The sequence below is a fragment of the Peptostreptococcaceae bacterium genome (genome assembly GCA_016649995.1).
Lineage (GTDB): Bacteria > Bacillota > Clostridia > Peptostreptococcales > BM714 > BM714.
This window is the reverse complement of record JAENWJ010000004.1, coordinates 1-53,579: the sequence shown is the minus strand read 5'-3', so window position 1 is coordinate 53,579 and position 53,579 is coordinate 1. Positions and strand designations below refer to the sequence as shown.

Below are 53,579 nucleotides of genomic sequence, written 5' to 3'. Positions count from 1 at the left end.
GGAAGAGGCGCTAACGGACAAAACGCCAGATCGGGCGGAGGTACAAGACCCGGTTTTGAGGGAGGCCAAATGCCTCTTTATAGGAGACTTCCCAAGAGGGGATTCACCAATATTTTCAAAAAGGTTTGGTCAATAGTAAACATTGAAGATTTAAATAGATTCGAAGACAACGCAGAAATCACACCGGCAATTCTTTTAGAAAGCGGTTTGATCAAAAAATTGAATGAAGGCGTAAAAATTCTTGGAAATGGTGAAATTGAAAAGAAGCTGACAGTAAAAGCTAACCAATTCACAAAGTCTGCTCAAGAAAAAATTGAAGCAGCTGGCGGAAAGGCAGAGGTGATTTAATGCTCCGTACCTTAAGGAATGCCTGGAAGATTCCGGATCTTAAAAAGAGGATATTGTTTACACTGATGATGTTCGCCATTTTTAGATTAGGGACATCCATCCCAGTACCTGGAATTGATAGAGAAATATTGAATCAGTTCTTTGCGTCGGACGGGGGACTCCTTAATTTCTTTAACTTCATGTCAGGTGGAGCGTTTAAGAATTTTACCATATTTGCACTTAGTATTACACCATACATTACATCGTCAATCATAATGCAACTTTTGACCATTGCAATTCCTAGGCTTGAAGCTTTAGCCAAGGAAGGTGAAGAGGGCAGAAAAAAAATTGCTCAGTTTACACGTTATGGGACAGTTGTTTTGGCGGTCATTCAGGCAACAGGAATTAGCATAGGTCTCTTTAGAAGAGCGCTTATATCAACTGATTTCTGGGCAGTGGCTACTGTAATAATCACACTTACGGCAGGAACGGCTTTCTTGATGTGGCTCGGGGAGCAAATCACAGAGAATGGAATAGGCAATGGAATATCCTTGATAATATTTGCAGGGATCATTTCAAGAGTTCCGCTTGGAATCAGCCAGACCTTTCAAAAGGTTTCGGCCGGAGAAATATCGGTTCTTCCATTGATCATATTTGCTGTGTTGGCGCTTTTCGTAATAGCAGCAGTAATTGCTATACAACAGGGAACAAGAAAAATACCGGTACAGTATGCCAAGCGTGTTGTGGGCAGAAAAATGTACGGCGGACAAAGCACTCATATACCGCTTAAAGTGAATCAAGCAGGGGTTATCCCGGTTATATTCGCAATTTCGCTGCTGCAATTCCCACTGACGCTCACATATTTCTTCCCGGATGGAGGGTTTGCCAACTTTATTGCAAAATACCTTTCCCCAACTGGAAGTCCCGGCATCTATTTTTACAATTTGCTTTATGCTCTTCTGATTATATTTTTCACATACTTCTACACGGCTATTACTTTCAACCCTGTTGAAGTTGCAGATAATATGAAGAAGAACGGCGGATTCATACCCGGCATAAGACCTGGGAAAAAAACAGCCGAATATCTACAAAAATCATTAAACAAAATAACCTTGGCAGGAGCATTTTTCCTGGCAATGATAGCCGTTTTGCCGACCCTTATCTTGAACTTCACTAGCATTGATTTCAGATTCGGGGGAACAGCACTCTTGATTGCGGTAGGGGTTTCACTTGAGACCATGAAACAAATAGAGGCGCAGATGGTTATGAGGCATTACCAAGGTTTTCTTAAATAATATCGTATTGGAGGGGTTAATATGAGATTGATACTTTTAGGACCTCCTGGGGCCGGAAAAGGAACTCAGGCAGTCGGTATCGTCAAGGCTTTTGGTATCCCCCATATTTCTACAGGAGATATCTTCAGAAAAAACCTTAAAGAAGGTACGGAACTAGGTGTAAGAGCCAAAAACTTTATGGATAAGGGGCTTCTTGTTCCGGATGAACTGGTAGTTGAAATCGTGGAAGACAGACTCAAAGTAAAAGATTGCGAAGAGGGATTTCTGCTTGATGGATTTCCAAGAACGTTTGTTCAGGCTAAAGAGCTTGACGAAGTGCTCGGTCGCATGAATGTCAGCATGGACAATGTTGTCAATATTGAAGTCGATAAAAACATTTTGATTGGAAGAGCCGTAGGCAGAAGAATCTGCCGAGGCTGTGGAGCCACTTATCATGTGGAATTCAACCCATCCGCCAAAGATGGAGTTTGCGATCTTTGCGGAGGGGAACTGTATCAAAGAAGCGATGACAACGAAGAGACTGTTTCAAAGCGCATACAGGTTTATTTGGATCAGACCCAGCCTTTGATTGAATATTATTCGAAGCAGGGCATCTTGATTGATATTGATGGAAAGCAGGACATAGCAAAAGTTGCAACTGATATTGGAGAAGCATTGAAGGGTAATTCCTAATGGTTACAATCAAGACAGGGCAGGAAATTGAATATATGAAAGAAGCTGGGAAAATTGTGGCTGAGGTCCATAAATTAATGGAGGAAGTCATAAAGCCTGGCATGACAACGCTTGAACTGGATCAAATCGCTGAAAAGAAAATCATCGAATTGGGAGCAATCCCGGCATTCAAGGGCTATGGAGGATTTCCTGCTTCCATATGCGCTTCCGTTAACGAACAGGTTGTGCATGGCATACCTGATGGACGGGTGCTTAAAAAAGGTGATATTATAAGTGTGGATGTCGGTTCGAAAATAAAAGGTTATTATGGCGATGGGGCGAGAACATTCCCTGTCGGCGAAATCAGCGACGAGGCCGAAAGGCTCATAGCTGTGACGCGCCAAAGTTTTTTCGAAGGTTTTAAGTATTGCAAAGTGGGATACAGATTATCGGATATATCACATGCGGTACAAAAATATGTCGAGGAAAATGGCTTTTCCGTAGTAAGGGATTATGTTGGTCACGGAGTCGGTACTGCGTTGCACGAGGATCCGCAGGTTCCGAATTATGGTCCTCCCGGAAAAGGTCTGAGACTTGCTGCCGGGATGGTTATTGCAATCGAACCCATGGTAAATGCAGGAACTTTCAGGGTGCAGACACTTAGTAATGAATGGACTGTTGTTACGGCGGACGGCAAGTTATCTGCCCATTACGAACACACAATCGCGATTACTGAGGGAGAGCCGATTATACTGACTCAACTGTAAAAGAGGTGTCTGAATTGCTGGATACAAAAGAATTAAAGATAGGGCAATTTGTAAGATCAAAGGCTGGAAGAGACAAAGGAAGAGTTTTCATAATTGTTGAAGTGATTGATGATCAATATGTTATAGTTGCAGACGGCGACCTGAGAAGAATCGGCAATCCGAAGAAAAAGAAGGTCAAGCATCTTTCCAAGTACAATTTGGTAAGTGAGCTGATTGCAAGGAGAAACAATCAAAACATGACAATAACGAATCTGATGCTCAGAACGGAAATCGACAAGCTCGAAACCGACCGACCCATAGAATAGGAGGAATGCTTCCTAATGGCTAAAGAAACTGCAATTGAAGTAAAAGGCGTCGTCTTAGAGGCTCTGCCGAATGCAACATTTAAAGTGGAATTGGAAAATGGACATGTTGTTTTGGCCCATATTTCAGGTAAACTGAGAATGCATTACATTCGAATATTGCCCGGCGACAAAGTAACAATGGAGCTGTCTCCTTACGATTTGACCAGAGGCCGAATCACATGGCGAGGCAAGTGATAGAGGAGGGGAAATAATGAAAATCAGATCTTCTGTAAAACCAATGTGTGAAAAATGTAAAGTTATAAAAAGAAAAGGCAAGGTCATGGTTATTTGTGAAAATCCCAAACACAAGCAAAAGCAAGGTTGATGCTTGATGCAGGGTTGAGTATGATTTACTGTCAATTCAAATAAAAGCGCGGCTGCACTAATGAATTGAAAACAACAACAAACGGATTCAAACAGGAGGTGTACGGTTTAATGGCGAGAATCGCAGGCGTTGACTTGCCAAGAGATAAAAGAGTCGAAATTGGATTGACTTATATCTTTGGTATAGGAAGATCAAATTCCCAGAAAATCTTGGCGAAAGCTGGAATCAACAAGGATACTAGAGTCAAGGATTTGACGGAAGAGGAAGTCAGCAAGCTTAGACAAATCATCGTCGATGAGCATCAAGTCGAAGGAGATCTTAGACGGGAAGTTGCCTTGAATATAAAGAGACTCAAGGAAATAGGCTGTTATAGAGGAATACGTCATAGAAGAGGTCTTCCAGTTAGAGGCCAAAAAACTAAGACAAATGCAAGAACGAGAAAAGGCCCCAAAAGAATGGTAGGCCGCAAGAAGAAATAGCAAAGGAGGTTTTGAAACATGGCGAAGATAGTGCGTAAAGCACGTAGAAAAAAACGTGAGAAAAAGCATATAGAGCGTGGGCAGGCACATATTCAGTCCACATTCAACAATACAATTGTGACATTGACCGACATGTCCGGCAATGTTATTGCATGGGCAAGCGCCGGAGGACTCGGATTCAAGGGTTCAAGAAAATCCACTCCTTATGCAGCGCAAATGACGGGAGAGCAAGCCGCAAAAGATGCTATGGAGCATGGCCTCAAGCATGTTGAGGTTTTTGTAAAGGGTCCTGGAGCAGGCAGAGAGTCAGCAATAAGATCTCTTCAGGCCACTGGATTGGAAATTAGTTCAATCAAAGATGTTACTCCGGTACCGCACAATGGTTGCAGACCGCCCAAACGTAGAAGAGTTTAAGTTAGATTAGGAGGTGAAAGTAGAATGGCAAGATACACAGGACCATCATGCAGACTTTGCCGAAGAGAGGGACAGAAACTTTTCCTGAAAGGCGAAAGATGCTATAGTGATAAATGTGCAATGAACAGACGTGCTAAAGCGCCTGGACAACATGGCGAGGGAAGAAGAAACAAGCCTTCCAACTATGGAATTCAATTAAGAGAAAAGCAGAAGGTCAAAAGATATTACGGACTCTTGGAAAATCAATTCAAGAGGCATTTTGACAAAGCAGAAAAGCAAGCGGGCATCACAGGCGAAAACTTCCTGAGAATACTCGAAACTCGTTTGGACAATACTGTGTTCAGAATGGGAATGGCCGCTTCAAGAAAAGAAGCACGCCAACTCGTTACACACGGACATTTTACAATCAATGGCAAAAAGGCTACGATTCCTTCGATGATGGTAAAAATCGGGGATGCGATAGCGGTTAAAGAGAAGAGCAAATCTTCACCCAAGTTTAAGGAAATTGCTGAAAAATCGGTAAGTGTTCCGAGCTGGTTGTCGGTTGATCCTGAAAAAATGGAAGGTAAAGTTGTAGCGTTGCCGGCCAGAGAAGATATTGATATACCGGTCGAGGAACATTTAATCGTAGAATTGTATTCCAAATAATTAGAATCCGGTAACCCTCGGAATGACAATATGCTAAGAGGGAGGGCATTGTATGATAGAAATAGAAAAACCGAGAATTGAATGCGTCGAAATGTCAAGCGATGGCACATATGGAAAAATTGTCGTAGAACCTCTTGAAAGAGGCTACGGGATAACCATAGGCAACAGTCTGAGAAGAATTCTTCTTTCGTCTTTGCCTGGTGTGGCTGTCAAATGGATTAAAATTGATGGTGTACTGCACGAGTTTTCAACTATTTCAGGAGTAAGCGAAGATGTAGTTGATATCATACTCAACTTAAAGGGATTGTCCGCTAAGATTCACTCTGATGAATCGGTCAAGGAAGTAAGAATTGAGAAAAAGGGGCCGGGAATTATTACGGCGGGAGACATCAAGGCTGACGCCGATGTTGAAATCCTTAATCCCGACATGTATATTGCAACAATCGATGAAGATTCGGAAATGAACATGGTACTTGGAATTGCCAGAGGAAGAGGCTATGTGTCTGCCGAAGGCAACAAGAATGAAGAGATGCCTATCGGAGTAATCCCTATGGATTCAATCTATACCCCTGTAAGAAAAGTCAACTACAAAGTTGAAGATACAAGGGTTGGACATGTTACAGATTTCGATAAATTAACGATTGAGGTTTGGACCGATGGCAGCATCAGTCCCGATGAAGCAGTTTCACTTGGTTCAAAGATAATGAGTGAACATTTAAATCTTTTCATATGCTTGACTGAGAGTATTAGTGATGTAGAAATAATGGTAGAAAAAGAAGAGGACAAGAAGGAAAAAGTGCTTGAGATGACTATAGAAGAACTTGATCTTTCGGTCCGTTCCTACAACTGTCTTAAGCGTGCCGGAATCAATACGGTTGAAGACCTTATACAGAAAACCGAGGATGACATGATGAAAGTAAGAAATCTCGGAAAGAAATCCTTGGAAGAAGTTAGGGAAAAATTAATTGAATTGGAACTGATCCTTAAGCAGGATGATGAATAGACTTAAATAAAGGAGGGATCTTTATGGTTGGATACAGAAGGCTGGGTCGCAGAACCGACCACAGGAATCTCATGCTAAGAAATATCGTGACAAGCTTGATTAAGAGCGGTCGCATTGAGACAACTGAGGCTAAAGCCAAAGAAGCCAAGAGAATAGCGGAAAAAATGATTACGCTGGCTAAAAGAGGCGACTTGCATGCAAGACGTCAAGCTATGGCTTATATGCTTGATGAAACCGTTGTCAAGAACATGTTTGATGAAATCGCACCTAAATACAGCGATAGAAACGGCGGTTACACGAGAATAATCAAAATTGGACAAAGAAGAGGAGACGCTTCACCCATGGTTCTTTTGGAACTGGTATAGTCGTCTGAAGAGCAATCAAGGGGTTAAGTCAATACTTAATCCCTTTTTTTATGTGTGCCCGGCATGGGCACAATCTATAGAGTTATAATAATTGGAAGTAGAGGCAAAGCAATGGAAAATATTATCGAAGTAAAAAAAGCTTCATATAAATATATAATTGAAGAAGAGGAATTCTTGGCGGTTGACAATGTGGAGTTTCAGGTCAAGCGCGGTGAATTCGTTGTTGTGATAGGTCACAACGGCTCAGGAAAGTCCACATTGGCTAAAATGCTAAATGCAATACTTCTTCCATGTGATGGCCAAGTGCTGGTCAATGGAATGGACACTAAAGACGAAAATAATCTTTGGGAAATCAGAAGAAGCGCTGGAATGGTTTTCCAAAATCCAGATAATCAGATAGTAGCTACAATTGTGGAGGAAGATGTTGCTTTTGGCCCGGAAAATTTGGGTATTCCTCCGCTAGAGATAAGAAAAAGAGTAGATTTGGCCATAGCAGCCGTGGGAATGGATGAATACAAGCGAAAACCTCCCCACCTATTGTCGGGCGGCCAGAAGCAGAGGATTGCGATTGCTGGTATATTGGCGATGAAGCCCGAATGCATAATTCTTGACGAGCCGACAGCTATGCTTGATCCCGCAGGCAGAAAAGAAGTCATCGAAACAATCACCGGTCTCAACAAAAGAGAAGGAATAACAATTATTCATATAACGCACTTCATGGAGGAGGCTGTTCGCGCCGACAGAATTTTGGTAATGGATGACGGGAAGATAGTCATTCAGGGAACACCAAAAGAGGTCTTTTCCAGGCCGGAAATCATTATGGAATGCGGACTTGACTTGCCTCAGGTGACACTTTTGGCAAACGCCCTTAAAGCGGAGGGGCTAAAGGTAAAAGACGGTATACTGACTATGGAAGAAATGGTGGATGAATTATGTCGATTATTGTAAAGGATCTTACACACACATATAACCCCAAAAGCCCTTTTGAAACCATGGCTCTCAGAAACATCTGTTTTGAAATAGAAACAGGTGAATTTACAGGGCTCATAGGCCATACAGGTTCAGGAAAGTCTACGTTAATACAGCACCTCAACGGGCTGCTTAAGGCTGAGTCCGGCACAATACTGATAAACGGACTTGATATTACAGGAAAAAAAGTTAAAATGAATGATGTCCGAAAAAAAGTCGGCCTCGTGTTCCAATATCCGGAGTACCAGCTTTTTGAAGAAACAGTTGAGAAGGATGTTGCTTTTGGACCTGGAAATTTGGGACTTTCGGAAAAAGAAGTGAATGAAAGGACAAAGGAAGCTATTGAAACGGTTGGACTTGATTTTGATGAGATAAAGGATCGCTCTCCTTTTGAACTGAGTGGAGGTCAGCGGAGACGGGTTGCAATTGCGGGAATAATTGCGATGAAACCAGAGGTTCTCATATTGGACGAGCCGACAGCCGGCCTGGATCCCAGAGGGCGAAGCGAGATTCTCGAAAAGATTAGTTTGCTTCATAAAAAACATAATACGACAGTGCTTTTGATTTCTCATAGCATGGAAGATATAGCAAGGCTTTGCGGAAAGGTTCTTGTAATAAACAAGGGTTCAATAGCTTTTTCCGGAACGCCAAAAGAAGTTTTCTCACAGGTTGATGCGCTTGAAAACATAGATTTGGGAGTGCCCCAGATGACAGCGCTAATGGAAAAACTGAGTCAGAGATTAACTGATGTTAAAAAGGGGGCATTGACAGTGGAAGAGGCCAAAGAAGAAATAATGAGATTGGCAAGGAGCAGAAAAAATGCTTAGAGATATAACTATAGGACAGTACTATCCCGTCGAATCAATGGTTCATCGCAGGGATCCGAGGCTTAAGATATTATCTGTTTTTGGATTCGTTATCGTTCTGTTTTTAGTCGATTCATTGTCCAATTATTTATATGTGGCCGCACTTTTAGGGATTGTGATAGCCTTGTCGAAAGTCCCTCTGAAGTACATACTTAAAGGGCTTAAACCGATATTCTTGATAATTCTGTTTACCTTCACAATTAATATGTTTTTGACGCGTGGAGAGGTTCTTTATGAAATTGGGATTTTCAAAATCACTAGGGAAGGCTTGAATCAGGCGGTTTTCATGAGTCTTAGACTCGTATTCCTTATTATAGGGACATCAATCCTGACGTTGACAACATCTCCGATAGAACTGACTGACGGAATAGAAAAGCTCCTTGGTCCATTTAAGAAAATAGGAGTGCCGGCACATGAATTGGCAATGATGATGACCATTGCGCTAAGATTCATTCCGACAATACTTGAGGAGACTGACAAGATAATGAAGGCCCAAATGGCAAGAGGGGCCGATTTTGAAAGTGGAAACATTGTAAAGAGAGCCAAAAGCCTTATTCCACTGCTTGTTCCTCTATTCATAGGGGCATTCAGACGCGCGGATGATTTGGCCACCGCCATGGAGGCAAGATGCTACAGAGGCGGCAAAAGTAGAACCCGTATGAAGCAGCTTAAGTTTAATAGAGGTGACGCGGCGGGTTCGATTATGGTATTTTTATGTTTTGGATATCTGATATTTTTAAGGTTCAGATGAACATGAAAGGTTTACAATATATCAATAAGGAGAGAAAATAAAAGTGGAAGCATTAATTTTAAAAGGTTTGTACATTTTTTTGGCGCGTGTAATAATTGCAGCGCTGGTGTCTATCAGGACCATTCTGATGACTAAAAACAAAAAGTTCTTTTCATCATTTATAGGATTCTTTGAATCCCTTCTTTTCATAGTGGTATTGGGTACTGTAATGAATGACCTAGATAATATATGGTTCATAGGAGCCTATGCCATCGGATTTTCGGTGGGCAATTATGTTGGAATAATGATAGAAGAAAAAATTGCGTTAGGAGAGCTTGTGCTCAGAATCATCGTTGATCAAAGAGAGGACCGATTGGTTGACGAGCTCAGGAAAAACGGCTTTGGCGTAACTGTTATAAAAGGTGAAGGCAGAGATGGAGAAAGGTATCTTTTGTTTATAAGCCTAAAGCGCCGGGACTTAAATAGAATTTACGAAATAATAGAAAAGAATCATGTGAGCAGCTTCATTTGCACAAGCGACGGAAGAGTCAACAAAGGCGGAGTTTTCAGAGGAAGAACTAGACATTGACGGCAGGTGGGAAAGTGAAAAACATAAAACTTACTATTGAATATGACGGGACTGATTTCTGCGGATGGCAGAAGCAAGTAGGTCTAAGGACTGTCGAGGGAGTCCTGAACAATGCATTGTCAGTTGTTTTAAATGAAGAAGTGTCAATCATTGGCTCCGGGAGAACAGATGCAAAGGTCCACGCATTGGGACAGGTTGCCAATTTTAAATCGGAAACTCAAATTGCATTGGACAGATTTTCGCGGGCGGTGAATGCATACCTTCCTCCGGATGTGGCAATACTTTCGGCAGAGGAAGTTCCTATGGATTTTCATTCGAGATACGATCCAAAAAGAAAAACATATCTATACAGGGTTCAAAACGGGAGTGTATGCAGACCTGTTTACAGAAACTACGCATACCATTATTATCGCAATCTCGAAGAAGAAAAAATGCGGAAGGCGCTTCAAATGTTTATAGGGGAGCATGATTTCAAGGCATTCATGTCTTCTGGATCGAAAATAAAGAAGACGGTTAGGACGATTTATAAGGCGAAAATTTCCCGGGAAAACGATCTGCTTATTATGGAAGTTGAAGGAAACGGTTTTTTGTACAACATGGTCAGGAGAATAGTCGGAATAGTGCTTGAAGCAGGAAGCGGAAGTCTGGAAATTGGTGAAATTCCTAAAATACTAGAAGACAAAGACAATAGGCGAACAATGCGATTGGCTCCGCCTCAGGGTCTTTATCTAAAAACGGTAAAATATATCGATTAGAAGTTATTTGCCTTGACACCTGAAGACTGGCGTATTATAATATCAAGAGTGTGAAAAGTGAAATATTCAAGCAAACCCAATGCCCCGGGTTTTGAAAATTCATTTTTTTAATAGAATAAACATATGAAGCATATTCATATTTGGGAGGTAAAGTAATGAAAAGTTTTGTAGCTAAGCCTCATGAGGTTGTAAAGAAATGGTATGTGGTAGATGCAACAGATAAGCCGCTTGGAAGATTGGCATCGCAAGTTGCCAATATTATCAGAGGAAAACACAAACCGATTTATACACCGCATGTGGACACAGGTGATTTCGTAATCATCATAAATACGGACAAAGTTAAGTTGACAGGCAAGAAGCTTGATCAAAAAATGTACAGATGGCATACTGGCTATCCTGGCGGACTCAAAGAGAGAACGTATAGAGAAATGATGGCTACTAAATCCGATAGAATCGTATACGAAGCAGTAAAGGGTATGGTTCCCCACAACAAGCTTGGTAGACAGGTAATTAAAAAACTTAAAGTGTGCAAAGGTGCGGAACATAACCATCAGGCTCAAATGCCTGAAGATTTGGACATACAAGTATAAAGAAGGAGGATGGTTAAATGGCTAGTGTTCAGTATTATGGAACCGGAAGAAGGAAAAAGTCCATTGCCAGGGTTAGATTGGTGCCTGGAAATGGTAAAATTCTAATAAATGGTAGAGATATTGAAGAGTATTTCAACTACGAAACTCTCAGAATGGAAGTAAGAAGACCTCTTTTGCTGACTGAAACAGAAAGCAAATTTGATGTTTTAGCGAAAGTTAATGGCGGAGGAACAACAGGCCAAGCCGGAGCTTTAAGACACGGAGTTTCAAGGGCGCTTTTGAAAGCGGACGGAGAACTCAGAGGGGTACTTAAGAAGGAAGGATTCCTTACAAGAGACTCTAGAATGGTTGAAAGAAAGAAATACGGTCTTAAAAAAGCAAGAAAAGCATCTCAATTCTCAAAAAGATAAGTTTTGTTATTCTAAGCACCATGCATATGCATGGTGCTTTCATATTGTCGACAAGCACCAATTTCTGCGTTGCTTCATAAAACAGTAGGCAGCTTGCAGTGGGCAGTTTGCAGCAAAAGATTAAGAACAAAAGATGAAAGAAAAAGCAAAAGGCAAAATAGCCGGCAGTTTGCAGTTTGCAGAGAAAGTTTAAAGACTAAAGAAAAAATCATTGGAATGCATCAATAGTTTAATTGGACTGCATTTGTGATTCAAAACGCTTTTGTATTTTTCCAAAACTGACCAATGTGGTATTGTTTACTTAATCAGAAAGCGAAATGCTCATGCATTATGCTTTTTAGTTTTGCGGCGCGACAATGGGGGTAATATATTTTTAAAGGGGGCTTTGCAAATGGGGAAAGTACTGTCGGCATACCTAATGCCTCATCCACCTATAATAATTAAGGAAATAGGCAAGGGGGAAGAAAAAAAATTAAGTGCGACCATCGAGTCTATGGAATATATTGCAGAGGATGTGAGGCAAAAGAGACCCGATACCATCATAGTAATAACACCGCATGGGCCGGTTTTCAGAGATGCCATAGCAATATCCTATGGATCCCTTTTGAGAGGGACTTTAGAGCGTTTTAACGCCGGCAATGTCTATGTGAGCAAGAACAACAACAAAGTGCTTGTTGATGAAATAGTAAATAGAGCCGGTCTTCGCTGCATTGTTACTGCCAAGGTGGATGATTTGACAGCTAGGCAGTATGACCTAGAAGAAGGACTCGATCATGGCACGATAGTACCGCTTTACTTTATAGATAAAAAGTACAAGGCTTACGATTTGATACACATAACATACGGAATGTTGTCATGCGAGGATTTGTACAGCTTCGGGAAAGCGATACAGGAAGCTATAGAGAGAAAGGACTTCAATGTATCGGTAATAGCAAGCGGTGACCTGTCCCATAGGCTGAGGGAAGATGGCCCCTACGGATTCCATTCTTCCGGGCCGGCATTCGATGATAAGCTGCTTGATCTTATAAGGAATAAAGACTACAAGTCAATAGTGAAATTTGACCGTAAGGAAAGTGAACCGGCCGAAGAATGCGGCCTAAGGTCTCTGGACATACTCCTTGGATGCCTTGACGGAATTGAAAACTATCCGGAGGTGCTCTCATATCAAAAGCCTTTTGGAGTCGGATACGGGGTAGCAGTATTCAACATAGCGACAGCTTCTGAGGATATAAATGAAAGCCTTGTTGACAGCCTGTATGAAGAGCGGAATGAATATTTGCGTAAGATAAGGGATAATGAGGATGCGTATGTAGGACTGGCTAGGATGTCTCTTGAGAACCGTGTCCTTGGAAAGGAGCCGGTTGAGTATTCCACAGAATTTCGAAAAGAGCTCATAGAAAATAGGGCGGGAGTTTTTGTGAGCCTTAAAATAAATGGTCAGCTTAGAGGCTGCATAGGAACCATTTTTCCTACAAAAGAAACAATCTTTGATGAAATAAAAGACAATGCACTGAAGGCAGGATTGGAGGATCCAAGGTTCTTGCCGGTTGATAAAGACGAACTTTATGAAATTGAGTATTCGGTGGATATCTTGGAAAAACCGGAAAAGATATATTCGATAAGGTCTTTGAACCCAAAGGAATATGGTGTCATCGTAGAAAAAGGTATACGAAGGGGATTGCTGCTTCCCAATCTTGAGGGCATAGACAGCGCGGAGGAACAAATACGAATAGCACTTCAAAAGGCGAATATAAATCCCGATGAGGATTATGAACTTTCGCGATTCCGCGTAATAAGACATTATTGACCAAATACTATATATTGTGTGGATAAAAATGTGGACAATGTGGATAAGTTTTCGTTTAACCCTGATTAATATGAAAAAACGGAGCAAATTATCCACAGACTTATCAAGAAGCCTATGGATAATCAACATGTTGGGTATGCAATGGTTTAATTGACATGAGCATATAGTTTGGATTTCAACCGAAAAGGACTGATGCAAATGTTTAAGGAAGCGCGGTTTTATGAAAAAATTGAAAACTTGCAGGTGAGGTGTCTTTTGTGTCCGCATTACTGCAAGTTGTCCGTAGGTGAAACCGGGATTTGTGGAGCAAGGAAGAACAGAGGCGGGTTGCTTTATGCAATGGGATATGGTGAAATAACATCATATGGAATTGATCCGATCGAAAAAAAACCGCTTTTCCATTACTACCCGGGCAAAAAAATTTTTTCGGTAGGAAGCTATGGATGCAATCTGAAATGCGACTTCTGTCAGAACTACAGAATTGCCCATGAAAGGCCGCAAACCTTGCATATGGAGGCGGAAAGGCTTCTTGAGCTAGCTCTGCGCTATAGAAGCGAGTCCATTGGTGTGGCATTCACATACAACGAGCCCATAATAAATCCTGAATATATAATAAAATGCGCAAAGCTTATTCATGCCGAGGGCATGAAGGTGGTTCTGGTCACCAATGGATTTATAAATGAAGATCCATTGGAGGCTCTTTTAGAGCAGGTAGACGCCATGAACATAGATCTTAAGGCATTCAATGAAAAGTTTTATACTGATATATGCAGCGGTAAGGCAAATCCGGTGAAAAAGACAATAGAACGCTCATGCAGAAGTGTTCATGTTGAGGTCACAACACTTTTGATAGAGGACCTAAATACAGACGAAAGAGAAATTGATGCGATGAGCCGATACTTGGGGGGATTGAAAAAGGATATGCCTCTCCATCTTTCAAGGTATTTTCCGGATTGGAAGAGGAATGACCCTCCGACGCCCATCGAAAGGATAAAGTCCCTTGCGGAGATAGCCCGAAGGCATTTGAATCATGTTTATATAGGAAATGTTCCGGGAGTGGACAACAATACATACTGTCCGGAATGCCGATCCTTGATTGTCGATAGAAGCAAGTATGAAGGCATGGTCTACAATCTGAAAAACGGCATATGTGAAAATTGCGGAAGAAGGATAATGATCAGGCATGAATGAAGGAGGCGAGCTTAATGAAATCAATCTATACAAGGAGAAGCATAAGAAAATACAAGGATAAAAAAATCGACGATAAAAAAATCGAAGAATTGCTGAAGGCTGGAATGTGTGCGCCTTCAGCGGGAAATGAACAGCCGTGGCACTTCATAGTCGTTGAAGACAAAAGGATTATGGAGCGCATTCCAGACTTCCATCCATACGCCGCAATGGTCAAGAATGCATCCCATGTGATATGCGTATGTGTGGATTTGAACCTTCAGCTATATGAGGGATACTGGATACAGGATTGCTCGGCTTCAACGCAGAATATTCTTCTCATGGCCGAGGAGCTTGGAATAGGTTCTGTTTGGCTGGGAGTCTATCCGAGGGAAGAGAGAATGAACGGATTGAAGAAACTCTTGAAACTGCCCGACAACATAGTTCCGTTTTGCCTTATCTCGCTCGGGTATCCTGATGAGAAGAAACCGGCGAATGACACATATTTTGAAGAGCGGGTTCATAAAAACAGGTGGTGAGAAAAATGAAAATGCTGATTGTAAACAATCCAAATGCGGGAAAAAAAACAGTGCAGAAGCATCTGAATACTTTAGTTGGCCGATTGGTCATTGAAGGGATAGTTTCATGCGTTAAGAGTATAGATGAAGGAGCAGACGGTAGGGAAAGGGCTTTTGTTGAAGCCGCCGCAAGTAAAGACATAGGTCTCGTAATGGTTATTGGTGGAGACGGCACAATTCATGAGGTCGTAAACATCATGATAAAGAACAAGATCAGAATTCCCATTGCACTGATTCCGGCCGGAACAGTAAACGATTTTGCCAACTACCTTTATTTGCCTAAGGACATAGACGATGTTTTCGAAATGGTGAAACGTTTCAAGCTCCAAGCGGTAGATGTAGGAAAGGTAAACAATCGATATTTTATAAATGTAGCCTTTGCGGGAATGATGGCCAAAGTCGGATATGAAACACCTGGTGAAATTAAAACGGTGTTTGGGAGGCTTGCCTACTATGCCGCAGGCATTCGTGAGGTCAGCGATGGTATTGGAAGACCGTATACATTTCGGTTTCAATACGATGGAAATTTATTGGAAATAAAGTCTTACCTTTTTGCAGTAATGAATTCATCTTCAACAGGGGGATTCATGAATTTTGCGCCCTATGCAGAGGTTAATGACGGATTGCTTGACGTTATAGCTATAAAAAAATCAGACATGATAGATATGGCGGCTGTTTTCCTAAAACTGATATCAGGGCAGCACATAAAGGACCCAAACGTTATTTATTTCAAAACAGACAAGCTGAAAGTGGAAACCGAAAGCCCCGGACTCATAGTAGACATTGACGGAGAAAAAGGGGTCGAATTTCCCTTGGAGTTTTCAATAATACGCAGCGCTCTAGAGTTTCTTGTGCCCTAAAATAGAATGACAATATAAAAAACCCAGTCTTTAAAGATTGGGTTTTTTATATTGCCATTCTATTCGATGAATTTTACGGCAGTTCCATAAACTATAACCTCAGCCGCGCCCTGCATGATTGCGCTTGTGGCATAGCGTATATTTACCACGGCATCGGCTCCAAGTTCCTCGGCTTCTTTTACCATTCGTTCTGTTGCAATTGCCCTGGCCTCGTTCATCATTTCCTGATAGGCAATTATTTCGCCTCCAACCAGGGTTTTTAGGCTGCTCATTATGTCTTTTCCTACATGCTTGGCTCGTACAGTTGCTCCCTTTACGATAGAAATCGTCTCAAGTTTTTTGTCAGCAATGTAATCAGTATTTACTAAGATCATCCTTATCCTCCTTTTCGATTTCGTGTATTCGTTTGTACCCGGTGTAAGCCATGGCTGCTATCAAGGCCGCTATGGCTAAGAAAGCCCCAATTCTCCACAATCCCGGTAAACCCTCTTGGGAAAACAAATGGCCGTAAAGAATGAAGATAATTATTGTTATTAAAGTGATGAATATGGTGATGATTTTGTTAACGGTTTTCATTAATATCACTTCCTGATTAAAGAAAATTCTTTTACTAGAATTTTACCATATTTCCGCTAGTTATTCCATATTGTTAGAATCAAAGGAATCTGATAAGATTGACATAATAATTCAAGGAGGACTTTATGAGCAAAATTAGAATAGTTACAGACACTACTGCCTATATACAAAAAGAATATGCGGAGCTAAAGGGCATAGAAATAGTTCCGTTGACCATACACTTTGAAGGGGAAGCGGAAAAGGAGGGATACCCGGGAGAATTTGAGGAGTTCTTCAAAAGGTTGAAGGAATCCAAGTCTTTTCCCACTACCTCGCAACCTTCGGTTGGAGCATTCGCCGAGGTTTTTAGAGAATTGGTGGAAAGCGGCAATGAAGTCATAGCCATCACCATATCCGGCAAGCTAAGTGGAACATTTAGCAGTGCTCAGATGGCGGCTGAAATGATTGCACCTGATAAAATAAGTGTTGTGGATTCTAGGACTACTGCGGCCAACCTTAAAGTGTTGGTGGAGAAGCTATTAAATATGGCAAGCGAAAGTGACGATAGGATTTCCATAGTTGATAAGATTGAAAAAGAGAAAGCCAAAACAGGAATTAGCCTAACAGTGGAAACCCTTGAGTATTTGAAGCGTGGAGGAAGACTTACTGCTTCTCAGGAATTTTTAGGGAAGCTATTGAAGATTAAGCCGATTATTGCTTTGGTAGACGGAGCCCTTGAACCGATTGATAAGGTCAGAGGCAAAAAAAAGGCCATTAAAAGAATGCTGGAAAGCATACCCCAAAATGCAGAGATTATTTCAATTTCACATATTTTGAGCCAAGATGAGGCAAACGAGTACAAGCTAATTCTTGAAAATGAGTTTCCGGGTGCGACTATTGCAATTGAAGAGCTTGGGCCGGTTATTGGAGCCCATCTTGGACCAAAAGCAATAGGATTTTGCTACTCTATCAAGTGATGAGAATGGATTTTTATACTATTGCCATACATCCGTTGCGGTATATTTTGTGTACTTTTGAAAAAAACGGTACAAATATAAAAAAACGCTTGCATAAATATGCAAGAATGCGTATAATTAACGCAGGATATAAATTAGAGGAGGATTATTAATGAATACTAAAAAATTATTGGCTTTACTCATGGTCGGCATTATGATTTTTGCCGTTGTTGCTTGTTCGCCGGCGGCGGAACCATCTGCTGAAGAACCGGTTGCTGAAGAACCGGTTGCTGAAATGACAAAATTGGATGAAATCAAGGAAGCGGGCAAATTGGTACTAGGAACTAGCGCTGACTATCCACCCTATGAATTCCATGTTGTTAAGGATGGAGCAGATGCTATCGTGGGCTTTGATATCGAAATTGCAAAGGCCATCGCAGAAGACTTGGGCGTTGAACTTGAAATCAAGGATATGGCATTCAACGGATTGCTGCCAGCTCTTGAGGCAGGCGGAGTAGACTTAGTAATTGCTGGACTGACTCCCACCGAAGAGAGAGCTTTGGCGATTGATTTTTCAGAGGTTTACTATACTGCTATACAAGGCGTAATGCTTAATGTTGAAAACGCAGACAGCATCACAACGGTTGAAGATTTAAACGGCAAGATTGTAGGCGTGCAAAAGGGTACTACGCAGGAAGAGATAGCAAAGACGATCGAAGGTGCCGAAGTCAAGGGCCTTGGAAAAATGCCAGACCTTGTTCTCCAACTTAAAAACGGAAATATTGATGCTGTTGTTGCAGAAAAGCCTGTTGCAACTGCTTACGCAAACAACAATGATGACATCATGCTTGCTGATATGACACTTGATTCAGGAGATAGCGGTTCAGCAATAGGATTCAAAAAAGGAGCTCCGGAATTTGTAGAAGCTGTAAATGCTTCACTTACTAAATTGATGGATGCAGACATGATTTCGCAGTATGTATTCGATGCAATTGAGCTTTCAGAAGAAAACTAATAGAGAGCAAAATATTTTCAAAACATCAATTATAAAAACCGGAAAGATAGTGGCTTATACCACTATCTTTCTATGTTATAATGGATAAGAATTTTATCAAAATGAATTAAATGCAGTGAATGGGGGGGAAAACAATTGAATTTGGATTTTCTTATTAAATACAAGATGTTTTATATATCCGGTGTGGCGAATACGCTGCTTTTGGCTATTTTTGCAGTTTTTTTTGGTGTGATCCTCGGAGTAATGCTTGCACTCATGAAGATTTCAAAGAAAACAATATTAAGGGCAATCGCGACTGCATACATTGAATTCCTTAGAGGAACGCCGGTCATAATTCAGATTTACATCATCTTTTACGGGCTTCCCAGAGTTATTCCGCTCGATTTGCCGGATATGGTTTGGGGGATTATAGCACTAAGCTTAAACAGCGGGGCCTATGTGGCTGAAATAATCAGGGCTGGAATCCAGGCAGTGGACAAGGGCCAAATGGAAGCCGCCAGATCAATAGGAATGCCTTTTAACATGGGGATGCGCTACATTGTAATCCCGCAGGCATTCAAGAATATACTTCCGGCGCTTGGAAATGAATTCATAGTTGTGGTAAAGGAATCAGCAATAGTTTCTGTTGTAGGTATAACCGAGCTCATGTATCGCGCAGATACAATAAGGGGAATCACATACCAAGCCTTTGCGCCTCTCATGGTGGCGGCTGTAATATATTTCATAATAACATTCACATTGTCCCGACTGCTAGGCATAGTTGAAAGGAGGATGAGCGCAAGTGATTAAAACAATAAATTTGCATAAGTATTTTGGAGATCTCCATGTGCTTAAAGGCATAAACACACATATAGAAAAAGGAGAGGTTGTAGTAGTAATAGGGCCTTCAGGCTCGGGAAAAAGTACTTTTTTAAGATGCCTGAACTTGCTTGAACAACCAACGGAAGGGGAAATCATTTTTGAAGGGGTTTCAATAACCGATCCTAAAAACGATGTTAATCTACAGAGGCAAAAAATGGGAATGGTTTTTCAGCAGTTCAATCTTTTTCCCCTTATGAATGTTACAACAAATGTAACACTAGGCCCGATAAAGGTAAAAAAGGTTTCGAAGGATGAAGCGGATGCCTTGGCGAAAAAACTTTTGGAACGCGTAGGACTTCCGGACAAAGCGGAGGCCTATCCTAAACAGCTTTCAGGTGGACAGAAGCAGAGGGTGGCAATTGCGAGGGCATTGGCAATGGAACCTGATGTGATGCTTTTCGATGAACCTACATCAGCCCTTGATCCGGAAATGGTTGGAGAGGTGCTGGATGTCATGAAGGATTTGGCATCGAAGGGAATGACAATGGTAATAGTTTCCCATGAAATGGGATTTGCAAAGGAAGTTGCGGACAGGATTCTTTTCATGGATGACGGGATAATCGAAGAAGAGGGTACCCCCCAAGAAATTTTCGACAATCCAAAGAGTCCGAGAACAAAGGATTTTTTAGGAAAAGTATTATATTAAAAAATCCCGAAACAAAAGAACCCCAACATCGGATGATGCTTGGGGTTCTCGAATGCAATGAAATAATTACAATTTAACCTTTGCAGTGGGTATAATTAAATGTATGCGCTTTGAATCTTGTTTTAAAATGCCCGCTTGGGGTAACAATATTAAGGTGATTGCACTGTGATTTGGCAAACAAAAATGAAGGAGGAATACAAATGGCTAAGAGACTTGAGGTTTACAAATGCGAAGTATGCGGCAATATTGTGGAAATTTATAATGCCGGTGGTGGCACTTTGGTTTGCTGCGGTGAAGATATGAAACTGCAGGAAGAAAAAACCGCTGATTCATCGACAGAGAAACATGTGCCAGTAATAGAAAAAATTGACGGCGGATATAAAGTGATTGTAGGGAGCACTTTGCATCCAATGAAGGAAGAGCACTACATCCAATGGATTGAATTGGTGGCAGGGGATAAAGTATATACTGAATATCTTTCCCCGGGAATGGCTCCTCAAGCAACATTTATGGTTAAGGCCGAAACGGTTGTTGCAAGAGAGTATTGCAATGTGCATGGCCATTGGAAAAACGAAAAATAACATTACAGAGAAAACAGGAGGAAATAAATGATTAATAAAAGAATGGAAAAAGCAATCAATGAGCAAATAAATGCCGAATTGTATTCGGGATATCTATATCTGTCAATGTCGGCTTATGCACAAACAAAAAATATGAGCGGCATTGCAAATTGGCTAAGGGTGCAGGCCCAGGAAGAGCAATTTCATGCAATGAAAATGTTTGACTATGTAAACGAAAGAGGCGGGACAATCGTTCTTGACATGATTGAAAAACCTCAAACCGAGTGGGAAAATTTTGTGGATGTTTTTGAAGAAGTATATAAGCATGAGCAAAAGGTGACTTCGCTCATAAACAATTTGGTTGATATTGCAATGGAAGAAAAAGACCACGCTACTTTCAATTTCCTTCAGTGGTATATAGGGGAGCAGGTAGAAGAGGAAGCAAATGCTTCGGGACTTCTCGAACAGCTTAAATTTATCGATGGAAAAGGTTCCGGTCTGTTCATGATGGACAGGGAACTTCAAACAAGAGTGTTCACGCCCCCTGTTGCTGAATAATATAGTATAATGGACAAAATAATAATTAGAGAAAAGGAGATACAGACATGCCCGAATTGAAAGGAACCAAAACGGAACAGAATTTGTTAAAATCTTTTGCGGGGGAGTCTCAGGCTAGAAACCGTTATACTTTTTTTGCTGAAATGGCCATTGACGAGGGATACGAGCAGATTGCCGAGATATTCGAAGAGACCGCTTACAATGAAAAGGTCCATGCCGACATATTCTTTAGCTTTCTCGAAGGCGGAGACCTCGAAATAACTGCTACTTATCCGGCTGGGAAAGTCGGAACAACTGCCGAAAACCTAAATGCGGCCGCAATGGGGGAGAATGAAGAATGGACGATTCTTTATCCCGAATTCGCGAAAGTGGCGAATGAGGAAGGCTTCCCCAAAATCGCATCAGCATGGAAGATGATATCTAAAGTCGAAAAAGAGCACGAGGAACGCTATAGCGCATTGCTTAAAAGCGTTGAAGAAGAAAAAGTGTTTGCCAAGGATGAAACGGTCGAGTGGAAGTGCAGAGAATGCGGATACGTCCACAGTGGAGCCAAAGCTCCCGGCAAATGTCCCGTTTGCGCAGTTCCGCAGTTGGCCTTCGAAGTGAGAGCAAAAAACTATTAAAAGGCAGCGGGCAGTTTGCAGCTTGCAGTAAAAACTTAAAAGCAAAAAATAAAAACAAGAACTCGGATTTAGTCTGAGTTCTTGTTTTATATTTACTACAAACTGTTTATTGCTTTGAAGTATTTCTTTCTATCGGACATCAGCTTTTGCGGCTCAAGACTTGTATGCTTGCTGCGCCCTAAATACAGTGGAAAGATACAAGTAGCAAGTAGTAAGAAAAAAATTAAAATCAGGCAAAAGCACCAAATGCATTTTGAGGTTTTTCTTTGTTTTCAGGTTTAGGAAACTTGTACAATTTAATGCACCACTCGAATTGAGAATCTACTCGAGGCATTCCAAGTTGAGGTTTCATATTGCGATGCATCGACCGAGGCTTGATATTCACAGCTTTGGATAAGGCTAAATCGTCAAGAAATCTGCTTTGGCTTTAGCCCGACGCGAAGCGAGTTTGCAGATTTTAGATTTTGCCGAAAAACAAAGCGCTATGAATACCCACAGGGCACGCGAATCCGCCGCAGGTCGTAGCGAGAAATTTGATCCTTGACCTGAAATCATCAACTTTCTTTGTTTCTATTTGCTACTTCCCACTTTCCACTTGCTCCTTCCCACTTCCTTTGCTTTTTCTTCTTACTTCCTACTTTCTACTTGCTACTTTCCACTGCCCTTTCACATCTTATAAAGAAACCACTTGCATGTGGAAAGCTCGTATTTCAATTCATAGACCCTCAGTTCATCATCAATGAGGCTTTGGCAGCGGAATATATACATCGCATTGCCTGCCATTTTTTCTGACTCCCTGTGGATTATAATATCAACCTTGATTATTATCGGAGGGTGATCGGAATCCTCCGACATTTTGAATTTAAGAGGATAAGGAATCCCTTTTTCTGAAAAACAGGCAATCATTTCTATGGGAATCTTAACTATTTTCATTTATGAAACGCATCCTTTCAGGAAGACGGCAATTAGAGATGACCGGAAACCATTTTATAATCGGCATGAACCCCACCGGATATGGGCTTTAGGCCGCTTTCCAAAAAGGCGGACCGAGTTATTGAATAAAGGCCGTGTTTTTCTCTTATTTGGTCAATTGTTTCATCAAGTCTGCGTTTCTTTTCGCTGTCGGCTGAATCGAAAAACGAAATTTGCAGATTTTCGCATGCGCATAAGTCGGAAATCCGAATCCCCAAAAGCCTCAAGGGTTGACCCTGCCATGCATCATCGAAAAGCTTTTTTGCCAGAACGTAAATTTCATTGGTTGAATCTGTGGCATTAAAAATTTTTTGTTGGTGGGAATAGCTCAGAAAATCATTTGTCTTCAAGGATACAGAAAAGACCTTTCCCATCTTTTTTTCTTGCCGAAGGCGCATTCCGGTCATTTCACATAAGGAGAGCAAGACCCTGTGAGCCGTTTCCCTTTCGGTCACATCGAAGGGGAGGGTGGTGGAGTTTCCTATTCCCTTTATTGAAGCCGGCCTTTCGACTTCGGAAATATCCAATCCGTTTGCATAACGCCAGATGGTTTCTCCATGTTTTTTGAAATATCCGAGCAAAATATTTCTATCTGTTTTGGCTATGTCGCCTATGGTCATTATGCCCATGCGCTTCAGCTTATGCACGGTTGCCCGTCCGGCCATGAACAAATCTCCTGCATCCAAAGGCCACATCTTTTCCTCTATCTCTTCAGGAAAAAGGGTATGGATTTGGTCAGGTTTTTTGAAATCGGAAGCCATTTTAGCCAAAAGCTTGTTTTCGGAAATTCCTATGTTGACTGTGAATCCCAGTTCCGTCCGGATGCGGTTTTTAAGATTTGCGGCGACCTTCATAAAGTTTTTATCTATGTTGGGCAATGTCGAAAGATCTGCAAAGCATTCGTCTATTGAATAGATTTGAAGCGAGGGTATGCAGGTTTCAATCATGTTGAACATAGCCTTGCTTGCCTTCGTATAAAGATCATAATCTGGAGAAACGACTTTAAGCATAGGACATTTTTTTCTGGCTGCGAAGAGAGATTCTCCGGTCGTTATGCCCATGGCCTTTGCAGGGATGGATTTCGCGAGCACTATGCCTCTTCGGGACGCGGAGTCGCCACCTATAACGCAGGGGATTTCTCTTAAATCCTGCTTTTCTCCGTGTTGAAGGCGGTAAGCGGCCTCCCATGAAAGGAAGGCTGAATTGACATCGATATGAAAAATGACTTTTTTCATAAAAAAGCCTCCTTTGCTATAACTTCATTATAAACGAACAAAAGTTCGATTTCAATCTTATATTCCGAAAAAAGATAAAAATGCGATGTTAAATTTGTTATAATCAAATCGCAGGCATGAAAGGGGCTGATTGCTACGGAAGATGTTCCCGCTGAGGCCGATTTGTCTAGGAAAATGAGTTTGAATCTCAAGAAAAAGGGATTCAAGTTTGTGGGACCCGTTATATGCTATGCGTTCATGCAGGCCGTGGGAATGGTTAATGATCACGAAACGGGATGTTTCCGTCATGGAGAAATCCTTTCCATTTCAAAAGGAGCAAAAGGGTTGTAATAAAATTGTCATTCAAAACAAAAGTAATAGTGATAGAATTAAAAACGATAAAATAGAAAGAGGAGGGAAGGCCTAAGGCCGATGAATATGAGCAAAAGAAAAATATTGGCAGGATTGCTTGTGGCGGTTTTGATTATGACCGTTTTCAGCGCTTGCTCAAAAAAGGAAACAGCGAAAGAAATGCTGGAAAAATCCATTGAAAGATCCATGGAGACTAAATCAGTCAAACAGACATTTGATATGGGGGTTTCTTTTGATCCGGGGATGACTGAAGAGGAAAAGGCGCAGGATCCCATGTCGGGAGGACTAGTTGAAATGATCGACAGCATGAACGTGAGCGGTGAATTTGCTTCCGACACGGAATCGGGCATTTCGGGCGGCAATGTTCTTATCGACATGAAAGGCATGCAGTTTAATCTCGAGGTTTATGCCGACAGCATGGGCGGGGTTTTTATAAAAATGCCAATGAGCGACAAATACATTACCGTAAACACTACAGGGGAAATCCCGAGCGAAGAAGAAATCGAAGAGATGAAAACATTTTCCAAGGAAATCGCAACATCTCTCATAGCCGGTTTTTCAGAGGAAAACATGATTATTGAAGATAAGAGCGTTGAATTGTCCGACGGTACGTATGACTTGAATGAAATTACAGTTACATTGGATGATGCAGAGGCAAAAGAACTTATTAAAAGCCTCATCCCTGAAATCTATTCCAACGGGACAATGAGGAAATCATTGGAAACCAACGTGCGCATGCAGTGGGAGATGGAAGGCAAGAATATAAAAGACATGGATATTGAAGCGGAGATAGACAGTCTGGTTGAAAAGGCATCAAAAGCTTTCGATGAAGCGGAAGGCGTTTTCACAATAGATGAATTCGTAATGGTTTTCGGAATTGACAAAGACTATAATACTAGAGAAACCAATGTCAATATGGCATATTCGGTTACAGATGAAACGACAGAAAAACCCGTAAAAATGGGGTTTGAATTTACCAGCGAGACTTATGGCATAGATGAGCCGGTTTCGATAGACATGCCGGCGGTAAACGAGGAGAACTCGATTACCATGGAGGATTTCGTCATGCAAACAATGTTTGGCGGAATGCAGCAAATCCAGCCTATGCCCGAATCCGGAGCAAGCCAGAAATAGAAATGTTCAAACATGAAAATAAAGCTTATATAAAGTAATATCTTAAAATGGAAGCGGAATTCGGTGATATCATAATGGTAATAATTACGGCTCTTCTTGGATTTGCTGTTCTTGTGGCCGTTGGTATGCTTCAAAGGGTTAAAAAGAAGAAACTAGAAGCAGATGCGGCAGTATGATTTTAAAAATAAAATAAAAATACAAAATAGAGTCGCCGCGCATTTTATTGAGGTGCGGCGGTATTTTTACGCATACTTTACAACTAACAACTTAAATAGTATAATGAAGTTGTAAGAAAAAAGTTTAAAAATTAATAAAAAGGGAATAAATATAGTTGGAGACGTATTAAAGCTAAAACAATAAAGAGGTGATAATTTGAGAAAACATGCTTCGATTAAGCTATGGGAGAATGTAAGCAAGGAAGAATGGAACGATTGGCGTTGGCAGGTTAAGAACAGAATAACAACGGTAAGTCAATTGAAAAAAGTCATAAATCTTTCAAAAGATGAAGAAGAGGGCATAATGGATTCACTCAAGACGCTTCGCATGGCGATAACGCCTTACTATGCATCGCTCATGAGTCTGAATGATGTGAATTGTCCTATTCGGATGCAAGCTGTTCCGACGATTAAAGAAACACATAAGAGTTCGGCTGACATGCTGGATCCTCTTCATGAAGATTCTGATTCACCGGTTACCGGGTTGACACACAGATATCCTGACAGGGTTCTTTTTCTCGTTACGGATATGTGTGCTATGTATTGCAGACATTGTACACGCAGGCGGTTTGCAGGACAAAAGGATACGGCAAACTCCGTGGACAACATAGATTTAGCCATAGAACACATCAGAAAAACACCGGAAATCAGGGATGTGCTGCTTTCAGGAGGAGATGCCCTGTTGGTTTCTGATGAAAAGCTTGAGTATATAATTTCTAGATTGAGAGCCATTCCCCATGTTGAAATAATACGAATAGGAACACGTACTCCGGTTGTGCTTCCACAGAGGATTACGCCTCAACTCGTAAAAATGCTTAAAAAATATCATCCCATTTGGCTAAACACCCATTTCAACCATCCGAATGAGATAACTCCTGAATCAAAAAAAGCGTGCGAACGTCTTGTGAATGCGGGCATCCCGGTGGGAAACCAGACTGTGCTTCTAAGAGGCATTAATGATTGCTCACACATTATGAGGGAATTGATGCATGGAATGCTAAAAATCAGGGTAAGGCCGTACTACATTTATCAATGCGACCTTTCACAGGGAATAGAACATTTTAGGACCCCTGTTTCGAAGGGTATAGAAATAATAGAAAGCCTAAGAGGGCATACCTCCGGCATGGCAGTCCCAACCTTTGTGGTGGATGCGCCGGGAGGAGGCGGAAAGATACCTGTAATGCCAAATTACGTCGTATCCATGTCTCACAATAAGGTTGTGCTTAGAAACTATGAAGGTGTTATAACGACCTATACCGAGCCCGATAATTATGTTTCTGCTTGCCAATGTGAATATTGCCAAGGAGAAAAGACTCATGAGATGGAGGGTGTTGCGGGACTTCTGCAGGGAAATAGCGTTTCGCTTGAGCTCAAGGAACTTGAACGAGATAAGAGGCATAAACTTCACGAATGATTTAAAATGTATCCTGAAAGCATTTGCGGCTTTCGGGATATTTTGTTGGCAAATTAGTGTATAATGGATGGACAGTAAAAAAAGAAAACGACATGAAAGGAAGCGTAAATATGAAGAATAACCCAAGGGTTGAATTTGAGATGGAAGACGGCGGGGAAATCGTAATTGAATTAAAGCCTGAAAAAGCTGCTAATACAGTCAACAATTTCATTTCATTGGCAAAGAAAGGATTTTATGATGGCTTGACTTTCCATAGAGTCATACCGGGCTTCATGATTCAGGGAGGATGCCCGACAGGCAACGGAACAGGCGGCCCAGGATACGGAATCAAAGGTGAATTCTCGTCAAATGGTTGTAATAACGATTTGGTTCACAAAAGAGGCGTGCTTTCAATGGCAAGAGCAATGAGCCCGGATTCGGCAGGATCCCAGTTTTTCATCATGCATGCCGATTCTCCGCATCTTGACGGTCAATATGCCGCATTTGGCGAAGTAGTAGAAGGCATTGAGGTAGTTGACCGCATTGCAGGAGTCAAAAAAGACGGGAGTGACAAGCCCAAACAAGACATCGTAATCCTTAAGGCAAAAGTCGAAACCTTCGGAGTAGAATATCCGGAGCCGGAAACAGTATAAGTAGAAAGTAGAAAGTAGAAAGTAGAAAGTAGAAAGTAGAAAGTAGAAATAAAAGAAAAAGACAAAACCATGGGGTGATAAGCCTTTGGTTTTGTCTTTTGTTTTTACATCTCTTTTCCAAGTTCTTTAATAACGCATGTTAAAATACTTTACTTGATTTATATTTTTATAATTTGAGTAATTCTAATTTTATATTCTTATCAACGATAATTCATTCCAATATAGGCGCTAATAAACCACATTACAAAAGCAATACTCGCCCCTAAAGATATACCTACAAATAATTTTGTCATCATGTTCCCTTTATCTTTTTTTAAGACTATATACAATATACCTACAAATGAAACAGGTGATAAAATTAGAAATATCCAACTTAAAATTGCATACATTTTAATTACTCCCTCTCGAAGACTCTTATAAAATTATATGTTTGGTTTAATCAAATAATAGCACTAAAGTCTAACAGAACCTATTTTTTAAGTTTTTATGTTTTATACTTGTTTCTGCAAGTAACAAGTAGCAAGTAGCAACAAATACAAAAGAAAAAGGCGAAATCCAATATAAGAAACCGAAAAACCTTTTCTAATGTTCATGGTTTTCCGGTTTCTTTTTTTGAATTGGTTTGAAGTTTTTAGAAACTTATGCAGTTTAATTCGCCACTCAAATTGAGAATCAACTTAATGCTGATTCAGGTTGAGGTTTCATATTGCGTGCATCGACCGAGGCTTGATATTCACAGCTTTGGATAAGGCTAAATCGTCAAGAAATCCGCTTTGGCTTTAGCCCGATACGGAGTGAGTTTATGAATACCCACAGGGCACGCGAAACAGCAGGAAGGGCGTAGTCGGCAATCAGATTTTGAGCCGGCAACGGGCATTCAATTATTTGGCGTTTGTTTCGGTATTTGTGAATTTGAATTTTGCTTAAGCTTTTGACTCTTAAACTGCTTACTGCCTGCTGCATGCTGCTAGCTGTCTTTCCTCTTCCCACTTTAAAGTTTGTTGAAAATAGGCTTTCCTTTATCAAACGTGCATACATATTTGAAACCGACGTCTAGAAGAGTTTCCCTTACATAGTCGAATTCAAAAGCTATTGTCTCGGGCGTGTGGGAATCCGATCCCATAGTAATAACCTCTCCGCCGAGCTTTTTATACAGCTTGAGTATAGGAAGGGAAGGCATCATGTGGCTTTTTCCCCTGCTCATAGCGGAGGTGTTGACCTCTATTCCCTTTCCTTTTTGGGCAAGCCTTTTGAAAATCATTTCATAATACTCGAAGTAATCTTCGGGGCGAAGAGCCTTGACCGATTTCTGGTATTTGCCGGGTATGTCTATGTGGCCTATGACAGAAAAGCCATCAAGGGTTTGGATACTTTCATAAAGCTCGCTTAAGTAAATCCTGTAGGCCTCATCAGGGGTCTTGCCTGAAAAAAAATCTCCATTGTAGAGGTCTTCCTTGCTTGCCGTGTGAATGGAGGCTATTACAAAATCGAAATTCCATTTTTCAAGCAAAGCCTGGCAACGCCAGGTTATATGGGGCTGCATTCCTATTTCAATTCCGCTGAGTATCTTGATTCTCTTTCCATATTTTTTCCTTAGGGATTCGATGACCTGTAGCCTTTCTCCTGGATCGAAGTTGAAGCTTATGGTGGGGTCCGTATAGTCGTAATCCATATGGTCGGTGAAGCATATCTCGGAAATATTTCGCTTAATAGCCTCTTCAACAAAACTTGCCATGGGAATATCGCAATCATTTGAAAAATCGCTGTGCACATGATAATCGTACATTTTATTACCTCCCTTTAAAGACATATATTATATTCTAACAGAGTGGGTATCAATAGCAAGGAACGGGCTGCAAAAGTCAGAATAATAAGACTTTATTGCGGCGTCTATTTTATTGTTGACTTCAAGAGGCATAAGTAATAAAATGTCACTATAGCAATTTACCGCTTTAGCACGATACAGTAATAAAACAAACGAAACGGAGGACTGTCATGGTTTTATATAAAGAATTATTCCCGGAGGGAGTAGACGATATACACAGCGATGAATATGAAATCAAGGAAAATCTGGTATCGGATATAAGGTCAATGTTCAAATCCTATGGCTACCGCCAGGTTGCAACACCAACATTTGAATTCTACGATCTCTATTTGGGTATAGACGGAACAATAGATGTGACAGAGATGTTTAAAATCATAGATTCCGACGGCAAAATTCTCGTGCTGAGACCGGATGCCACGATACCTGTAGCCAGGATGGCAGCAATGAATTACAAGCATTCGGAAGGTTATTTGAAACTGTCTTATATAACTAACATATTTAGGCACAGCGAAAGCGAACGGGGCAATAGAAGAGAATTTACACAGGCGGGGATCGAATATATGGGCAGCGCGAAAACCTGGTGCGATGCCGAGGTGATTGCCATGGGCATCAAAATGCTTTTGGGATTCGGCCTTGAGGATTTTCACATAGATATGGGCCATGCTGGATTTTTAGGACAACTGCTCGAGGGTACTGGTATTGGAAGCCACAAAAAAGCAATGCTGTACAAATTTATAGAAGACAAGAATTACAGCGAGCTTTCAACATATCTTGAAAGATTGAACATGGACGAGGTTGTAAAGAATGCAATAATAAAGCTTCCAAGACTATACGGAAAACCATCGGATGTGATTGAGCGGGCAGAAGAGGTTATTGTGAACGAAGAAATGAGGAAATCCCTTGAAAACCTGAAGGCCGTTTATGAAATATTGAAGGCATGGGGAATGGAAAAATATATCCTTTTCGACTTGGGATTTACGAATCAGTTCAATTACTACACAGGAGTCATTTATAAGGGTTATGTAAGCAACTATGGCCGGGTGCTTTTGTCAGGCGGCCGGTACGACAACCTAATGGAGCAATTCGGGGAGGGCAAGCCGGCGTGTGGATTCGGATTCAATGTAGACCAATTGATTGAAGTGATGAACATTTACGATATCAATCAAGCATATGATTGTCATACCGATTGCTATATGGTCTGTTCGGAAGAAAACATGGTAAGGGCACATGCGTTGGCAGAAAGAATGCGAAGCACTGGAATGATAGTGGAAACGGATCTTTTACAAAACGACCTGCAGTTTCAGTTGTTTAATGCGGGCTTTAGGAATGCAAAGCACATAGTCGAATTCATGGGGGATGAAATAACGGTTAGAAGAACAGCTGACAGGGCAATGAAGACATATAGCGTCAAAAATTATGCCAAGCTCATGAATGAGCCGGCGGAAATGATGAAATTCTGATTGGGGGAGATAAAATGGACAAAATAAAAATAGCTCTAGCCAAGGGCCGTTTGGCCAAAGAGGCCATAAAGATAATGGAAGAGGCCGGGATAGAATTTCCCGACTATACGGAAAAAAGCAGGAAGCTTATTTTTCAGGACAAGACAGGAAGAATACGCATGATATTTGTAAAACCTTGGGATGTTCCTGTTTATGTTGAAAAGGGGGCTGCGGACATAGGCGTCGTTGGGAAGGATGTCCTTATGGAGAACAAGGTTGATGTATATGAAGTTGCAGATTTGGGAATAGGTGCTTGCCGCCTTTGCGTGGCGGGATACGAGAGCCAAGAGTTCAACAAGAAAAAGAAGCTCAAGATAGGCACCAAGTTTTCAAACTCGGCAAAGGAATATTTCAACAAGAAGGGTATCCCCACAGAGGTTATAAAGCTTAACGGTTCAGTTGAGCTTGCCCCGATAATGGGGCTTTCCGATGTCATAGTCGATATAGTAGAGAGTGGCAAAACGCTTAAAGAGAACGGGCTTGTAATACTTGAGGAAATATTCGATATAAGCGCCCGCTTGATTGTCAACAAGGTTAGCTTGAAAACCAAAAGCGGGGAAATCGACAACATAATCGAAAAGATAGAAACCGTTTTAAGGGAGAGGTAATCCGAATGAAAATAATTAAAGTGAGCAAGGATTTTGCGCAGGATAAGGTTAGCGGGCTTCTAAAAAGAGGTGCCGACGATTTTAAGGAAATAGATGAAAAGGTGCGTGAAATAATAAGCGAGGTAAGGGAAAAAGGCGATTCTGCGCTCTATTCATATACAGAAATCTTCGATCGGGTGATTCTATCTTCGATTAGGGTTGGGAAGGAAGAAATTGAAGAGGCGGCAAAAAAAGTCGATCCTGAATTCCTTGAGGTTCTTAAGGAGGCGGCAGAAAACATAAGGGTATATCACGAAAAGCAGAAGGAAGAGACGTGGATGTTTGAAAACGAGGATAAAACCGTTCTCGGGCAGATAATAAGGCCACTATCCAGAGTCGGAATCTACATTCCGGGAGGAAAGGCTGCGTATCCATCCACAGTGCTAATGAATGCTATACCGGCCAAGGTGGCGGGGGTGGAACAGATTGCAATGGTAACTCCTCCGGACTTAAGCGGAGGTGTAAATTTAAGCATACTTGCGGCTGCCTATGTAGCGGGAGTCCATGAAATATATAAGGTTGGAGGGGCTCAGGCTATTGCTGCTCTTGCCTACGGAACAGAAACCATTACTCCGGTTGACAAGATTACCGGACCGGGAAATATCTATGTTGCAAGAGCAAAGCAGGCAGTTTTCGGAACGGTTGCAATAGACATGATGGCTGGACCGAGCGAGATTTTTATAATAGCCGATGAAAAACAGAATCCCGAATGCATAGCTGCAGATCTGCTTTCGCAGGCCGAACACGACGAACTGGCGGGAGTCATTCTTGCAACAACATCGCAAAGACTGGCCGAAGAGGTTGCCGAAGCGGTGGGGCGTCAGGCGGCTCTCCTTGAAAGGAAAGAAATAGCCGAAGCATCCGTAAGGAATAATGGCTTCATATTTGTGACCGAAAATCTTGAGCAGGCATTTGAAATAGCAAACGTTGTGGCGCCGGAGCATCTAGAGCTTTTGCTTGAAAATCCGGATGACTATCTTGAATCGGTTCGGAATGCGGGGGCCATATTTCTGGGGCCGTATTCTCCGGAACCGGTAGGGGACTACTTTGCGGGACCCAACCATACACTGCCGACATCGGGAACTGCCAGGTTTTCTTCAGCGCTTGGGGTGTATGACTTCATAAAAAGAACAAGCTATATAAAATATTCAAAGCAAGCCTTGGAAAAAAACAGGGACAAGATAATAAAATTTGCGCGCAAGGAAGGGCTTACCGCCCATGCCAATTCTATAAAAGTGAGGTTTGATAATAATGATTGAAAGAATGACAAAAGAGTCCATAAAGGGTATGAAAGCATACCTGGTCGACAACAGTAAATACGACATCAAGATAGACGCGAATGAATCCAACACCAACATATTCCAGGAAATCATGCCTGAAATATGGGGAAATGTTATGAAAGAAGATATAAACCGCTATCCCGATAGCGAAGCGTCCGAGCTAAGGAAAGCTATTTCCGGGTTCATAGGCGTTCCGCCCGAGAAGATACTTTGTGGAAACGGTTCAGACGAACTTATTAAGATGATAGTAGACGGTTTCGTAAACCCTGGGGAGGTTGTTCTTTCACATAGTCCGACATTTGGAATGTACGGTGTTTCAACCCGTGTGTCCGGAGGAACATATGCTGAAATCGAAACGGACGAGGTTTTTAACATAGACATAGATGCATTGATAGCAAAAGCGCGAGAGCTCAAGCCAAAGCTTATCTTTCTGTGCAATCCCAATAATCCGACCGGAAACATACTTGAAAAGAGCCAGGTAAGGCGTGTCCTCAGAGAGACCGAATCTATACTTGTTCTCGATGAGGCGTATATAGAGTTTGCAGGAGAGTCCATGGTTGACGAAATAGGCGACTGGGAGAATCTCGTAATAATGAGGACATTGTCAAAGGCATTCGGCTTGGCTGGACTGAGACTCGGATATATCATAGCGGATGGACCTATAATGGAAGTTATGAGGGCAATAAAACCCCCCTACAACCTTAACCGAATATCCCAAAGGCTTGCAACGGAGGTTCTGGTGCACGCGTCTTATATAAACAAGAACATAGAAGCAATGAAGGATGAAAGGGAAAGGATGCTTGGCGAGCTTGCCAAGATAGACGAATTGAAAGTCTTTCCCACAAAAAGCAATTTCATATTGCTTAGGACTGCGGAAGCGGAAAAGCTGGACAAGGCATTCAAGGATGAGTCCATATTGGTTCGAAAGTACTCCGGAGGGCGTCTCGAGAATTGCTTGCGCATAAGCATAGGTTCGCAAAGTGAAAATGAAGCCGTTATGGCTGTCATAAGGGGGGTTTTTAAATGAGAAAAAGCGAGATGGAAAGGGGAACAAAGGAAACCAAGATTTACCTTTCTCTGAACCTGGATGAACAGGAAGAGGCCAGAATCGATACCGGCATAGGGTTTTTCGACCATATGCTTAACCTTTTCGCCAGTCATGGAAGGTTTGGAATAGACCTCTCGGCAGAAGGCGACTATGAGGTGGACAACCACCACGTGATAGAGGATGCAGGCATAGTTCTTGGAAAGGCGTTTAAGGAGGCATTGGGAGACAAAAGAGGGATAAGAAGATATGCGTCAAAGTTTACACCAATGGATGAGTCTCTAAGCAGGGTTTGCATCGACATAAGCGGAAGGGGAATGCTTGTATTCGATTCCTGCTTCACCTGCGAGCGCATAGGTTCCATGGAAACAGAAATGATTGAGGAATTCTTCAGAGCGTTTGCCGTTTCAAGCGGCATAACCCTTCATATTGCCATGATGTACGGAAAGAATAACCACCACATGGCGGAGTCCATGTTCAAAGGATTTGGAAGGGCTTTGAAGGAAGCTGTTTCCATTGATAAGTTGATAGAAGGAATTCCTTCGACAAAAGGCGTTTTATAGGGGGTCGTTTAATGATAGCAATAGTGGATTACGGAATGGGAAACCTCAAAAATGTTCAAACCGCACTTGAAAATATTGGCGTGGAATCAATAATTACTTCGAAAGAGTCGGATATAGATGAAAGCGATGCCGTTCTTTTGCCCGGCGTTGGGGCTTTCAGGGATTCGATAAAATGCTTGAACGAATCGGGGCTTGTTCCGTGCATACGCCGAAATGTTGACAAGGGAAAAATTCTAATCGGCATTTGCCTTGGAATGCAGCTTTTGTTTGACAAGAGTTACGAGGATGGCGAATGGGAAGGCCTTGGATTCCTCAAGGGAGATGTTGTAAGATTTGACATTGACTTTAAGGTTCCCCACATGGGCTGGAACAATATCATCGTGAAAAGGGACGACCCCATTGGCAGAGGTGTAGAGACCGGAGAATTTGTATATTTTGTTCATTCATACTATGCTGTTCCCAAGGACCCGGATGATGTGGTTTTTTCCAGCGAGTATGGAGTGGAATTTCCTGCAATTGTGCGCAGGGGGAATGTTATAGGGGCCCAGTTCCATCCTGAAAAAAGCGGGGAGACAGGGTATAAAATACTGAAAAATCTTAAGGAGATGATAGAGGCATGATGATATTTCCGGCAATAGACATCAAGGAAGGCAAGTGCGTCAGGCTTCTTAGGGGTGAATTCGATCAAAAGACAGTGTATTTCGATGACCCGACCGAGGCTGCCCTTGCATGGAAAGACAAAGGCGCTGAATATATCCACATGGTGGATCTTGACGGAGCACTTCACGGCAAAGGCAAAAACAGGGAAGCGGTAAAAAAGATACTGGAGGCGGTAGATGTTCCTGTGCAATTGGGCGGAGGCATAAGGACCGTTGAAATAGCGGTAGACTGGATAGAGCTTGGAGTATCGAGGGTCATTCTGGGAACGGCTGCGGTAAAGAATCCTGAAATTGTTTCTGAGCTCATTCAAAAGGTTGGCGCAGAAAAAGTCGTCGTATCAATAGACGCCAAAAAAGGAATGGTTTGCACGGAGGGCTGGATGGAGACGAGCGAGATAGATGCTGTCGCATTCGCTAAGGACCTGCAGCAAAAGGGCGTAAAAACAATTGTATATACGGACATAGCCAAGGATGGAACACTAGTGGGTCCTAATTTAGAGGAGCTTGCCAAATTGCAGGAAGCAACCCAAATGGATATAATAGCATCGGGAGGCATAGGAAACATAGACCATGTGAAAAAACTCGCTCAAATGGGTCTCTATGGGGCTATAACAGGCAAAGCTCTCTATGAAGGTACGCTTGCGCTTGAGGAAGCGCTCGAGGTGTCGTCATGCTGACCAAAAGAATAATACCATGCCTTGATGTCAGAAACGGAAGGGTGGTAAAGGGAAAGAAATTCCAAGACGTGCAGGATGTTGAGGATCCCGTTTCATTGGCGAAATTTTACAGAAACGAGATGGCAGACGAGCTGGTCTTTTACGATATAACGGCTTCAAATGAAAAAAGGGATATTTTTTTAAATGTGGTTGAGAAGACCGCAGAGCAGATAAACATACCCTTTACAATTGGAGGCGGGATTCGCAGCGTTGAAGATTTCAACAAGGTTCTCAAGGCGGGAGCAGACAAGGTATCTGTAAATACGGCCGCAGTTTTACGTCCCGAGCTTATAAGGGAAGCGGCACTTAAATTCGGCAACCAGTGTGTTATGCTTTCAATGGATGTTAAATGGCTGAGAGAGGGAAAATGGACAATCTATATAAACGGGGGAAGAGTGGATACCGGGATAGATGCCCTGGAATGGGCTAAAAAGGGAGTCGCATTGGGAGCGGGCGAAATATGCCTGAATGCAATAGATTCCGATGGCGTAAAGGAAGGTTACAGTATTGAATTGACAAGGCTTGTCTCCGAATCTGTTAATGTTCCGGTCATAGCCTCGGGCGGCGCGGGAAAGAAAGAGCACTTTCTTGAAGTATTTGAAAAAGGCAAGGCCGATGCGGCTTTGGCGGCCTCGGTATTCCATTACAAGGAAATAAAAATTGATGAACTAAAAGAATATCTCGAAAATAATGGTGTTCCCATGAGGAGACGATTGAAATGAATATGGATGTGAAATTGAAGTTTGATGAAAAGGGGCTCCTTCCTGCCGTTGTACAGGATAATGCCACGGGGCAGGTTCTAATGGTTGCATACATGAATGAACAGTCTATTGAAAAAACACTCGAAACGGAAACAACGTGGTTCTACAGCCGAAGCAGAAAAAGACTTTGGAACAAGGGCGAGACCTCGGGCAATATACAGAAAGTCGTATCAATCGATTATGACTGCGACGCCGATACCCTTCTCGTAAAAGTGGATCCTGCGGGACCTGCCTGCCATACGGGCAACACTTCATGCTTTTACAGAAGGCTTTACGAGTCTGAAACAACGGAAGTGCAGGAAGATATACTCGACAGGCTTGAAAGAGTCATTAAAGAAAGAAAAGAAGGCGATGATGAGAACTCTTACACACGGTATCTATTCAACAAGGGAATCGACAAGATTTTGAAAAAGGTCGGGGAAGAATCTGCAGAGGTAATAATAGCAGCCAAGAATGAAGGGACCGAAGAGCTTGTATATGAAGCCGCCGATCTAATATATCATTTGATGGTTCTTCTCGAGCAAAAAGAGACGAATATCAACGCTGTAAAAAGAGAACTTGCCGGAAGATTCAAATGATGGAAAAAACATTGGTTGTTATAAAACCCGACGCCTTTTCAAAAGGCAATATTGGAAACATCATCTCGATATATGAATCTGGAGGTCTTTTGATAGAAAAAGCCATAGTGCTAGTTCCATCAGAAGAGATTCTTAGGAGGCACTACAAAGCGCATTCAGAAAGGCCTTTTTTCGATTCGCTAATTGCATTTATGTCGAGTGGCAAGGTCATGGCTCTTGTAATAACGGGAGAATCCGCAGTCGCGCGCGTTAGAGGAATTAACGGAGCCACCGATCCCGCCAATGCTGAGAAAGGCACCATAAGAAATCTATATGGAAGTGATGTAGAGGCTAATGCCGTGCACGGCTCGGAAGATGTGAATGCTGCAAAAGAGGAAATAGGCATCTGGTTTGAATGAAACTGTTGCAAAACAAAAGCAAATTGGTTACAATAAAACCCGCAAAGAAAATATTTTGCGGGTTTTTTAGAAAGGGGTATTCAAATGAAAGAAACAAGACAAATGACAAAGGCGGCTCTTTTCCTGGCTGTTTCAGTGATATTGTCGTCGATTTTCCACATGAGTGGAATAGACGGGAGAATTTTTCTTCCAATGCACATCCCGGTTCTTCTGGCTGGTTTTTTCCTTTCTCCCTTGATGGCGTTTATAGTAGGACTGCTGGCTCCGTTTCTAAACACATTGGTCACCGGAATGCCGGTACTTTTTCCGATAGCTATAATCATGTCAGTTGAATTGGGAATATACGGTCTCGTGACGGCGCTGATTTCAGGAAGCAAAAGGCGCATACCTATTATTGCACTGATTGTGGCGATGGTTGTGGGTCGATTGGCGGCAGGGGGAATGGTATATGTTTTAGTAGTTCTTTTCGGAGTGAAAATAAATCCCTTAATTTATCTTCAGGGAGCTGTTTTGACGGGAATCCCGGGAATAGCGATTCAATTGCTTTTGATACCGTTGCTTTTAAAGTACCTGAAGGGAAACAGAAGCCAATAAAAAATACTTTAAAATATTAAGCTGTGCTTATATAACCTTACCTTAATATTTAATTGAATATTAAGGCAAAGTTATATTTTTTTGAGGATGATTGTCTAAAAATGTCTGAAATGTTTAAATAGTTATACATTAACTGATATTTAAAAAATTAAGTAATAATTAAATTAATCAGTTTTTATGTTCGCAAACCTTGTAAAAAATATTCAGAATAATGTATACAACAACCTCAAAGAGCATGGTTATGCAACGCCCCGCATAACCATGCTCTTTGAGGTTATATATATAACGAGCCGAGATGCTGATTTGAGACCGTGATGAGCCATTGGACTGACGTGAATGGGCTATTGGAATTCAGAAGTGCATTTTTGTATATTGAAAAGCTTGTATTATTATGCTATGTTAAATAGTAAGAAATATAAGCCGCGTGGCGAGTGAAGTGGGAAACACATATAATAATGCGGAGACTCAATATAAATTTATTATGAAAATTTTCTAAAAACATAAAGGTATAGAAGGAATAAACATTACATATAGAGAATAAAGGTAAATACAGATTTGTATCAATATGCTGTAGCAAAAGTGGTAATTTGTCAAGACTAAGCAAAATTGACGGTCTTGACTGAATTATATATCCATTTTTTTCATACTAACATATTTTAAAGGAGGGGTTATTTAGTGGAAACGAAACAACGAGACAATTGGGGATCACGCATGGGATTCCTTATGGCGGCAGCAGGTTCGGCAGTTGGCCTAGGGAATATCTGGAGATTCCCATACATGACCGGAGAAAACGGTGGTGGCGCATTTATCATTATTTATTTATTTTTCGTAATGGTTGTTGGACTAAGCATCATGATTGCAGAATTTGCAGTTGGTAGAAGAACTCAACAATCTGCTGTAGGTGCCTACAAAACCATAGGCAACAGATGGACATTTGCAGGTGTATTGGGAGTTTTGAGTGGATTCTTTATCATGGGATTCTATCCTGTAGTCGGTGGTTGGTCAGTAGCGTACATTTTCAAGTCGTTCTCAGGTCTTTTGGCTGCTCCAGATGCAATAGGCGATGTGTTTGGCGGATTCAAAACAAGCCCGACGCAACCTATCATTTGGTTCCTTGTTTTCCTTGCAATGAATACATTGATCGTAGCCAAAGGAATATCGGGAGGTATTGAAAAAGCGGGTAAAGTACTTATGCCTACACTTTTCGTACTTCTTATGCTTATCGCTATGAGAAGCATGACTCTTCCGGGCGCAGGCGCCGGACTCGAGTTCTTGTTCAAGCCGGACTTCTCCAAAGTTACCAAATATACATACTTAGCTGCATTGGGACAGGCTTTCTTCTCTCTCAGCCTAGGTATGGGTTGTATGATGACCTATGGTAGTTATCTCAACAAGAGTGAAAATCTTCATAGCAACGCACTCATGGTTACACTGATGGATACAGGCGTAGCGCTTCTTGCAGGTCTTGCAATATTTCCTGCTCTCTTCGCATTCGGCATGGAGCCTGAGCAAGGACCTGGACTCGTTTTCGTAGTAGTACCGCAAATATTCGCCGCAATGGGCGGAATAGGAACCTTGTTCTCAGCTTTATTCTTCATAGCATTGACGGTTGCAGCACTTACATCTTCCGTATCTCTCATGGAAGTTGTTGTATCATACATGATTGACTCAAGAGGCATGGAAAGAAAACCTGCCGTTTACCTTACTTCAGGAATCATGGTTGTTACAGGCATACTGTCATCACTATCTCTCGGAGTCATGTCCGGAGTTACATTCCTCGGAGTAGGAGCTTTCGACTTCTTCGATATACTGACAGACAAAATCTTCCTTGCTATTGGCGGAATGTTACTAGCTATCGCCGTTGGATGGTTTATGAAGAAGGAAGACCTCGAGGACGAGCTTACAAATGGTGGAACAATCAAGTTTGCTCTCTTTAATGTTTGGTATTATACCGTTAAATATTTTATTCCAGTTGCAATAGCTTTCGTAGCTGTTAACGGCATAATTGCAATTGCTTCAAAGAGCCTAATGATATTCGGTGTTGGAATCATCGTGGTTCTTGCAATTTTCTCCAAAAAACTAGGATAATAGAAATAACAAAAGGGTCCGGCGTATCAGTCGGATCCTTTTTATTTTGCGCAAAATCGTACAGACAGACAAAAACCGGACAAGGGGACAGGGACCATGTCCGGTTTTTGCTATTGATAAAAAAATCGCGATTATGACTTGACGTTTGCGAAATAATGCTATAATATAAAAATATAATACCCCATGGGGGTAAGAAAAGGTTTAAACTAAAAAGGAGAATGGTATAATGAATATAAGCGTAACGTCTAAGGCTAGGGAAAAGATAGCCGAAATCGTCAATGATAAGAAAATGGAAAGTCCAGTAATCAGAATAACCATGGAAGGGTTTGGATGAGGTGGCCCAAACTTTGGAATTGCTTTGGATAAGCAAAAGGAAAATGACTATACTGAAAGCCATGATGATGTAACGTATGTAGTCGAGAAAGACATACTGGAAATGGGCGGGGAATTCAGCGTTGATTACCAGAATAGTTTTTTCGCCAGAGGTTTTATCGTTAAACCCCTTGGTGGAGGGGCAAGCCGCAGCTGCTAAAGTGTATTAAGTCAAAGGTTAAAAAATTTAGAGGAGGAATAATAATATGAATAAAGAGGTAGTAGTTTTTTCAAGTTCAACTTGCCATTATTGCAAAGTTGCTAAAGAGTATCTTAATGAAAAAGGTGTAGAATTTGTAGAAAAGAATGTTTCCACAGACATGGAAGCAAGAAAAGAACTAATGAAAATGGGCTTCATGGGAGTTCCTGTAATTCAAATCGGAGAAGAAACTATAGAAGGATTCAACAAAGCCGAATTAGATAGGCTTCTTGGATAGTTTGAATAATTGCAGTCAAATTTGCGTAAAATCTCAGGCGGTATGCTGCTGTAGGCCGCTTGAGATTTTTTTTTGTGTTTTTAAGGTTGTGATTTTTTTTACCAAATAAATATATGCAATCAACAAAATATCGTTATTAAATCTTGATTAAGTACCATATGTAGTATAAACTTGTTTTTAGGAATATTATTTTTGTTTGAGAGGAATAGGCTGTAAACAGTACTAAAAGGCCTGAATATTTGCATTTGCGAAAGGGGTATGACCATGTACGAGAAAGTGATAAAAAGAGATAAGCAGGTCGTGGAATTCCGAAAGGATAAAATAACAAATGCCATTTATCAGGGAATGATAAGCGTTTACCTGGATAGGAACGCTAATGAACTTAAAAAATTGTCGGAGGTCATTTCCGACAAAGTTATATATAATATGGAAAAGAAAAGTTACAATCGTGAATATCCGTCGGTTGAAGAAATACAGGACGCAGTCGAAGAAACTCTCATGGAAATGGGGGAGAGAAAAACGGCAAGGGAATATATAAGATACAGAATGACCCATCAGTATATAAGAAGTACTAAGAAATCCCTTATAGATGCCGAAAAAATTGTGGATGAATATGTTTCCGAGGAGAACTGGCGCGTAAAGGAAAACTCGAACATGGGTTTTTCACTTCAGGGGCTAAACAACCACATAATCTCGGAGGTTACAAAGAACTTTTGGCTTGACCGTGTCTATACCAATACTATAAGCAAGGCCCACAGAAAAGGGGACTTTCACATACACGATTTGGGGCTTTTGGCCCCCTATTGCTGTGGATGGAGCTTTGAAGACCTTCTTCTAAAGGGCTTCAAGGGGGCGGAGGGAAAGGTTGAGAGCAAACCGCCAAAGCATTTTAAAACGGCTTTGGGGCAGTTGGTAAACTTTTTTTACACCCTTCAAGGGGAAGCTGCAGGGGCTCAGGCAATTTCATCATTCGATACATATCTGGCCCCTTTCGTAAAATTTGACAATCTGGATTACAAAAAAGTAAAACAGTCTATGCAGGAATTCATCTTCAACCTGAATGTCCCGACAAGGGTGGGCTTTCAAACGCCTTTTGTTAATCTGACAATGGACCTGATATGCCCTAATAATCTAAAGGAAATGCCGATTATAATTGGGGGGAAAAATAATTTTGAATACTCCTACGGAGAATTCCAGGAGCAAATGGACATGATAAACAATGCCTTCTCCGAGGTGATGATGGAGGGCGATGCGAAGGGTAGAATTTTTACATTTCCAATTCCCACATACAATATTTCAAAGGATTTTGATTGGGAATCTCCTGTTTTTGACAGCGTAATAGAAATGACAGCCAAGTACGGTATACCCTATTTTGCGAATTTTGTAAATTCTGACATGGATCCCGAGGATGCAAGGTCAATGTGCTGCAGACTCCGTCTTGACAACCGCGAGCTCAGAAAAAGAGGGGGAGGCCTTTTCGGGGCAAATCCTCTTACGGGAAGCATAGGGGTGGTTACTGTCAATATGCCAAGGCTGGGCTATGTTTCCAAAGATAAGGCCGATTTTTTCGAGAGGCTGCGCCGTATCATGGACATTGCCAAATCATCTCTTGAAACAAAAAGAAAGATGATAGAAAAAAGTACCGTAAATGGGTTGTATCCATATAGCAAATTCTATCTTTCCGAAGTGCAAAGTGGAATGGGGGATTACTGGAAAAATCATTTCTCTACCATCGGCATCAATGGAATGAACGAGTGCATAGAGAACTTCTTTGGAAATGAGGAAAACATAACAACCGAAAAGGGACTGAAATTCGCGGTGGAAGCCCTGGAGTACATGAGAGAAGCCATGAGAGAATACCAAGAGGAAACAGGCAACCTTTACAACCTGGAAGCTACCCCTGCAGAGGGAACGGCATACCGGCTGGCAAAACTGGACAAGGAGATGTATCCCGGCATAATCGCTGCCGGAAGCGAGGTCCCATACTACACAAACAGCTCACAGTTGCCTGTTGGACATACCGAGGATTTATTTGAAGCGCTTGACCTTCAGGAACCATTGCAGACGCTTTACACTGGAGGAACGGTATTCCACGGCTTCCTCGGGGAGAGCATAGAGGACATGGAAACATGTAAGCTGCTATTACGCAGGGTAATGGAAAATTACGAGATACCGTATTTTACAATTTCTCCTACCTTTTCCGTTTGTGGTGTGCATGGATACCTGAGAGGCGAGCAACCCACCTGTCCGAAATGCGGCGCGGAAACAGAAATATGGACAAGGGTTGTAGGGTTCCACAGGCCGGTTAAGAGTTGGAACAAGGGCAAAAGGGAAGAATACAAAGAAAGAAAGGTCTTCAGCATGCAAAAGGCCTCAGGAGCGTTTTAAATGCAGTTTAGAGGCTGGCAAAGGGTGTCGCTGATGGATTACCCCGGAAAGATAGCAACAACGGCCTTTGTAGGAGGCTGCAATTTCAGATGCCCATATTGCCACAATTGGGAATTGGTTGAAAACGGTTCGAATCTTGAAGCGATTTCGTCCGATGAGGTGCTTGCTTTTCTCAAGAAACGGTCGGCAATGGTTGACGGCATATGCATAAGCGGCGGTGAGCCGACCATACACAAAGAACTTCCGGAGTTTGCGCGGAGAGTCAAAGGAATGGGAAAACTAGTAAAGCTTGACACCAACGGAGCAAACCCCGATATGATTAGGGAACTGCTTGACGGCAAATGGCTTGACTTCGTAGCAATGGATGTTAAGTGCACAATGGAAAGATATTGCGCCTTGACGAAGTGCAGCGCAGATGAATTGCCCAAGCTGAAGGAATCGATTGAAATGATAAAAAAATCAGGTATAGACTACGAGTTTAGAACGACTATTACCAGAGAGTATAACCCCTCCTCTGACAAGGAAGCCTTGGCGCATCTCGTTTCGGGAGCTAAGAGCTACGCACTTCAGAAATTCCGCATTCCCGAGGGCCATTTCGATGAGAACTTGAGTCCTCTAAGCAAAATCGAAGCCGAAGAAATCATGGAAGCCGTAAGGCCCCATGTTGGAGAAATAAATTTGAGGGGTTATTGATATTAAAAATCGGCATTTGTGGTATAAGAGGACATTATCATTTGTGAATCATAAATTGATATTAAAAATCGCCATTTGTGTTGACAATTTACCGTGAATTTGGTATTATGATGCAGTCGCTAAAAACTATGTTCCAAAGTAGCTCAACGGTGGAGCACCCGGCTGTTAACCGGTAGGCTGTGAGTTCGAATCTCACCTTTGGAGCCATTATTTGGCCCCTTGGTCAAGCGGTCAAGACACCGCCCTTTCACGGCGGTAACAGGGGTTCGATTCCCCTAGGGGTCACCAAAAGTGGGCGCATAGCTCAGCTGGGAGAGCACCTGCCTTACAAGCAGGGGGTCACAGGTTCGAGCCCTGTTGTGCCCACCACATGTTTTATTTACAAACGCGGCCTGGTAGTTCAGTTGGTTAGAACGCCGGCCTGTCACGCCGGAGGTCGAGAGTTCGAGTCTCTTCCAGGTCGCCATAATTTGCCAGCGTAGCTCAATTGGTAGAGCAACTGACTTGTAATCAGTAGGTTGGGGGTTCAAGTCCTCTCGCTGGCTCCATTGCAAATCTTATAACACGGAGGGATGCCCGAGTGGCCAAAGGGAACGGACTGTAAATCCGTCGGCGCAGCCTACGAAGGTTCAAATCCTTCTCCCTCCACCAAAAATAATTATAATGAGCGTTGGTTATTGCACTGGTTTTTTACTGTTTTTATAGCCTGTTGCAAACGGCCTACTGCAAGCTGTACTTATGCGAAAGTGGCTCAGCTGGTAGAGCATCGCCTTCCCAAGGCGAGGGTCGCGGGTTCGAATCCCGTCTTTCGCTCCAAGGATATAATCCGCGGGTGTAGCTCAGTGGTAGAGCCCCGGCCTTCCAAGCCGGTTGCGAGGGTTCGATCCCCTTCACCCGCTCCAACCAAACAATTACATGGCGGCTGTAGTCAAGTGGTTAAGACACAGGAATGTGGCTCCTGCACGCGTGGGTTCGATTCCCATCAGCCGCCCCAAACATACTTTAATATACTTCATGGTCCATTAGCTCAGTTGGCAGAGCATCTGACTTTTAATCAGGGTGTCCCGCGTTCGAGTCGCGGATGGATCACCAAATGAGGCGACATAGCCAAGCGGTAAGGCAGAGGTCTGCAAAATCTCCACCACCGGTTCGATTCCGGTTGTCGCCTCCATTTTTTATTTTTGATATGTGCGTCCATAGCTCAGTTGGATAGAGTGTTCGGCTACGAACCGAAAGGTCGGGGGTTCGAATCCCTCTGGGCGCACCAATTTAGAAATCCCCAAACCTAGTTATGACAACTGTTTGGGGACTTTTTCGTTTTTGGGCGAAGCCTGGGTAAAAGAGATTAGTCATGGATTGGTTACAAAAGTTAAAACGAGGGAGAAAAGCGGAAGAAGTCGTTTGTTTCAAGCGAGAGTGATTTTTGTATGCCATTTAGTATGAAATAATTTGTATTTGATTTCAACAAGATGGATATTGGGTATATGGATAATGACGCATCTATTAAAGAAAGGTCGTTGCGCATTCCAAGGCCGAGGGGGACTAATCGATGTTTAAAATCAAAAAATGTGACAAGATGCTAGGCTTCTTGTGCATCGTTCTTGTATTTGCATTGTTGGTGGGATGCCAATCGTATGACGCAAGTCTTGCGCCTGAAAACTCCGGGACAAATGTGGAAGTTTCTGAAGGGGAACCCGACAGGGACCGGATTCAAGGAGGCAAGATGGAAGGCGAGCCGGGAATGGGAAATACCCGGGTGGAAGAGGACGGAATCTATTCAAGCAAGGATGAAGTGGCGGAATATATCAATGAATTTTCTGTTTTGCCTCCGAATTACATAATAAGGAACGATGCGCAAAAGCTTGGTTGGGTCAGTTCTGAAGGGAACCTTTGGGAAGTGACCGACCAAAAGTCCATTGGAGGAGATTATTTCGGAAACCGCGAGGGTCTTTTGCCGGATGCGAACGGCCGCAAGTATTACGAGTGCGACATTAATTATAATGGCGGGTATCGCGGAGCGGAACGGATAGTTTATTCCAATGACGGGTTGGTATTTTACACAGGCGATCATTATGAAACCTTTGAACAGCTATACTAGGAGGCGGAAAAATGGAAGAGATTCGACTTGACGGAGCGGAAATGACGGATAGGGCCGCGGTCCATGCATATTTGAAAATTAAACTGGATTTGCCTGATTACTACGGCAACAATTTGGATGCCTTGTGGGACTGCCTTTCAACAGATTTTTTCCCCAAAAGAATCATCATTAGCAATGCAGATGCCATGGTCGATAACCTTGGGGGATACGGAGAGGCAATAATCAATGTGTTCAGGGAAGCCTATGAAGAGAATGAACATATATATTTGATTATTGAGGGACATGAGCTGAAGCATTTAGAGGAATTCATGGAAGAGGATTGACCCAAATTAATAGTGGATGTGTATGGGTTATTTAAATCCGACATATTTTGATATAATGATGGAAGAATCGAATATAATAATGAATTGATTGGAGGATTTTATGAATTTTGATTTTGTGTTGCCTTCGAAGATAAGATACGGAAAAGGCGTTGTAAAGGAATTGGACGTAGAACTTAACAAACTGTCTGCTAAAAAAATAATGGTTGTTTGCGACAAGGGAATAATAAAGGCGGGAATTCTTGATAAAGTTTTAGGTTTTTTAGGTGACGACAAGGAAATCGTGGTATTCGATGAGGTAGAGGCGAACCCGAAGGACTATAATGTGCACAGTGGCGCCGATTTGGCCAGAATAGAGAATGTGGATGCTCTTGTGGCAGTTGGTGGAGGAAGCCCGATTGATGCCGCGAAAGGAATAGCTGTTCTTGCAAGGCAGGGCGGAGACATAAGGGATTATGTGAAAAAAGTAATTGGAGAGAACTGTCTGCCTCTTATTACTGTCCCAACTACTGCGGGAACAGGAAGCGAAGTAACCTTTTCATCAGTAATAACCGATACTAAAGAGAACTTCAAATTTACAATAAAGAGTCCGGCAATAGCCGCAAAAGTGGCACTGGTAGATCCTGAGCTTACGTACACTCTTCCCAAACTTGTAACAGCATCAACGGGGATAGATGCGCTTACGCACGCAATTGAGGGATACACAGCCACATGTACTGAGCCAATAGCCGAGGCTTTGGGACTTTATGCGGCAGAACATATTGCAAAGTATATAGTAAGGGCCGTCAAAGACGGCTCGGATGAAGAGGCAAGGGACGGAATGATGCTTGGGAGCTTATTGGCCGGGCTATCGTTCAGTCATTCAGATGTGGCATCTGTGCACTGTATGGCAGAGGCACTTGGAAGCATATACGATAAGCCGCACGGACTTTGCAACTCAATAATCCTTCCGCACATCATGACCGAGAATCTTCCTTTCATTTTGCAAAAGTATGCGAGGGTGGCGAGGGCTATGGGGATAGAGGATAAGGACGATGAAAGTGCAGCAAAAGAGGGAATAAAACTTATCATGAATATTTCTGCTGAAATAGGATTGCCGGACTTCAAATCCCTTGGAACAGACCCGGCTAAATTTAGACTACTTGCGGAATTGTCCGAGAAAAACGGTTCCAACGACAGCAATCCCAAAAAGATGAATGTAGACGACTACGAGAAGCTGTTCTATAAGATGCACAAAATGTAGTATATGTATATAAAAATAGCAGGTTCCTTTTGAGAGAACCTGCTATTTTGCTTTAGGCTTTTATCTTTTCCACGAATTCATCAAATCCTATGCTATCGAAGAAGTCCTTGTTTTCGATAGACGGTATTTTTTTTCGGGTTATAGTTTTGACTATTTCTTTGTTGAACGGTATTCTGAGAGCTATCTCCAGGTTTTCATTTTTGCAATAATTTTCAATGACATCAAGCCCATCCTTAGACAAATTGCATTTGTTTATTACAACCATGATTTCAAGGTTGAAGTTTTGGACCAGCCTGTGAACTTTTTCAAGGTCATGAAGCCCCGAAAAGGTAGGTTCTATGACTATGACGGCTTTTTTTACGCCCGTTATGGATGCTATTACATTGCATGCGATACCGGGTGAGCCATCAATGATTATTGTGCTTCTACCAGACTTTTCTGCTAGCGCTTTTGCCTCTTTTCTTACTTCTGACACAAGCTTTCCGGAGGTTTCTTCACCCGGTATGAGCCGGGCATGAACCATTGGCCCGTATGGGGTTTCAGAATCGAATACATGACCGACTACGGAATCCTTCATCTCGATAGCATTTACAGGGCAAACGTATTCGCATAGGCTGCAACCTTCACATTTGCTCCAATTAACCTTTATGTCTTCGCTTATTGCGTTGAACTTGCATTTTTGATGGCATAGTCCGCATTTTATGCAGATGTCATCGTTAATGACGGCTCTCTTTAAGCCTACGAAATCCTTTGAATTTTGGATTTTTTCACCGAACAATATGTTAAGGTCCGGAGCGTCTACATCGCAGTCCGCTATAACCGGATTATCAAGAAAAGGCACTAAAGAAGCGACGAGGGTGGTTTTTCCTGTGCCTCCCTTTCCTGATATGACAACGATTTCATTAATATCCATGGCATATGACCTTTCGTTAATAATCTATTTTATATCCATTATTTTGCTAATGATGTTCTTGAAATAAAGATTATATTTTTTGTCCCCGGAGCACATCATTTCTCCGACAGCGTACATTTTTGCGATTTCTTCGCTGAATGGAATGTTTTCAAGCACCTCGATATTCTTTCCGGAACAATACTCATAGATTTCGTCATTGCCCAGACCCGCCTTGTTGACGACTACACCGAATGGTATTTTCATGTTTTCAAGCATTTCAACAACCATTTTCATGTCGCTTACACCGAATGGGGTGGGTTCTGAAACTATAACAGCATAGTTTGCTCCTTCGACAGCCTCAACTGCTGCGCAGGAAGTGCCTGGGGGAGAATCGATTATAACAATCTCTTTATCCTTGACGATTTCCCTGAGTTCTGAAATTATCTTTACGCCGGAAACCTCGCCGACATTCAGATCACCATATAAGAAACGAATATCGGCGATTCCGTTTCCGGAAAATATTTTGCCGATTTCCCGTTCCTTGTATGAGATTGCGTTTTTCTTGCATATAATCTCGCAACCCCCGCAGTCATGGCAGATTTCCTTGAATACGAGCACCTTGTTCTTTGCGGGTAGTATGGCATTGTATTTGCAAAATCTGCCGCAATCTCCGCAAAGATCGCATCTTTCCATGTCGACCACAGGGTATTTCTTGAATACGCTTTTTTCATTAGTGACAACAGGTTTGATAAATATATGGCTGTTGGGTTCTTCTACATCGGCATCAACTAGAATGGCATTTTTGTAGTTCAAGGCCATATTGGTCGCTACCGTGGTTTTGCCTGTTCCGCCTTTTCCGCTAAGTATAGCTATTTTCATGGTTTTTTCTCCAAACTATTTGACTTAAGCTTTTCTTAGCCCGTGGTGTGATGCAGTGGAATTGGTTATAAATTGTTTTAGTTTTCCGCTTTCGTAATTGTCCAGAGCTTCCTTGACTGTTTTGCTATTTCCGTAAGAATATGCCTTTATTTCAAATGCCTTTATAGCATCCATGGCTTTGGGTCCGAGTTCAGGTGCAAGTACTACTTCGACACCGTGTTCGTTAAGAATCCTTACAGCGCTTCCGCCTGCTCCGCTGGCTTCGTTTTTTGCGGAATTATCGGTTGTTGTTACTTCTTTCGTTTCCGTGTTGTACATAACATAGCATTCAGCTCTACCAAATCTATCGGCTACTGGGCTGTCCAATCTTTGTTCTTTAGCACAAATTCCTATTATCATAATCTGTATCTCCTTTATCAAATTATTTTATCGTTAATATTAGCAATTTAATCATTGTGGTCATGTTGGCAAGCAGAGCCGGTAGAGTAGAGATCTCCACCAAGATATTCGTTCAAATTGGTTTCTATGCTTCCTCTAGCTCCGAGAATAACTTCAATATTTGCTTCCTTAAATAGATTTATTGCCATTTGGCCCATTCCGCCGGTAATGATTGCATTCGCGTTGAGTTCTCCTAGGAATTTGGGAAGAAGTCCTGGTTGGTGGGCAGGTGCTGTGACATACTCAGTATCCATTAACTCCTTATCATTTACTGTGAAGATAGCAAAAAATTTGCAATGCCCGAAATGCTCTTCTACAGTTATCTTGTCATTTGTTGGGAATGCAATTCTTACTGTGTTTTTTAAATCGATAGTCATGTTGTTTTCTCCTTTAAATTTAATATTTTCGTTGTTGTTTTTGACAATTATAGCCTTTGAGTGAAAGAATCCGTCAATGATTTTTTTTCGCCCGGACAGAAGCAACCTTTGTACAGTTCCACGTGAGAGTCCCATTTGTTCACTTGCTTCAATTTGGCTTTTGCCGTCGTAGTCGCATAGTCTTATTGCTTCAAATTCATCAAGCTCTATGCTTACTTTTTCCAAGGAATCTAGTGGCATTCCGTAGGGAATGTATATTTTCTGGTCGCTTAGTCGTCTACAAAATCTGTCTTTTTTACCTCTTGACATTTCAACCTCCTCTCGTTGTGTGCATATGCACATATAAATAATACAATGATATTCTGACTTTGTCAAATATTTTTTTGGGGGGGTAGTGAATTAATGCTTATCATAGTGTTTCGAGAACGATTGTAATCATGGATTGGGTTAGTCGATATGATATAATAATAAAAATATACATTATTTGATTGGGTTTCTTAATGGATGCATTACGGAGGCATGCAATGGATAAAAAACACATATTGATTGTGGATGACGATAAAAATATAAGCGAATTATTAAATATATATTTGATTGATGCTGGATTCGAGACATTTCAGAGTTATGATGGAAGTTCTGCGCTAAACTTTATTAAGAACAACAAAGTCGATTTGGTGCTTCTGGATATAATGCTTCCGGTTATAGATGGGTGGGAGGTTTGCAAGTTAATAAGACGTACCAATTCAGTTCCCATTATAATGATGACTGCTAGAGATATGCTCGAGGATAAAATTCAAGGTTTCGAACTTGGAGCTGATGACTATGTTGTGAAACCGTTTCAACCCAAGGAGGTAGTTGCGCGGGTAAAGGCAAGACTGAGAAGTGGCAGTGAGGTTGACGCAAGCGAGTCGCTCGAAAATTGTGCAAAGGTTCAGACCTTATTGTGCAAAGGTTCAGACCTTAAGGATACGGGAAATGGAGAGGATTCTTGAAGTACTTGAAGAAATCGGTGAAACTGAAGTTAATTAAGATTAGATTTCATATGTTCGGAGAGATAGAATCAATACTAAACTATAAAATATCAAGGCATAGAAATATGTGTCTTGCTATTTTTGTTGTTGGGGGGCGGGCGCGGGCGCGTGCTATACTTGTAGAGAATGCAGGTTTAAAATAGTTGACGACTCGAAAATTGTTTATAGATGCTATCTGACAGAAGGCGGGGAAACATGAGATTCGAATACGGAACGGAAACAATAGAATTCACAGTCGAATACAGGAAAAGGAAGAGCTTAAGAATCAGTGTTGAGCCGCCGGATTCCGTTTTTGTCGTTGCGCCTGTCGGAATAAAGGACGACGAAATCCTAAAGATAGTAAAGTCCAAGGCGAAATGGATTGAAAAGAAGCTCAGTGAGATTAAAGAATCAAGATTTGAAAAGAGAGATAGAAAATATGCAAGCGGTGAAATCTTCATGTATCTAGGCCATGAGTACCGCCTTAAGGTGCAAATGGACGTATCAGCAAAGAAACCATCTGTCGAGTTTGAGGGCGGGTATTTTCATATGATAACGGGTACGGAAGATATAGCGGTATTGGGAAAGGCAATGGAGGATTGGTACAGGGAAAAGTCTCTTGATATTGTAACCGAGAGGGTGAGGCATTATCAGAGACACTTTGTTCAAAGACCCATTGAGATAAAGGCTAAAAAACAGAGGAAAAGGTGGGGCAGTTGCTCAAATGCCCATAGGCTTAATTTTAATCTGAGATGCGCCATGGCTCCTATGGATGTTATAGATTACATAGTAGTTCACGAGATGTGTCATATGGTGCAATTCAACCATTCAAAGGAGTTTTGGGGCGTGGTTGAAAAGATAATGCCCGACTACAAGGATCGAAGGGAATGGCTAAGAAAGAATGGAATAAGAATGATTTTGTAAGGGGGCTTTTGGGGACAATTAACACGTTGAAAATTCTTGCTTTTGGCAGGGTTTTTGTTTTGCTGATAATGTACGATTTTGATTTTTTGAGCACATTTGAGCACATAATAGCAAGTAAAATATCTATGGCTTATAGCGAAAACCTGCATTTTAAATAAAAGAAAGAAGCCACACGAATATCATAAGCACTGTATTTCAATTCCTATTGGCTGTGTGGCTTTAGGTATTCTATGTTTTAAGGATTCTATCGGTGTTTATGTTCGTAAAACTAAAGTAGTTGCAAGATATAGGAATATTGTAATAAGAAGTGCTTTTGTCTAAACAAACTTGATATAAAGACCCTACTTTTGCAGGGCCTTATCAGTTACTGGATTATGACGTTTTGACTTTCGGCAACAAGTGGAAACAAAATATTCTCGCTATCTAAAGAGACGAGATGGAAGATCCTGACTTGATTTAAACTACGGATTTTATGTCTATTAAAGATAAAAGTTATCGAACATTTTTTCCATTTCTTAGGCTTCTACGCCGATATAGCGGACCGTTATCTACTGTGATGAATGGTTGAAGAGTTTCTTTAGAAAGACAATAACTTTGGTCTGATAGTAAGATCCGAAAGTTTTTCGCATGGTATTCGTCGAGATGGCTTTGTTTAATGCGTTTTCACCAGCTTTTCGGAGAATGCAATAGGCAGCTGTATATGCGAGTGGTTTGGGAAAACTGCCACGATTATTTAGGAAAAGGTATTTTTTACGGGGCTTATTTCGTATGTAGAATGTGATATCTTCACGGAAAGAAGCATTAATATAGTGTCTGCTGATTAACCTTCAAAACATTGATTTAACTGACTTTTAGGTGAATATTTGATATAATGATGCAAGGGTATTTAGCAATTAGAAGCATTTTCCTTGCACTTATCTATAATATTTACTCAAAAGGGGCACGAAATCATGTATAAAGCCACTGATCACTCACAACCTACTTTTATTAATTTCAAGCAGCCAATAGGGCTTAAAATGAATCCTCAAAACCGGTGGGTAAAACTAGCGGAATTGGTTCCGTGGGAACAATTTGAGAAAAGATATGCCTTATTATTTCCCAGTAATATAGGGAATGTAGCCAAGCCTTTGCGGATGGCTCTAGGCTCATTAATCATACAAACAAAGTATGGGTTTTCTGATAAAGAACT

At 41.7% G+C, this 53,579-nt stretch carries 65 protein-coding genes and 12 tRNA genes (1 of these 77 running past the window's edge); 68 read left to right on the top strand and 9 right to left on the bottom strand.

Annotated features, from left to right (window positions below; translation table 11 throughout):
- The 23 genes from rplO to JJE29_01685 all read left to right on the top strand — a co-directional run.
- A protein-coding gene (gene rplO / locus JJE29_01795) for a 50S ribosomal protein L15 (protein ID MBK5251361.1) crosses the window boundary here: on the top strand, nucleotides 1-348 show its 3' portion. Its footprint begins 93 nt before the window's first position; only the last 348 of its 441 coding nucleotides appear in the window; its start codon lies off the left edge, out of view; it ends in the stop codon at nucleotides 346-348.
- Complete coding sequence (gene secY / locus JJE29_01790) at nucleotides 348-1,622, top strand: preprotein translocase subunit SecY (GenBank protein MBK5251360.1); 1,275 nt, start codon at nucleotides 348-350, stop codon at nucleotides 1,620-1,622. The genes rplO and secY overlap by 1 nt, the downstream gene beginning before the upstream one ends.
- A gap of 21 nt (nucleotides 1,623-1,643) precedes the next feature.
- Nucleotides 1,644-2,294 (top strand): adenylate kinase, encoded by a 651-nt coding sequence (locus tag JJE29_01785; GenBank protein MBK5251359.1) that lies wholly within the window; start codon nucleotides 1,644-1,646, stop codon nucleotides 2,292-2,294.
- Complete coding sequence (gene map, locus JJE29_01780) at nucleotides 2,294-3,040, top strand: type I methionyl aminopeptidase (GenBank protein ID MBK5251358.1); 747 nt, start codon at nucleotides 2,294-2,296, stop codon at nucleotides 3,038-3,040. The genes JJE29_01785 and map overlap by 1 nt, the downstream gene beginning before the upstream one ends.
- Nucleotides 3,041-3,054: 14 nt before the next feature.
- Nucleotides 3,055-3,345, top strand: a complete 291-nt coding sequence (locus JJE29_01775; GenBank protein ID MBK5251357.1) for a KOW domain-containing RNA-binding protein — start codon at nucleotides 3,055-3,057, stop codon at nucleotides 3,343-3,345.
- Between the two features lie 15 nt (nucleotides 3,346-3,360).
- Nucleotides 3,361-3,579 (top strand): translation initiation factor IF-1, encoded by a 219-nt coding sequence (gene infA, locus JJE29_01770; GenBank protein MBK5251356.1) that lies wholly within the window; start codon nucleotides 3,361-3,363, stop codon nucleotides 3,577-3,579.
- 16 nt (nucleotides 3,580-3,595) lie between these two features.
- Entirely contained in the window at nucleotides 3,596-3,709 is a 114-nt protein-coding gene (gene rpmJ, locus JJE29_01765) for a 50S ribosomal protein L36 (protein MBK5251355.1), read from the top strand.
- 110 nt (nucleotides 3,710-3,819) lie between these two features.
- The gene (gene rpsM, locus JJE29_01760; GenBank protein MBK5251354.1) at nucleotides 3,820-4,188 is read left to right on the top strand and encodes a 30S ribosomal protein S13; all 369 of its coding nucleotides are present in this window, start codon (nucleotides 3,820-3,822) and stop codon (nucleotides 4,186-4,188) included.
- Nucleotides 4,189-4,206: 18 nt separating this feature from the next.
- A complete protein-coding gene (gene rpsK / locus JJE29_01755) occupies nucleotides 4,207-4,602 on the top strand; it encodes a 30S ribosomal protein S11 (protein MBK5251353.1) in 396 nt (131 codons plus the stop codon).
- A gap of 24 nt (nucleotides 4,603-4,626) precedes the next feature.
- A complete protein-coding gene (rpsD, locus tag JJE29_01750) occupies nucleotides 4,627-5,250 on the top strand; it encodes a 30S ribosomal protein S4 (GenBank protein ID MBK5251352.1) in 624 nt (207 codons plus the stop codon).
- 52 nt (nucleotides 5,251-5,302) lie between these two features.
- Nucleotides 5,303-6,253, top strand: coding sequence for a DNA-directed RNA polymerase subunit alpha (locus tag JJE29_01745; GenBank protein MBK5251351.1), 951 nt, complete (start codon nucleotides 5,303-5,305; stop codon nucleotides 6,251-6,253).
- A 23-nt stretch (nucleotides 6,254-6,276) separates the two neighbouring features.
- On the top strand, nucleotides 6,277-6,618 hold the full coding sequence (gene rplQ, locus JJE29_01740) for a 50S ribosomal protein L17 (GenBank protein ID MBK5251350.1): 342 nt from the start codon (nucleotides 6,277-6,279) through the stop codon (nucleotides 6,616-6,618).
- 111 nt (nucleotides 6,619-6,729) lie between these two features.
- Nucleotides 6,730-7,566, top strand: coding sequence for an energy-coupling factor transporter ATPase (locus JJE29_01735; protein ID MBK5251349.1), 837 nt, complete (start codon nucleotides 6,730-6,732; stop codon nucleotides 7,564-7,566).
- Nucleotides 7,551-8,414: an energy-coupling factor transporter ATPase gene (locus JJE29_01730; protein MBK5251348.1), complete on the top strand. Its 864-nt coding sequence runs from the start codon at nucleotides 7,551-7,553 to the stop codon at nucleotides 8,412-8,414. The genes JJE29_01735 and JJE29_01730 overlap by 16 nt, the downstream gene beginning before the upstream one ends.
- Complete coding sequence (locus JJE29_01725; GenBank protein MBK5251347.1) at nucleotides 8,407-9,204, top strand: energy-coupling factor transporter transmembrane protein EcfT; 798 nt, start codon at nucleotides 8,407-8,409, stop codon at nucleotides 9,202-9,204. The genes JJE29_01730 and JJE29_01725 overlap by 8 nt, the downstream gene beginning before the upstream one ends.
- Nucleotides 9,205-9,247: 43 nt before the next feature.
- A complete protein-coding gene (locus JJE29_01720; GenBank protein MBK5251346.1) occupies nucleotides 9,248-9,772 on the top strand; it encodes a DUF2179 domain-containing protein in 525 nt (174 codons plus the stop codon).
- Between the two features lie 14 nt (nucleotides 9,773-9,786).
- Nucleotides 9,787-10,527, top strand: a complete 741-nt coding sequence (truA, locus tag JJE29_01715) for a tRNA pseudouridine(38-40) synthase TruA (GenBank protein ID MBK5251345.1) — start codon at nucleotides 9,787-9,789, stop codon at nucleotides 10,525-10,527.
- 155 nt (nucleotides 10,528-10,682) lie between these two features.
- A complete protein-coding gene (rplM, locus tag JJE29_01710; protein ID MBK5251344.1) occupies nucleotides 10,683-11,117 on the top strand; it encodes a 50S ribosomal protein L13 in 435 nt (144 codons plus the stop codon).
- Nucleotides 11,118-11,134: 17 nt separating this feature from the next.
- Nucleotides 11,135-11,527: a 30S ribosomal protein S9 gene (rpsI, locus tag JJE29_01705; protein ID MBK5251343.1), complete on the top strand. Its 393-nt coding sequence runs from the start codon at nucleotides 11,135-11,137 to the stop codon at nucleotides 11,525-11,527.
- 391 nt (nucleotides 11,528-11,918) lie between these two features.
- Nucleotides 11,919-13,334 (top strand): AmmeMemoRadiSam system protein A, encoded by a 1,416-nt coding sequence (amrA, locus tag JJE29_01700; GenBank protein ID MBK5251342.1) that lies wholly within the window; start codon nucleotides 11,919-11,921, stop codon nucleotides 13,332-13,334.
- Between the two features lie 198 nt (nucleotides 13,335-13,532).
- The gene (amrS, locus tag JJE29_01695; GenBank protein ID MBK5251341.1) at nucleotides 13,533-14,525 is read left to right on the top strand and encodes an AmmeMemoRadiSam system radical SAM enzyme; all 993 of its coding nucleotides are present in this window, start codon (nucleotides 13,533-13,535) and stop codon (nucleotides 14,523-14,525) included.
- A 14-nt stretch (nucleotides 14,526-14,539) separates the two neighbouring features.
- The gene (locus tag JJE29_01690; protein MBK5251340.1) at nucleotides 14,540-15,040 is read left to right on the top strand and encodes a nitroreductase family protein; all 501 of its coding nucleotides are present in this window, start codon (nucleotides 14,540-14,542) and stop codon (nucleotides 15,038-15,040) included.
- A gap of 5 nt (nucleotides 15,041-15,045) precedes the next feature.
- The gene (locus JJE29_01685; GenBank protein MBK5251339.1) at nucleotides 15,046-15,939 is read left to right on the top strand and encodes a diacylglycerol kinase family lipid kinase; all 894 of its coding nucleotides are present in this window, start codon (nucleotides 15,046-15,048) and stop codon (nucleotides 15,937-15,939) included.
- A 59-nt stretch (nucleotides 15,940-15,998) separates the two neighbouring features.
- Here JJE29_01685 and JJE29_01680 read toward each other — a convergent pair whose 3' ends face one another.
- Together JJE29_01680 and JJE29_01675 are read right to left on the bottom strand one after the other, a co-directional pair.
- A complete protein-coding gene (locus tag JJE29_01680; protein MBK5251338.1) occupies nucleotides 15,999-16,313 on the bottom strand; it encodes a YbjQ family protein in 315 nt (104 codons plus the stop codon).
- A complete protein-coding gene (locus JJE29_01675) occupies nucleotides 16,294-16,515 on the bottom strand; it encodes a hypothetical protein (GenBank protein ID MBK5251337.1) in 222 nt (73 codons plus the stop codon). Before JJE29_01675 ends, JJE29_01680 begins: the two co-directional genes overlap by 20 nt.
- A 125-nt stretch (nucleotides 16,516-16,640) precedes the next feature.
- On the opposite strand from JJE29_01675, the gene JJE29_01670 reads away from it, so the two are divergent.
- The 7 genes from JJE29_01670 (at nucleotide 16,641) to JJE29_01640 (ending at nucleotide 21,713) form a co-directional block, all read left to right on the top strand.
- Entirely contained in the window at nucleotides 16,641-17,471 is an 831-nt protein-coding gene (locus JJE29_01670; protein MBK5251336.1) for a DegV family protein, read from the top strand.
- A gap of 151 nt (nucleotides 17,472-17,622) precedes the next feature.
- Nucleotides 17,623-18,465, top strand: coding sequence for a transporter substrate-binding domain-containing protein (locus JJE29_01665; protein MBK5251335.1), 843 nt, complete (start codon nucleotides 17,623-17,625; stop codon nucleotides 18,463-18,465).
- A 135-nt stretch (nucleotides 18,466-18,600) separates the two neighbouring features.
- Complete coding sequence (locus tag JJE29_01660) at nucleotides 18,601-19,254, top strand: amino acid ABC transporter permease (GenBank protein ID MBK5251334.1); 654 nt, start codon at nucleotides 18,601-18,603, stop codon at nucleotides 19,252-19,254.
- On the top strand, nucleotides 19,247-19,972 hold the full coding sequence (locus JJE29_01655) for an amino acid ABC transporter ATP-binding protein (protein MBK5251333.1): 726 nt from the start codon (nucleotides 19,247-19,249) through the stop codon (nucleotides 19,970-19,972). Before JJE29_01660 ends, JJE29_01655 begins: the two co-directional genes overlap by 8 nt.
- A 200-nt stretch (nucleotides 19,973-20,172) precedes the next feature.
- Nucleotides 20,173-20,553, top strand: coding sequence for a desulfoferrodoxin (locus tag JJE29_01650; protein MBK5251332.1), 381 nt, complete (start codon nucleotides 20,173-20,175; stop codon nucleotides 20,551-20,553).
- Between the two features lie 27 nt (nucleotides 20,554-20,580).
- Complete coding sequence (locus tag JJE29_01645) at nucleotides 20,581-21,090, top strand: ferritin (protein MBK5251331.1); 510 nt, start codon at nucleotides 20,581-20,583, stop codon at nucleotides 21,088-21,090.
- A 47-nt stretch (nucleotides 21,091-21,137) separates the two neighbouring features.
- Entirely contained in the window at nucleotides 21,138-21,713 is a 576-nt protein-coding gene (locus JJE29_01640; GenBank protein MBK5251330.1) for a rubrerythrin family protein, read from the top strand.
- A gap of 666 nt (nucleotides 21,714-22,379) precedes the next feature.
- On the opposite strand, the gene JJE29_01635 is transcribed toward JJE29_01640, so the two are convergent.
- Nucleotides 22,380-22,646, bottom strand: a complete 267-nt coding sequence (locus tag JJE29_01635; protein ID MBK5251329.1) for a hypothetical protein — start codon at nucleotides 22,644-22,646, stop codon at nucleotides 22,380-22,382.
- Between the two features lie 32 nt (nucleotides 22,647-22,678).
- Entirely contained in the window at nucleotides 22,679-23,920 is a 1,242-nt protein-coding gene (locus JJE29_01630; GenBank protein ID MBK5251328.1) for a DNA polymerase IV, read from the bottom strand.
- A gap of 174 nt (nucleotides 23,921-24,094) precedes the next feature.
- Here JJE29_01630 and JJE29_01625 point away from each other — a divergent pair, with 174 nt between their 5' ends.
- From JJE29_01625 to JJE29_01610, 4 genes are all read left to right on the top strand, one after another.
- Nucleotides 24,095-24,250, top strand: coding sequence for a DNA-3-methyladenine glycosylase I (locus tag JJE29_01625; protein MBK5251327.1), 156 nt, complete (start codon nucleotides 24,095-24,097; stop codon nucleotides 24,248-24,250).
- An 81-nt stretch (nucleotides 24,251-24,331) separates the two neighbouring features.
- Nucleotides 24,332-25,405: a hypothetical protein gene (locus JJE29_01620; protein MBK5251326.1), complete on the top strand. Its 1,074-nt coding sequence runs from the start codon at nucleotides 24,332-24,334 to the stop codon at nucleotides 25,403-25,405.
- A gap of 372 nt (nucleotides 25,406-25,777) precedes the next feature.
- Entirely contained in the window at nucleotides 25,778-27,034 is a 1,257-nt protein-coding gene (gene ablA, locus JJE29_01615; GenBank protein ID MBK5251325.1) for a lysine 2,3-aminomutase, read from the top strand.
- 110 nt (nucleotides 27,035-27,144) lie between these two features.
- Nucleotides 27,145-27,666 carry a peptidylprolyl isomerase gene (locus tag JJE29_01610; protein ID MBK5251324.1) on the top strand — a complete coding sequence of 174 codons (522 nt, stop codon included), beginning with the start codon at nucleotides 27,145-27,147 and terminating at the stop codon, nucleotides 27,664-27,666.
- 991 nt (nucleotides 27,667-28,657) lie between these two features.
- On the opposite strand, the gene JJE29_01605 is transcribed toward JJE29_01610, so the two are convergent.
- Nucleotides 28,658-29,452, bottom strand: a complete 795-nt coding sequence (locus JJE29_01605; GenBank protein ID MBK5251323.1) for a histidinol-phosphatase HisJ family protein — start codon at nucleotides 29,450-29,452, stop codon at nucleotides 28,658-28,660.
- Nucleotides 29,453-29,661: 209 nt separating this feature from the next.
- On the opposite strand from JJE29_01605, the gene hisZ reads away from it, so the two are divergent.
- The 31 genes from hisZ (at nucleotide 29,662) to JJE29_01450 (ending at nucleotide 47,870) form a co-directional block, all read left to right on the top strand.
- Complete coding sequence (hisZ, locus tag JJE29_01600; protein ID MBK5251322.1) at nucleotides 29,662-30,951, top strand: ATP phosphoribosyltransferase regulatory subunit; 1,290 nt, start codon at nucleotides 29,662-29,664, stop codon at nucleotides 30,949-30,951.
- A 14-nt stretch (nucleotides 30,952-30,965) separates the two neighbouring features.
- On the top strand, nucleotides 30,966-31,598 hold the full coding sequence (locus tag JJE29_01595; protein ID MBK5251321.1) for an ATP phosphoribosyltransferase: 633 nt from the start codon (nucleotides 30,966-30,968) through the stop codon (nucleotides 31,596-31,598).
- A gap of 5 nt (nucleotides 31,599-31,603) precedes the next feature.
- Entirely contained in the window at nucleotides 31,604-32,896 is a 1,293-nt protein-coding gene (hisD, locus tag JJE29_01590; protein MBK5251320.1) for a histidinol dehydrogenase, read from the top strand.
- Nucleotides 32,889-33,944, top strand: coding sequence for a histidinol-phosphate transaminase (gene hisC / locus JJE29_01585; GenBank protein MBK5251319.1), 1,056 nt, complete (start codon nucleotides 32,889-32,891; stop codon nucleotides 33,942-33,944). The genes hisD and hisC overlap by 8 nt, the downstream gene beginning before the upstream one ends.
- Nucleotides 33,941-34,525: an imidazoleglycerol-phosphate dehydratase HisB gene (gene hisB, locus JJE29_01580; protein MBK5251318.1), complete on the top strand. Its 585-nt coding sequence runs from the start codon at nucleotides 33,941-33,943 to the stop codon at nucleotides 34,523-34,525. Before hisC ends, hisB begins: the two co-directional genes overlap by 4 nt.
- An 11-nt stretch (nucleotides 34,526-34,536) precedes the next feature.
- Entirely contained in the window at nucleotides 34,537-35,145 is a 609-nt protein-coding gene (gene hisH / locus JJE29_01575) for an imidazole glycerol phosphate synthase subunit HisH (protein ID MBK5251317.1), read from the top strand.
- Nucleotides 35,142-35,861, top strand: coding sequence for a 1-(5-phosphoribosyl)-5-[(5-phosphoribosylamino)methylideneamino]imidazole-4-carboxamide isomerase (hisA, locus tag JJE29_01570; GenBank protein MBK5251316.1), 720 nt, complete (start codon nucleotides 35,142-35,144; stop codon nucleotides 35,859-35,861). Before hisH ends, hisA begins: the two co-directional genes overlap by 4 nt.
- The gene (hisF, locus tag JJE29_01565; GenBank protein MBK5251315.1) at nucleotides 35,855-36,622 is read left to right on the top strand and encodes an imidazole glycerol phosphate synthase subunit HisF; all 768 of its coding nucleotides are present in this window, start codon (nucleotides 35,855-35,857) and stop codon (nucleotides 36,620-36,622) included. The genes hisA and hisF overlap by 7 nt, the downstream gene beginning before the upstream one ends.
- Nucleotides 36,619-37,239, top strand: coding sequence for a bifunctional phosphoribosyl-AMP cyclohydrolase/phosphoribosyl-ATP diphosphatase HisIE (locus JJE29_01560; GenBank protein MBK5251314.1), 621 nt, complete (start codon nucleotides 36,619-36,621; stop codon nucleotides 37,237-37,239). Before hisF ends, JJE29_01560 begins: the two co-directional genes overlap by 4 nt.
- Nucleotides 37,236-37,637 carry a nucleoside-diphosphate kinase gene (gene ndk, locus JJE29_01555; GenBank protein MBK5251313.1) on the top strand — a complete coding sequence of 134 codons (402 nt, stop codon included), beginning with the start codon at nucleotides 37,236-37,238 and terminating at the stop codon, nucleotides 37,635-37,637. Before JJE29_01560 ends, ndk begins: the two co-directional genes overlap by 4 nt.
- An 84-nt stretch (nucleotides 37,638-37,721) precedes the next feature.
- Entirely contained in the window at nucleotides 37,722-38,231 is a 510-nt protein-coding gene (locus JJE29_01550) for an ECF transporter S component (protein ID MBK5251312.1), read from the top strand.
- Nucleotides 38,232-38,942: 711 nt separating this feature from the next.
- Entirely contained in the window at nucleotides 38,943-40,319 is a 1,377-nt protein-coding gene (locus JJE29_01545) for a sodium-dependent transporter (protein ID MBK5251311.1), read from the top strand.
- Between the two features lie 358 nt (nucleotides 40,320-40,677).
- Entirely contained in the window at nucleotides 40,678-40,851 is a 174-nt protein-coding gene (locus JJE29_01540) for a hypothetical protein (protein MBK5251310.1), read from the top strand.
- Nucleotides 40,852-40,897: 46 nt separating this feature from the next.
- Nucleotides 40,898-41,128 (top strand): glutaredoxin family protein, encoded by a 231-nt coding sequence (locus JJE29_01535; protein ID MBK5251309.1) that lies wholly within the window; start codon nucleotides 40,898-40,900, stop codon nucleotides 41,126-41,128.
- A 264-nt stretch (nucleotides 41,129-41,392) separates the two neighbouring features.
- Nucleotides 41,393-43,516: a ribonucleoside triphosphate reductase gene (locus tag JJE29_01530; GenBank protein ID MBK5251308.1), complete on the top strand. Its 2,124-nt coding sequence runs from the start codon at nucleotides 41,393-41,395 to the stop codon at nucleotides 43,514-43,516.
- Entirely contained in the window at nucleotides 43,517-44,209 is a 693-nt protein-coding gene (locus tag JJE29_01525) for an anaerobic ribonucleoside-triphosphate reductase activating protein (protein MBK5251307.1), read from the top strand.
- A 132-nt stretch (nucleotides 44,210-44,341) separates the two neighbouring features.
- Nucleotides 44,342-44,416, top strand: a tRNA-Asn gene (locus JJE29_01520).
- 6 nt (nucleotides 44,417-44,422) lie between these two features.
- Nucleotides 44,423-44,497, top strand: a tRNA-Glu gene (locus JJE29_01515).
- Between the two features lie 5 nt (nucleotides 44,498-44,502).
- Nucleotides 44,503-44,578: transfer RNA gene (locus tag JJE29_01510), tRNA-Val, on the top strand.
- Between the two features lie 20 nt (nucleotides 44,579-44,598).
- Nucleotides 44,599-44,675 (top strand) — tRNA-Asp (locus tag JJE29_01505).
- Nucleotides 44,676-44,681: 6 nt separating this feature from the next.
- A tRNA-Thr gene (locus tag JJE29_01500) sits at nucleotides 44,682-44,757 on the top strand.
- Nucleotides 44,758-44,775: 18 nt separating this feature from the next.
- Nucleotides 44,776-44,860 (top strand) — tRNA-Tyr (locus JJE29_01495).
- A gap of 89 nt (nucleotides 44,861-44,949) precedes the next feature.
- Nucleotides 44,950-45,025 (top strand) — tRNA-Gly (locus JJE29_01490).
- A gap of 12 nt (nucleotides 45,026-45,037) precedes the next feature.
- Nucleotides 45,038-45,111: transfer RNA gene (locus JJE29_01485), tRNA-Gly, on the top strand.
- Between the two features lie 16 nt (nucleotides 45,112-45,127).
- Nucleotides 45,128-45,203: transfer RNA gene (locus tag JJE29_01480), tRNA-His, on the top strand.
- 22 nt (nucleotides 45,204-45,225) lie between these two features.
- Nucleotides 45,226-45,301: transfer RNA gene (locus JJE29_01475), tRNA-Lys, on the top strand.
- A 5-nt stretch (nucleotides 45,302-45,306) separates the two neighbouring features.
- A tRNA-Cys gene (locus tag JJE29_01470) sits at nucleotides 45,307-45,380 on the top strand.
- 19 nt (nucleotides 45,381-45,399) lie between these two features.
- Nucleotides 45,400-45,476, top strand: a tRNA-Arg gene (locus JJE29_01465).
- A gap of 309 nt (nucleotides 45,477-45,785) precedes the next feature.
- Nucleotides 45,786-46,307, top strand: a complete 522-nt coding sequence (locus JJE29_01460; GenBank protein ID MBK5251306.1) for a ribonuclease — start codon at nucleotides 45,786-45,788, stop codon at nucleotides 46,305-46,307.
- A gap of 11 nt (nucleotides 46,308-46,318) precedes the next feature.
- The gene (locus tag JJE29_01455; protein ID MBK5251305.1) at nucleotides 46,319-46,630 is read left to right on the top strand and encodes a barstar family protein; all 312 of its coding nucleotides are present in this window, start codon (nucleotides 46,319-46,321) and stop codon (nucleotides 46,628-46,630) included.
- A 100-nt stretch (nucleotides 46,631-46,730) separates the two neighbouring features.
- Nucleotides 46,731-47,870, top strand: coding sequence for an iron-containing alcohol dehydrogenase (locus JJE29_01450; GenBank protein ID MBK5251304.1), 1,140 nt, complete (start codon nucleotides 46,731-46,733; stop codon nucleotides 47,868-47,870).
- 52 nt (nucleotides 47,871-47,922) lie between these two features.
- Here JJE29_01450 and JJE29_01445 read toward each other — a convergent pair whose 3' ends face one another.
- Genes JJE29_01445 through JJE29_01430 form a run of 4 tightly spaced genes read right to left on the bottom strand, consistent with a single transcriptional unit; the run spans nucleotide 47,923 to nucleotide 50,765 of the window.
- On the bottom strand, nucleotides 47,923-48,783 hold the full coding sequence (locus tag JJE29_01445) for an ATP-binding protein (protein MBK5251303.1): 861 nt from the start codon (nucleotides 48,781-48,783) through the stop codon (nucleotides 47,923-47,925).
- 24 nt (nucleotides 48,784-48,807) lie between these two features.
- Complete coding sequence (locus tag JJE29_01440) at nucleotides 48,808-49,641, bottom strand: ATP-binding protein (GenBank protein MBK5251302.1); 834 nt, start codon at nucleotides 49,639-49,641, stop codon at nucleotides 48,808-48,810.
- A gap of 24 nt (nucleotides 49,642-49,665) precedes the next feature.
- Nucleotides 49,666-50,040: a NifB/NifX family molybdenum-iron cluster-binding protein gene (locus JJE29_01435; protein ID MBK5251301.1), complete on the bottom strand. Its 375-nt coding sequence runs from the start codon at nucleotides 50,038-50,040 to the stop codon at nucleotides 49,666-49,668.
- 47 nt (nucleotides 50,041-50,087) lie between these two features.
- Nucleotides 50,088-50,765, bottom strand: coding sequence for a DUF134 domain-containing protein (locus JJE29_01430; GenBank protein ID MBK5251300.1), 678 nt, complete (start codon nucleotides 50,763-50,765; stop codon nucleotides 50,088-50,090).
- A gap of 215 nt (nucleotides 50,766-50,980) precedes the next feature.
- On the opposite strand from JJE29_01430, the gene JJE29_01425 reads away from it, so the two are divergent.
- The 3 genes from JJE29_01425 (at nucleotide 50,981) to JJE29_01415 (ending at nucleotide 52,548) form a co-directional block, all read left to right on the top strand.
- Nucleotides 50,981-51,448, top strand: a complete 468-nt coding sequence (locus JJE29_01425; GenBank protein ID MBK5251299.1) for a response regulator — start codon at nucleotides 50,981-50,983, stop codon at nucleotides 51,446-51,448.
- Nucleotides 51,449-51,682: 234 nt separating this feature from the next.
- Nucleotides 51,683-52,390, top strand: coding sequence for a M48 family metallopeptidase (locus JJE29_01420; GenBank protein MBK5251298.1), 708 nt, complete (start codon nucleotides 51,683-51,685; stop codon nucleotides 52,388-52,390).
- On the top strand, nucleotides 52,354-52,548 hold the full coding sequence (locus tag JJE29_01415) for a hypothetical protein (protein MBK5251297.1): 195 nt from the start codon (nucleotides 52,354-52,356) through the stop codon (nucleotides 52,546-52,548). The genes JJE29_01420 and JJE29_01415 overlap by 37 nt, the downstream gene beginning before the upstream one ends.
- The last annotated feature ends 1,031 nt before the right edge of the window (nucleotides 52,549-53,579 follow it).

Excerpts from the sequence above, each read along its gene's own strand:
- secY (MBK5251360.1), top strand. The coding sequence starts at position 348 with ATGCTCCGTACCTTAAGGAATGCCTGGAAGATTCCGGATCTTAAAAAG.
- JJE29_01785 (MBK5251359.1), top strand. The coding sequence starts at position 1,644 with ATGAGATTGATACTTTTAGGACCTCCTGGGGCCGGAAAAGGAACTCAG.
- map (MBK5251358.1), top strand. The coding sequence starts at position 2,294 with ATGGTTACAATCAAGACAGGGCAGGAAATTGAATATATGAAAGAAGCT.
- infA (MBK5251356.1), top strand. The coding sequence starts at position 3,361 with ATGGCTAAAGAAACTGCAATTGAAGTAAAAGGCGTCGTCTTAGAGGCT.
- rpmJ (MBK5251355.1), top strand. The coding sequence starts at position 3,596 with ATGAAAATCAGATCTTCTGTAAAACCAATGTGTGAAAAATGTAAAGTT.
- rpsM (MBK5251354.1), top strand. The coding sequence starts at position 3,820 with ATGGCGAGAATCGCAGGCGTTGACTTGCCAAGAGATAAAAGAGTCGAA.
- rpsK (MBK5251353.1), top strand. The coding sequence starts at position 4,207 with ATGGCGAAGATAGTGCGTAAAGCACGTAGAAAAAAACGTGAGAAAAAG.
- rpsD (MBK5251352.1), top strand. The coding sequence starts at position 4,627 with ATGGCAAGATACACAGGACCATCATGCAGACTTTGCCGAAGAGAGGGA.
- JJE29_01745 (MBK5251351.1), top strand. The coding sequence starts at position 5,303 with ATGATAGAAATAGAAAAACCGAGAATTGAATGCGTCGAAATGTCAAGC.
- rplQ (MBK5251350.1), top strand. The coding sequence starts at position 6,277 with ATGGTTGGATACAGAAGGCTGGGTCGCAGAACCGACCACAGGAATCTC.
- JJE29_01735 (MBK5251349.1), top strand. The coding sequence starts at position 6,730 with ATGGAAAATATTATCGAAGTAAAAAAAGCTTCATATAAATATATAATT.
- JJE29_01730 (MBK5251348.1), top strand. The coding sequence starts at position 7,551 with ATGTCGATTATTGTAAAGGATCTTACACACACATATAACCCCAAAAGC.
- JJE29_01725 (MBK5251347.1), top strand. The coding sequence starts at position 8,407 with ATGCTTAGAGATATAACTATAGGACAGTACTATCCCGTCGAATCAATG.
- rplM (MBK5251344.1), top strand. The coding sequence starts at position 10,683 with ATGAAAAGTTTTGTAGCTAAGCCTCATGAGGTTGTAAAGAAATGGTAT.
- rpsI (MBK5251343.1), top strand. The coding sequence starts at position 11,135 with ATGGCTAGTGTTCAGTATTATGGAACCGGAAGAAGGAAAAAGTCCATT.
- amrA (MBK5251342.1), top strand. The coding sequence starts at position 11,919 with ATGGGGAAAGTACTGTCGGCATACCTAATGCCTCATCCACCTATAATA.
- amrS (MBK5251341.1), top strand. The coding sequence starts at position 13,533 with ATGTTTAAGGAAGCGCGGTTTTATGAAAAAATTGAAAACTTGCAGGTG.
- JJE29_01690 (MBK5251340.1), top strand. The coding sequence starts at position 14,540 with ATGAAATCAATCTATACAAGGAGAAGCATAAGAAAATACAAGGATAAA.
- JJE29_01685 (MBK5251339.1), top strand. The coding sequence starts at position 15,046 with ATGAAAATGCTGATTGTAAACAATCCAAATGCGGGAAAAAAAACAGTG.
- JJE29_01680 (MBK5251338.1), bottom strand. The coding sequence starts at position 16,313 with ATGATCTTAGTAAATACTGATTACATTGCTGACAAAAAACTTGAGACG.
- JJE29_01675 (MBK5251337.1), bottom strand. The coding sequence starts at position 16,515 with ATGAAAACCGTTAACAAAATCATCACCATATTCATCACTTTAATAACA.
- JJE29_01670 (MBK5251336.1), top strand. The coding sequence starts at position 16,641 with ATGAGCAAAATTAGAATAGTTACAGACACTACTGCCTATATACAAAAA.
- JJE29_01665 (MBK5251335.1), top strand. The coding sequence starts at position 17,623 with ATGAATACTAAAAAATTATTGGCTTTACTCATGGTCGGCATTATGATT.
- JJE29_01650 (MBK5251332.1), top strand. The coding sequence starts at position 20,173 with ATGGCTAAGAGACTTGAGGTTTACAAATGCGAAGTATGCGGCAATATT.
- JJE29_01645 (MBK5251331.1), top strand. The coding sequence starts at position 20,581 with ATGATTAATAAAAGAATGGAAAAAGCAATCAATGAGCAAATAAATGCC.
- JJE29_01640 (MBK5251330.1), top strand. The coding sequence starts at position 21,138 with ATGCCCGAATTGAAAGGAACCAAAACGGAACAGAATTTGTTAAAATCT.
- JJE29_01635 (MBK5251329.1), bottom strand. The coding sequence starts at position 22,646 with ATGAAAATAGTTAAGATTCCCATAGAAATGATTGCCTGTTTTTCAGAA.
- JJE29_01630 (MBK5251328.1), bottom strand. The coding sequence starts at position 23,920 with ATGAAAAAAGTCATTTTTCATATCGATGTCAATTCAGCCTTCCTTTCA.
- JJE29_01625 (MBK5251327.1), top strand. The coding sequence starts at position 24,095 with ATGAGTTTGAATCTCAAGAAAAAGGGATTCAAGTTTGTGGGACCCGTT.
- JJE29_01620 (MBK5251326.1), top strand. The coding sequence starts at position 24,332 with ATGAATATGAGCAAAAGAAAAATATTGGCAGGATTGCTTGTGGCGGTT.
- JJE29_01610 (MBK5251324.1), top strand. The coding sequence starts at position 27,145 with ATGAAGAATAACCCAAGGGTTGAATTTGAGATGGAAGACGGCGGGGAA.
- JJE29_01605 (MBK5251323.1), bottom strand. The coding sequence starts at position 29,452 with ATGTACGATTATCATGTGCACAGCGATTTTTCAAATGATTGCGATATT.
- hisZ (MBK5251322.1), top strand. The coding sequence starts at position 29,662 with ATGGTTTTATATAAAGAATTATTCCCGGAGGGAGTAGACGATATACAC.
- JJE29_01595 (MBK5251321.1), top strand. The coding sequence starts at position 30,966 with ATGGACAAAATAAAAATAGCTCTAGCCAAGGGCCGTTTGGCCAAAGAG.
- hisD (MBK5251320.1), top strand. The coding sequence starts at position 31,604 with ATGAAAATAATTAAAGTGAGCAAGGATTTTGCGCAGGATAAGGTTAGC.
- hisC (MBK5251319.1), top strand. The coding sequence starts at position 32,889 with ATGATTGAAAGAATGACAAAAGAGTCCATAAAGGGTATGAAAGCATAC.
- hisB (MBK5251318.1), top strand. The coding sequence starts at position 33,941 with ATGAGAAAAAGCGAGATGGAAAGGGGAACAAAGGAAACCAAGATTTAC.
- hisH (MBK5251317.1), top strand. The coding sequence starts at position 34,537 with ATGATAGCAATAGTGGATTACGGAATGGGAAACCTCAAAAATGTTCAA.
- hisA (MBK5251316.1), top strand. The coding sequence starts at position 35,142 with ATGATGATATTTCCGGCAATAGACATCAAGGAAGGCAAGTGCGTCAGG.
- hisF (MBK5251315.1), top strand. The coding sequence starts at position 35,855 with ATGCTGACCAAAAGAATAATACCATGCCTTGATGTCAGAAACGGAAGG.
- JJE29_01560 (MBK5251314.1), top strand. The coding sequence starts at position 36,619 with ATGAATATGGATGTGAAATTGAAGTTTGATGAAAAGGGGCTCCTTCCT.
- ndk (MBK5251313.1), top strand. The coding sequence starts at position 37,236 with ATGATGGAAAAAACATTGGTTGTTATAAAACCCGACGCCTTTTCAAAA.
- JJE29_01550 (MBK5251312.1), top strand. The coding sequence starts at position 37,722 with ATGAAAGAAACAAGACAAATGACAAAGGCGGCTCTTTTCCTGGCTGTT.
- JJE29_01545 (MBK5251311.1), top strand. The coding sequence starts at position 38,943 with ATGGGATTCCTTATGGCGGCAGCAGGTTCGGCAGTTGGCCTAGGGAAT.
- JJE29_01535 (MBK5251309.1), top strand. The coding sequence starts at position 40,898 with ATGAATAAAGAGGTAGTAGTTTTTTCAAGTTCAACTTGCCATTATTGC.
- JJE29_01530 (MBK5251308.1), top strand. The coding sequence starts at position 41,393 with ATGTACGAGAAAGTGATAAAAAGAGATAAGCAGGTCGTGGAATTCCGA.
- JJE29_01525 (MBK5251307.1), top strand. The coding sequence starts at position 43,517 with ATGCAGTTTAGAGGCTGGCAAAGGGTGTCGCTGATGGATTACCCCGGA.
- JJE29_01460 (MBK5251306.1), top strand. The coding sequence starts at position 45,786 with ATGCTAGGCTTCTTGTGCATCGTTCTTGTATTTGCATTGTTGGTGGGA.
- JJE29_01455 (MBK5251305.1), top strand. The coding sequence starts at position 46,319 with ATGGAAGAGATTCGACTTGACGGAGCGGAAATGACGGATAGGGCCGCG.
- JJE29_01450 (MBK5251304.1), top strand. The coding sequence starts at position 46,731 with ATGAATTTTGATTTTGTGTTGCCTTCGAAGATAAGATACGGAAAAGGC.
- JJE29_01445 (MBK5251303.1), bottom strand. The coding sequence starts at position 48,783 with ATGGATATTAATGAAATCGTTGTCATATCAGGAAAGGGAGGCACAGGA.
- JJE29_01440 (MBK5251302.1), bottom strand. The coding sequence starts at position 49,641 with ATGAAAATAGCTATACTTAGCGGAAAAGGCGGAACAGGCAAAACCACG.
- JJE29_01435 (MBK5251301.1), bottom strand. The coding sequence starts at position 50,040 with ATGATAATAGGAATTTGTGCTAAAGAACAAAGATTGGACAGCCCAGTA.
- JJE29_01430 (MBK5251300.1), bottom strand. The coding sequence starts at position 50,765 with ATGTCAAGAGGTAAAAAAGACAGATTTTGTAGACGACTAAGCGACCAG.
- JJE29_01425 (MBK5251299.1), top strand. The coding sequence starts at position 50,981 with ATGGATAAAAAACACATATTGATTGTGGATGACGATAAAAATATAAGC.
- JJE29_01420 (MBK5251298.1), top strand. The coding sequence starts at position 51,683 with ATGAGATTCGAATACGGAACGGAAACAATAGAATTCACAGTCGAATAC.
- JJE29_01415 (MBK5251297.1), top strand. The coding sequence starts at position 52,354 with ATGGCTAAGAAAGAATGGAATAAGAATGATTTTGTAAGGGGGCTTTTG.